General features: G+C 35.0%; 60 protein-coding genes and 1 pseudogene (1 of these 61 cut by a window edge). 29 read left to right on the top strand and 32 right to left on the bottom strand.

The features are described from left to right. Positions 1 to 88: 88 nt before the first annotated feature. On the bottom strand, positions 89 to 757 hold the full coding sequence (locus tag ABEG63_RS10985; protein WP_346584743.1) for a hypothetical protein: 669 nt from the start codon (positions 755 to 757) through the stop codon (positions 89 to 91). A gap of 131 nt (positions 758 to 888) precedes the next feature. Then, the gene (locus tag ABEG63_RS10980; protein ID WP_346584741.1) at positions 889 to 1,635 is read right to left on the bottom strand and encodes a LuxR C-terminal-related transcriptional regulator; all 747 of its coding nucleotides are present in this window, start codon (positions 1,633 to 1,635) and stop codon (positions 889 to 891) included. Between the two features lie 664 nt (positions 1,636 to 2,299). On the opposite strand from ABEG63_RS10980, the gene ABEG63_RS10975 reads away from it, so the two are divergent. Both ABEG63_RS10975 and ABEG63_RS10970 read left to right on the top strand, forming a co-directional pair. Further along, positions 2,300 to 6,802, top strand: a complete 4,503-nt coding sequence (locus tag ABEG63_RS10975) for a fibronectin type III domain-containing protein (protein WP_346584739.1) — start codon at positions 2,300 to 2,302, stop codon at positions 6,800 to 6,802. 170 nt (positions 6,803 to 6,972) lie between these two features. Further along, on the top strand, positions 6,973 to 7,386 hold the full coding sequence (locus ABEG63_RS10970; protein ID WP_346584737.1) for a VOC family protein: 414 nt from the start codon (positions 6,973 to 6,975) through the stop codon (positions 7,384 to 7,386). A 254-nt stretch (positions 7,387 to 7,640) separates the two neighbouring features. On the opposite strand, the gene pgl is transcribed toward ABEG63_RS10970, so the two are convergent. From pgl to gndA, 3 genes are read right to left on the bottom strand one after another with little or no spacing between them, the layout of a single operon-like run. Further along, complete coding sequence (gene pgl, locus ABEG63_RS10965) at positions 7,641 to 8,348, bottom strand: 6-phosphogluconolactonase (protein WP_346584736.1); 708 nt, start codon at positions 8,346 to 8,348, stop codon at positions 7,641 to 7,643. A 22-nt stretch (positions 8,349 to 8,370) separates the two neighbouring features. After that, entirely contained in the window at positions 8,371 to 9,852 is a 1,482-nt protein-coding gene (zwf, locus tag ABEG63_RS10960; RefSeq protein ID WP_346584735.1) for a glucose-6-phosphate dehydrogenase, read from the bottom strand. Positions 9,853 to 9,865: 13 nt separating this feature from the next. Then, a complete protein-coding gene (gene gndA / locus ABEG63_RS10955) occupies positions 9,866 to 11,284 on the bottom strand; it encodes an NADP-dependent phosphogluconate dehydrogenase (RefSeq protein WP_346584733.1) in 1,419 nt (472 codons plus the stop codon). Positions 11,285 to 11,680: 396 nt separating this feature from the next. Between gndA and ABEG63_RS10950 the strand changes: the two genes are divergently transcribed. The 3 genes from ABEG63_RS10950 (at position 11,681) to ABEG63_RS10940 (ending at position 14,610) form a co-directional block, all read left to right on the top strand. Next, complete coding sequence (locus tag ABEG63_RS10950) at positions 11,681 to 12,037, top strand: prevent-host-death protein (protein WP_267406615.1); 357 nt, start codon at positions 11,681 to 11,683, stop codon at positions 12,035 to 12,037. Positions 12,038 to 12,789: 752 nt separating this feature from the next. Then, positions 12,790 to 13,371, top strand: coding sequence for a TetR/AcrR family transcriptional regulator (locus tag ABEG63_RS10945; protein ID WP_346584732.1), 582 nt, complete (start codon positions 12,790 to 12,792; stop codon positions 13,369 to 13,371). Between the two features lie 72 nt (positions 13,372 to 13,443). Further along, positions 13,444 to 14,610, top strand: a complete 1,167-nt coding sequence (locus tag ABEG63_RS10940) for an MFS transporter (protein ID WP_346584730.1) — start codon at positions 13,444 to 13,446, stop codon at positions 14,608 to 14,610. Positions 14,611 to 14,849: 239 nt separating this feature from the next. Here ABEG63_RS10940 and ABEG63_RS10935 read toward each other — a convergent pair whose 3' ends face one another. The 12 genes from ABEG63_RS10935 to ABEG63_RS10880 form a co-directional block, all read right to left on the bottom strand. Then, entirely contained in the window at positions 14,850 to 15,497 is a 648-nt protein-coding gene (locus ABEG63_RS10935) for a MarR family winged helix-turn-helix transcriptional regulator (RefSeq protein WP_346584729.1), read from the bottom strand. Between the two features lie 44 nt (positions 15,498 to 15,541). Next, complete coding sequence (locus ABEG63_RS10930; RefSeq protein ID WP_346584727.1) at positions 15,542 to 15,955, bottom strand: SDR family oxidoreductase; 414 nt, start codon at positions 15,953 to 15,955, stop codon at positions 15,542 to 15,544. A 46-nt stretch (positions 15,956 to 16,001) separates the two neighbouring features. Then, positions 16,002 to 16,241 (bottom strand): hypothetical protein, encoded by a 240-nt coding sequence (locus ABEG63_RS10925; RefSeq protein ID WP_346584725.1) that lies wholly within the window; start codon positions 16,239 to 16,241, stop codon positions 16,002 to 16,004. 12 nt (positions 16,242 to 16,253) lie between these two features. Beyond that, complete coding sequence (locus tag ABEG63_RS10920; protein ID WP_346584724.1) at positions 16,254 to 16,535, bottom strand: TIGR03643 family protein; 282 nt, start codon at positions 16,533 to 16,535, stop codon at positions 16,254 to 16,256. Continuing rightward, positions 16,535 to 18,013 carry a cryptochrome/photolyase family protein gene (locus tag ABEG63_RS10915; RefSeq protein WP_346584722.1) on the bottom strand — a complete coding sequence of 493 codons (1,479 nt, stop codon included), beginning with the start codon at positions 18,011 to 18,013 and terminating at the stop codon, positions 16,535 to 16,537. Before ABEG63_RS10915 ends, ABEG63_RS10920 begins: the two co-directional genes overlap by 1 nt. A gap of 19 nt (positions 18,014 to 18,032) precedes the next feature. Further along, positions 18,033 to 18,176, bottom strand: a complete 144-nt coding sequence (locus ABEG63_RS10910) for a DUF2256 domain-containing protein (protein WP_267406608.1) — start codon at positions 18,174 to 18,176, stop codon at positions 18,033 to 18,035. Next, complete coding sequence (locus ABEG63_RS10905; RefSeq protein ID WP_346584720.1) at positions 18,177 to 19,499, bottom strand: AarF/UbiB family protein; 1,323 nt, start codon at positions 19,497 to 19,499, stop codon at positions 18,177 to 18,179. It lies immediately after the preceding gene. Further along, positions 19,500 to 20,159 (bottom strand): TetR/AcrR family transcriptional regulator, encoded by a 660-nt coding sequence (locus ABEG63_RS10900; protein ID WP_346584718.1) that lies wholly within the window; start codon positions 20,157 to 20,159, stop codon positions 19,500 to 19,502. Positions 20,160 to 20,715: 556 nt separating this feature from the next. Continuing rightward, complete coding sequence (locus ABEG63_RS10895; protein WP_346584716.1) at positions 20,716 to 20,976, bottom strand: helix-turn-helix domain-containing protein; 261 nt, start codon at positions 20,974 to 20,976, stop codon at positions 20,716 to 20,718. A gap of 191 nt (positions 20,977 to 21,167) precedes the next feature. Continuing rightward, positions 21,168 to 21,539 (bottom strand): hypothetical protein, encoded by a 372-nt coding sequence (locus tag ABEG63_RS10890; RefSeq protein ID WP_346584714.1) that lies wholly within the window; start codon positions 21,537 to 21,539, stop codon positions 21,168 to 21,170. Positions 21,540 to 21,596: 57 nt separating this feature from the next. Continuing rightward, entirely contained in the window at positions 21,597 to 22,535 is a 939-nt protein-coding gene (locus ABEG63_RS10885) for a helicase C-terminal domain-containing protein (RefSeq protein ID WP_346584712.1), read from the bottom strand. Positions 22,536 to 22,843: 308 nt separating this feature from the next. After that, positions 22,844 to 23,449, bottom strand: a complete 606-nt coding sequence (locus tag ABEG63_RS10880; RefSeq protein ID WP_346584710.1) for an NAD(P)H-dependent oxidoreductase — start codon at positions 23,447 to 23,449, stop codon at positions 22,844 to 22,846. Between the two features lie 116 nt (positions 23,450 to 23,565). On the opposite strand from ABEG63_RS10880, the gene ABEG63_RS10875 reads away from it, so the two are divergent. The 3 genes from ABEG63_RS10875 (at position 23,566) to ABEG63_RS10865 (ending at position 25,800) form a co-directional block, all read left to right on the top strand. Then, positions 23,566 to 23,931, top strand: coding sequence for a helix-turn-helix domain-containing protein (locus tag ABEG63_RS10875; protein ID WP_346584709.1), 366 nt, complete (start codon positions 23,566 to 23,568; stop codon positions 23,929 to 23,931). Between the two features lie 121 nt (positions 23,932 to 24,052). Then, entirely contained in the window at positions 24,053 to 24,826 is a 774-nt protein-coding gene (locus ABEG63_RS10870) for an SDR family NAD(P)-dependent oxidoreductase (RefSeq protein ID WP_346584707.1), read from the top strand. A gap of 296 nt (positions 24,827 to 25,122) precedes the next feature. Continuing rightward, positions 25,123 to 25,800, top strand: coding sequence for a helix-turn-helix domain-containing protein (locus tag ABEG63_RS10865; RefSeq protein WP_346584705.1), 678 nt, complete (start codon positions 25,123 to 25,125; stop codon positions 25,798 to 25,800). Between the two features lie 186 nt (positions 25,801 to 25,986). Here the strand turns inward: ABEG63_RS10865 and ABEG63_RS10860 are convergent, their stop codons facing one another. Beyond that, complete coding sequence (locus ABEG63_RS10860; protein ID WP_346584704.1) at positions 25,987 to 26,760, bottom strand: SDR family oxidoreductase; 774 nt, start codon at positions 26,758 to 26,760, stop codon at positions 25,987 to 25,989. A gap of 118 nt (positions 26,761 to 26,878) precedes the next feature. Here ABEG63_RS10860 and ABEG63_RS10855 point away from each other — a divergent pair, with 118 nt between their 5' ends. Genes ABEG63_RS10855 through ABEG63_RS10845 form a run of 3 tightly spaced genes read left to right on the top strand, consistent with a single transcriptional unit; the run spans position 26,879 to position 28,409 of the window. Beyond that, positions 26,879 to 27,205 carry a helix-turn-helix domain-containing protein gene (locus tag ABEG63_RS10855; protein WP_259113264.1) on the top strand — a complete coding sequence of 109 codons (327 nt, stop codon included), beginning with the start codon at positions 26,879 to 26,881 and terminating at the stop codon, positions 27,203 to 27,205. A gap of 14 nt (positions 27,206 to 27,219) precedes the next feature. Next, positions 27,220 to 27,984 (top strand): AraC family transcriptional regulator, encoded by a 765-nt coding sequence (locus ABEG63_RS10850; protein ID WP_346584702.1) that lies wholly within the window; start codon positions 27,220 to 27,222, stop codon positions 27,982 to 27,984. Between the two features lie 29 nt (positions 27,985 to 28,013). Further along, positions 28,014 to 28,409, top strand: coding sequence for a VOC family protein (locus tag ABEG63_RS10845; RefSeq protein WP_346584700.1), 396 nt, complete (start codon positions 28,014 to 28,016; stop codon positions 28,407 to 28,409). 98 nt (positions 28,410 to 28,507) lie between these two features. Here the strand turns inward: ABEG63_RS10845 and ABEG63_RS10840 are convergent, their stop codons facing one another. Continuing rightward, the gene (locus tag ABEG63_RS10840; RefSeq protein ID WP_346584699.1) at positions 28,508 to 29,287 is read right to left on the bottom strand and encodes an AraC family transcriptional regulator; all 780 of its coding nucleotides are present in this window, start codon (positions 29,285 to 29,287) and stop codon (positions 28,508 to 28,510) included. Between the two features lie 92 nt (positions 29,288 to 29,379). Between ABEG63_RS10840 and ABEG63_RS10835 the strand changes: the two genes are divergently transcribed. From ABEG63_RS10835 to ABEG63_RS10810, 6 genes are all read left to right on the top strand, one after another. Beyond that, positions 29,380 to 29,637, top strand: coding sequence for a hypothetical protein (locus ABEG63_RS10835; RefSeq protein ID WP_346584698.1), 258 nt, complete (start codon positions 29,380 to 29,382; stop codon positions 29,635 to 29,637). A gap of 13 nt (positions 29,638 to 29,650) precedes the next feature. Further along, positions 29,651 to 30,958: a TolC family protein gene (locus tag ABEG63_RS10830; protein ID WP_346584696.1), complete on the top strand. Its 1,308-nt coding sequence runs from the start codon at positions 29,651 to 29,653 to the stop codon at positions 30,956 to 30,958. 10 nt (positions 30,959 to 30,968) lie between these two features. Then, complete coding sequence (locus ABEG63_RS10825; RefSeq protein ID WP_346584694.1) at positions 30,969 to 32,015, top strand: HlyD family secretion protein; 1,047 nt, start codon at positions 30,969 to 30,971, stop codon at positions 32,013 to 32,015. Between the two features lie 2 nt (positions 32,016 to 32,017). After that, positions 32,018 to 33,607, top strand: a complete 1,590-nt coding sequence (locus ABEG63_RS10820) for an MFS transporter (RefSeq protein ID WP_346584692.1) — start codon at positions 32,018 to 32,020, stop codon at positions 33,605 to 33,607. Between the two features lie 76 nt (positions 33,608 to 33,683). Continuing rightward, positions 33,684 to 33,824, top strand: a complete 141-nt coding sequence (locus ABEG63_RS10815; protein ID WP_346584768.1) for a winged helix-turn-helix transcriptional regulator — start codon at positions 33,684 to 33,686, stop codon at positions 33,822 to 33,824. A 181-nt stretch (positions 33,825 to 34,005) separates the two neighbouring features. Further along, the gene (locus tag ABEG63_RS10810; RefSeq protein WP_346584690.1) at positions 34,006 to 34,524 is read left to right on the top strand and encodes a hypothetical protein; all 519 of its coding nucleotides are present in this window, start codon (positions 34,006 to 34,008) and stop codon (positions 34,522 to 34,524) included. Between the two features lie 12 nt (positions 34,525 to 34,536). Here the strand turns inward: ABEG63_RS10810 and ABEG63_RS10805 are convergent, their stop codons facing one another. Beyond that, entirely contained in the window at positions 34,537 to 34,758 is a 222-nt protein-coding gene (locus tag ABEG63_RS10805) for a hypothetical protein (RefSeq protein ID WP_346584689.1), read from the bottom strand. Positions 34,759 to 34,953: 195 nt separating this feature from the next. Beyond that, the gene (locus tag ABEG63_RS10800) at positions 34,954 to 35,649 is read right to left on the bottom strand and encodes an exodeoxyribonuclease VII large subunit (protein ID WP_346584688.1); all 696 of its coding nucleotides are present in this window, start codon (positions 35,647 to 35,649) and stop codon (positions 34,954 to 34,956) included. Positions 35,650 to 36,391: 742 nt separating this feature from the next. Between ABEG63_RS10800 and ABEG63_RS10795 the strand changes: the two genes are divergently transcribed. The 4 genes from ABEG63_RS10795 to ABEG63_RS10780 all read left to right on the top strand — a co-directional run bounded on the left by ABEG63_RS10795 (position 36,392) and on the right by ABEG63_RS10780 (position 38,154). Next, complete coding sequence (locus tag ABEG63_RS10795) at positions 36,392 to 36,619, top strand: hypothetical protein (RefSeq protein ID WP_346584686.1); 228 nt, start codon at positions 36,392 to 36,394, stop codon at positions 36,617 to 36,619. Next, positions 36,612 to 37,043: a serine hydrolase gene (locus tag ABEG63_RS10790; protein WP_346584684.1), complete on the top strand. Its 432-nt coding sequence runs from the start codon at positions 36,612 to 36,614 to the stop codon at positions 37,041 to 37,043. The genes ABEG63_RS10795 and ABEG63_RS10790 overlap by 8 nt, the downstream gene beginning before the upstream one ends. A 16-nt stretch (positions 37,044 to 37,059) precedes the next feature. Beyond that, entirely contained in the window at positions 37,060 to 37,383 is a 324-nt protein-coding gene (locus ABEG63_RS10785; RefSeq protein WP_346584682.1) for a hypothetical protein, read from the top strand. Positions 37,384 to 37,734: 351 nt separating this feature from the next. Continuing rightward, positions 37,735 to 38,154 carry a glycoside hydrolase N-terminal domain-containing protein gene (locus tag ABEG63_RS10780; protein WP_346584680.1) on the top strand — a complete coding sequence of 140 codons (420 nt, stop codon included), beginning with the start codon at positions 37,735 to 37,737 and terminating at the stop codon, positions 38,152 to 38,154. A 914-nt stretch (positions 38,155 to 39,068) separates the two neighbouring features. On the opposite strand, the gene ABEG63_RS10775 is transcribed toward ABEG63_RS10780, so the two are convergent. Next, on the bottom strand, positions 39,069 to 39,950 hold the full coding sequence (locus tag ABEG63_RS10775; RefSeq protein WP_346584678.1) for a LysR family transcriptional regulator: 882 nt from the start codon (positions 39,948 to 39,950) through the stop codon (positions 39,069 to 39,071). A gap of 118 nt (positions 39,951 to 40,068) precedes the next feature. Here ABEG63_RS10775 and ABEG63_RS10770 point away from each other — a divergent pair, with 118 nt between their 5' ends. The 3 genes from ABEG63_RS10770 (at position 40,069) to ABEG63_RS10760 (ending at position 43,121) form a co-directional block, all read left to right on the top strand. Further along, positions 40,069 to 41,139, top strand: a complete 1,071-nt coding sequence (locus ABEG63_RS10770; RefSeq protein ID WP_346584676.1) for a nitronate monooxygenase — start codon at positions 40,069 to 40,071, stop codon at positions 41,137 to 41,139. Between the two features lie 11 nt (positions 41,140 to 41,150). Continuing rightward, complete coding sequence (locus ABEG63_RS10765) at positions 41,151 to 41,537, top strand: tautomerase family protein (RefSeq protein WP_346584675.1); 387 nt, start codon at positions 41,151 to 41,153, stop codon at positions 41,535 to 41,537. 615 nt (positions 41,538 to 42,152) lie between these two features. Beyond that, positions 42,153 to 43,121 (top strand): alpha/beta hydrolase, encoded by a 969-nt coding sequence (locus tag ABEG63_RS10760; RefSeq protein WP_346584673.1) that lies wholly within the window; start codon positions 42,153 to 42,155, stop codon positions 43,119 to 43,121. Positions 43,122 to 43,301: 180 nt separating this feature from the next. Here ABEG63_RS10760 and ABEG63_RS10755 read toward each other — a convergent pair whose 3' ends face one another. Further along, positions 43,302 to 43,658: a hypothetical protein gene (locus ABEG63_RS10755; protein ID WP_346584671.1), complete on the bottom strand. Its 357-nt coding sequence runs from the start codon at positions 43,656 to 43,658 to the stop codon at positions 43,302 to 43,304. Between the two features lie 79 nt (positions 43,659 to 43,737). Here ABEG63_RS10755 and ABEG63_RS10750 point away from each other — a divergent pair, with 79 nt between their 5' ends. From ABEG63_RS10750 to ABEG63_RS10735, 4 genes and pseudogenes are all read left to right on the top strand, one after another. Beyond that, a complete protein-coding gene (locus tag ABEG63_RS10750) occupies positions 43,738 to 44,094 on the top strand; it encodes a helix-turn-helix domain-containing protein (protein ID WP_346584669.1) in 357 nt (118 codons plus the stop codon). After that, positions 44,066 to 44,865: pseudogene (locus tag ABEG63_RS10745) on the top strand (NmrA family NAD(P)-binding protein). The gene ABEG63_RS10750 and the pseudogene ABEG63_RS10745 overlap by 29 nt, the downstream one beginning before the upstream one ends. 225 nt (positions 44,866 to 45,090) lie before the next feature. Further along, a complete protein-coding gene (locus ABEG63_RS10740) occupies positions 45,091 to 45,333 on the top strand; it encodes a hypothetical protein (RefSeq protein ID WP_346584667.1) in 243 nt (80 codons plus the stop codon). Continuing rightward, a complete protein-coding gene (locus tag ABEG63_RS10735) occupies positions 45,330 to 45,878 on the top strand; it encodes an alpha/beta hydrolase-fold protein (RefSeq protein ID WP_346584665.1) in 549 nt (182 codons plus the stop codon). Before ABEG63_RS10740 ends, ABEG63_RS10735 begins: the two co-directional genes overlap by 4 nt. Before the next feature lie 42 nt (positions 45,879 to 45,920). On the opposite strand, the gene ABEG63_RS10730 is transcribed toward ABEG63_RS10735, so the two are convergent. The 9 genes from ABEG63_RS10730 to ABEG63_RS10690 all read right to left on the bottom strand — a co-directional run bounded on the left by ABEG63_RS10730 (position 45,921) and on the right by ABEG63_RS10690 (position 54,006). Then, positions 45,921 to 46,145, bottom strand: a complete 225-nt coding sequence (locus tag ABEG63_RS10730) for a TRIC cation channel family protein (RefSeq protein WP_346584664.1) — start codon at positions 46,143 to 46,145, stop codon at positions 45,921 to 45,923. A gap of 42 nt (positions 46,146 to 46,187) precedes the next feature. Then, the gene (locus ABEG63_RS10725) at positions 46,188 to 47,318 is read right to left on the bottom strand and encodes an L-dopachrome tautomerase-related protein (RefSeq protein ID WP_346584663.1); all 1,131 of its coding nucleotides are present in this window, start codon (positions 47,316 to 47,318) and stop codon (positions 46,188 to 46,190) included. A 24-nt stretch (positions 47,319 to 47,342) separates the two neighbouring features. After that, positions 47,343 to 48,278: an NADP-dependent oxidoreductase gene (locus ABEG63_RS10720; RefSeq protein ID WP_346584661.1), complete on the bottom strand. Its 936-nt coding sequence runs from the start codon at positions 48,276 to 48,278 to the stop codon at positions 47,343 to 47,345. 252 nt (positions 48,279 to 48,530) lie between these two features. Next, entirely contained in the window at positions 48,531 to 49,604 is a 1,074-nt protein-coding gene (locus tag ABEG63_RS10715) for an L-dopachrome tautomerase-related protein (RefSeq protein WP_346584659.1), read from the bottom strand. Positions 49,605 to 49,769: 165 nt separating this feature from the next. Further along, positions 49,770 to 50,660: a helix-turn-helix transcriptional regulator gene (locus ABEG63_RS10710; protein ID WP_346584657.1), complete on the bottom strand. Its 891-nt coding sequence runs from the start codon at positions 50,658 to 50,660 to the stop codon at positions 49,770 to 49,772. 57 nt (positions 50,661 to 50,717) lie between these two features. Further along, the gene (locus ABEG63_RS10705; RefSeq protein ID WP_346584656.1) at positions 50,718 to 51,551 is read right to left on the bottom strand and encodes an alpha/beta hydrolase; all 834 of its coding nucleotides are present in this window, start codon (positions 51,549 to 51,551) and stop codon (positions 50,718 to 50,720) included. 134 nt (positions 51,552 to 51,685) lie between these two features. Then, positions 51,686 to 52,510: an SDR family NAD(P)-dependent oxidoreductase gene (locus ABEG63_RS10700; RefSeq protein ID WP_346584654.1), complete on the bottom strand. Its 825-nt coding sequence runs from the start codon at positions 52,508 to 52,510 to the stop codon at positions 51,686 to 51,688. 188 nt (positions 52,511 to 52,698) lie between these two features. Continuing rightward, entirely contained in the window at positions 52,699 to 53,238 is a 540-nt protein-coding gene (locus ABEG63_RS10695) for a carboxymuconolactone decarboxylase family protein (protein ID WP_346584652.1), read from the bottom strand. Between the two features lie 33 nt (positions 53,239 to 53,271). Next, on the bottom strand, positions 53,272 to 54,006 hold the full coding sequence (locus ABEG63_RS10690; protein ID WP_346584650.1) for a hypothetical protein: 735 nt from the start codon (positions 54,004 to 54,006) through the stop codon (positions 53,272 to 53,274). A gap of 212 nt (positions 54,007 to 54,218) precedes the next feature. Between ABEG63_RS10690 and ABEG63_RS10685 the strand changes: the two genes are divergently transcribed. Continuing rightward, positions 54,219 to 54,644, top strand: the 5' portion of a protein-coding gene (locus tag ABEG63_RS10685) for an SDR family oxidoreductase (RefSeq protein WP_346584649.1). Its footprint extends 378 nt past the window's final position; 426 of the gene's 804 nt are visible here — the first part of the coding sequence; the start codon lies at positions 54,219 to 54,221; the stop codon falls past the right edge of the window.

Here is a 54,644-nt window from a genome sequence, read left to right as displayed (position 1 = left end):
CCCCCCCCCCCCCCCCCCCCCCCCCCCGAAACAAAAAGAAATGAGCTCAAACAAATGCTGCAATCACGGCTAGGAAGCAGTCGTTCTTTTAATATTTAGTCAACCAAATAAAAAAGAACAAAACCCATTGAGCTCCAGTTGTAATCCAGATTAAATTTCGACTCGGTTCAGAAATACTATTTAAACTTTGAATTGTTTTAATTTTAATAATATCATAAAAATTCAGATTTTCCTGATTAAAATCGATATCATCCATTTTAATTTTTTCCATTCCAAAAACAATGATTTTTTTCAACCATTTATTTTCCGACTTATCGTTTTTAATGGCATTGATAACTTTTAATTTATTTAAAGTAAAATCTCCCGTATTTTTCATGACCTGAGGCTGTTTCTTCTGAACGGCAGATAGTATTTTATCCAAAATTGGAGTAATAACACTTTCAGATTTATCATTAATTAATCTATTTGCAAGCTTCGATAAAATATATTGATTTCCAAGGGTAAAAAATAAAAACGGACTCGCAAAACATGTAATTAGCCAAAGAATAGAACCTACCGGTCTCGACAAAAATACCATAATGAGAAATGGTGCTGCTCCCGCATGACCAGAATGTCCTGCATCAATACCTTTGGTTAAGAGAATAAATTCAATTACAACGAGTAAAATGGTTGAAAAGGCACCTAAAAGATTAATTTTTAAAAAGCTAGAAATAGCAATCGCCGAAAGTTTAGCAATATACTTCAAATTTTCTTTCATGAATGGTTATTTTATTTTTGAGTTTGAAAGATAGCTGTATTCAGAAGAATATTCAAGTTAAAAGCGATTTTTATTATCATTTTTATACAAATAATGATCTTGTAAAAATTTTAGCCCATTTAATATTCAATTTAAATCAAATTATTAGAAACAATATACGACAACGCCTCTGTAATATTATTAACTCCAATTTTTTCGAATAATTTACTGCGATGAAATTTTATGGTATTTGGAGAAACGTAGAGTTGTTTTGCAATCTCATCAATCGTTAAACCTTGCAGATACAATCGTATAATTTCTATTTCTCTCATTTTCAATGTGATTTTATATTCTTGAGTCCATTTTTCGGTGTCGAGATTGTAGCGCCAATAAGAGTCGGAAGTATTTGAAGTTACACATATATTTCCGGCAGTTTTATGTAATGAATAGGAAGCAATGCAGACAATTTTAGAAATATTTCCCTCTTCAGAAATTTCCACAGGAGTAATTTTATGATTGACTAAAATATCCCTGCTATCAGCATTTTTTATATGAAAATCGTAGGTAATGGTATGAGATTTTTTTTCTTCTTCATTGAGGCATTCATAGAATTTAAATCCTTCGGTATGCACTTTTTTTAATATTGTGATATCTTCTTTTTTAGCATATTTCCGAAAGAATTTGTATCCAAGCTTTTCAACTTCAGAAGATTTTAGTCCAGAAAAGAGAAACAGTTTTTCAGAAATAAATTCTATTTTCTGCGTTTCAAGATCTACAATATAGATACTCCCAAAAATGTTTTTACCAATCGCCTGAAGTACATTAAAATACTTTTCTCTGGCTTTTTTATTTTCCAAATAAATATCCTCTTTACAGAACGAATTTATTGCATCCTTCATTATATTTTTGATCTGATTTTGGTGTGATTAAAACTAAAAACGAGCTAAGGGTTATTGAATAAATTTCACCTGAGCTTCAATTTTCATATATGATTATCAGCAAATACTTCATTATAAATAAAGCAGTAAAATGATTTTAAAATCTCCCTTAATTTTGATTTCAGACAAAAAAATTATTATATTTATAAAAATTTATTTTGTGCGTCAAAAGAATTTTTTACTGAAAAAAAATTAAAGAAAGATATTTTATCATATTAAAGTTTTAAATATAGATATATTAACTACAAAACTATACAAAAGTATAGTAATATTAAAATTTTATTAAATTATCTTTATGCACACATTACTAAAGATGTAAATTTTAAAAATAATCCTATTCCAACATGAAAAAATATTTAATAAAAAGTCATTTTACCTAATTTCTCAGGTCCACAATATCACTATTTAGAGAAATAATAAATAGTAGATTTGCCCGCTAGTTTACTGTATATGCACTACGAGAGGCTTTTGCTTCTTGTGGCTATCTTTTATGCTTATTATCTGTCATTAAAATTACAATGACATAAGTTGAGTATTGCCTAATAATTTAAAAATCAAAATCATTAAAATAAAAACCTTCAAATAAAGCACTAAACATTTCATTAAACTCTAAAATATAATTTATATGAGAAAATTTTTACCTATTTTTTTATTTTTATTGGGAACGGTCGTCTTTGGGCAAACCTGTGCCCCACTTCCGGTACCCTTTTTACAATCATTTAGCACGGCTGCACTTCCAACTTGTTGGACGAATCAAAATCCCACAACTACTTCCACCAACGTAAATGTAAAGTGGAAATTTTCGGGATCAGCTGGCTACGGAGCAACAGGGAACGGAGGTAAGCCTGCAGGAACTTTTGCATGGGTAGACGCCTCTACACCAAATGTAAACGAGCATAATGTAGAATTGATCAGTCCAGAAATTAATCTGACGGGATTAACGACACCTTATGTTAAATTTGAATGGTTTAAAGATCATCTTACCGCTTTAAACGGAAGTGTTCCCACTGCGGAAAACAATCAATTAAAACTAGAAGTAAACGATGGCTCAGGCTGGGTGCAAATCTGGGCCAGCAATTCTAACAGCCCCGAATGGAGAACAGTGGGAGTTCCTTTAGCATCAAGCTATGTAGGCGCAACAATTCAGTTAAAATTTACTGTTGATAAAGATGTTCTTAGCGGTGGTGATTTCTATGATGATATTTTATTAGATGAAATACAAGTCATAGAAGCCCCAACGTGTTTTGAGCCTGAAGATATGCCTGTAACGAATATTACACCAAACTCTGCGACCATAAACTGGACAGCTCCTTTGTCTCCGGCACCCGCTCCGGCAAACGGATATGAATATTATTATTCAACAACTAACACACCTCCCGGATCAACCACTCCCGGAACGGCAACAGCAGCATTGGATGCCAGTTTGACTCCTTTAGTAGCAGGAACCACCTACTACTGGTGGGTAAGATCTGTCTGCTCGCCAACAGATAAATCGGAATGGGTAGCAGGCGCAGCATTCACACCAGGGCAAATCGGAGTTGGAACGGCAACTCACGCTTTCCTGCCTGTATATTCTTGCTCGGCATTTAATTATTCTCAGCAAATTTATACTGCTACTGAAGTTGCAGCTGCTGTCGGTACGAATAATTATATAACTTCGGTTAAGTTTTTTGTTTCAACAACAGGCACAGCTCAGGCAAATTATAACCAATGGGTAGTCTATATGGGAAATACTTCTCAGACAGATTTCGCAACAACATCAAGCTGGGTTCCGTCTGCATCATTAACGCAGGTTTATACAGGAACTTTGCCGACAATGACGCCCGGAACCTGGGTTGAAATACCATTAACGACCCCTTTTTTATGGGATGGCACAAGTAATATGGTAATTGCTGTTGACGAAAACTCTACAGGAACTTCATGTACGGCCAATTGGGGAAGCTACTCTACCACGCCAAACCGAGGAATGATTTATTATAATTCAATAACTAATCCGGATCCTACTAATCCGCCAACGGGGATCAGCAGATATTCCGTTCTTCCTAGAATTCAACTGACTGGAACTAGTTTACCTGTATGTACAAATGCCCCACCAACCAATATTACAGTAAATAATATCACATCGACTTCCGCTACTGTTTCATGGGCAGCCACTGCAAATGCAACCTATGTGGTTCAATACAGAACATTACCATCTGGAGCATGGCAAACGATAAATGTTACAACACCATTTACAAATACATTAGTTATTCCCGGACTTACGGAATCTACACAATATGAAGTACAAATTGCAACAATCTGCGGAACTCAAGGGGCATTTTCTACGCCTGTTAACTTCACAACTCCCGCTTTAACCTATTGCACAGCAAATCCGACAACAGTAACGAATGCTTACATCAGTAACATAACGATGGTAGGAACAAACGTTCCTTTAACGAGTAATGATTCGGGATCTTCCACTTATACAGATTACTCTTCAGATCCTACCAAAACTATTACTTTGCTGAGAGGTTCTGTCAACAATACACTTTCAGTTGCAAGAGCAATTGCATCCGGAACATATACAACCAATGCCTGGATCGACTTTAACGGTGACGGAATTTTTGATAATAACCCTTCCACAATAGCAGGTGGCGAAAGAATTATGAATTTAGGCTATTCCAGCACGACTCCTCTTACCGCTAATTTTGATGTTCCAGCCAATGCTTATATCGGAACAAGTAAAATTAAAATGCGCGTAATGACTTATTCATTAACTCCAACCAATGCCTGCGATCCGCTTACAGGAAATGGTGAAGTTGAAGATTATTACATTAAATTTATCGATTTACAACCTTGTACGACGGCAATACCTACTAATATTGCGGTAAATAATATCACTCACAATTCTGCGTATGTATCTTGGTTGCCAACAGCTGGTGCAACCTATGTAATAAGATGGAGAGAGGGAACCACAGGCGCATGGATGCCTTCTGCAGCAGGTCTTACCCTTCCGGCAGGGCAAAGTTATCATACCATTACCGCGCTTAACGAGCAAACTTCTTATCAGGTTCAGGTAGCAACAATTTGTAGCGGAACTCAAGGAGCATTTTCTCCTAGCGTAGGATTTACCACTCCGCCACTGACATATTGCAGTATGACGGGAACAGGAACTAATGATTATATCTCAAATGTAAAAGTTACGCCCGTTAATTTTGCAGAAATGGAAAATGCTTCCGGTCAGACAAATTATATCAATTATACCACTCCTCAAACGCTTATTAATTTGGAAATTGGATCTATTGGAAATCAATTGACCGTTAGTAAAGAATGGCAGGGAACCAATTATTCAGATGCAGTATATGCGTGGATCGATTGGGACAGAGACGGTGTTTTCACAGATGCAGAAAGAATAATGACATCCGCAGCAAGTACAACAACTCCTGTATCTGCTTATTTTGATGTTCCTTCTACCGGAATATATACAGGCTTTTACAATACCACAATGAGGGTTGTTTTAAAACGAAGCAGCGCACCTGTAATGTGCGTAAACCCTGCAAACGGAGAGGTAGAAGACTATGCGGTAAAATTAAGACCATGTAGCAATGCAACACCGGGAAATCCTGTATTCACGAATATCACTCATAATTCAGTAAATATCAACTGGGCTATAGCAACCAACAACACAGCCTTTGTTTTAGAATACAGACCTGTAACAACTCCAGCATCTGCATGGACGACATTGAACCTTTCTATCATAGCAGGAAATCCACCATTATTTATTGATGCATTAACACCAGCAACAACCTACGAAGTAAGAATTGCAGCAGTGTGCGGAGGCACAGGAATAGGCACATACACTCCTGTTCAGGCATTTACTACACGATGCGATCCTACTCCGCCAACATTGGCTATCAGCAATATTACATCGAATTCAGCAGTGGTAACCTGGACTCCTATTGTGCCTAATGCAAACTATATTTTAAGATGGAGAGAAGTAGGAACTACCTTTTGGAACGAACCTACCATTCCGCAACCGCCAGCGAATTCATATACTATTCAAAATCTTGATCCTTTCACGAAATATGAAGTTCAGGTGGCAAATATTTGCGCAGGTGAGACAACGGCAAATCCGTGGTCGAATCCAAAAGTATTTATAACAGAAAGAATTTGCGAAATGCCGCCTCCAGGGCTTACCATTACAGCAATAACTCCAACAACAGCAAATGTTACGTGGGATGCTTTCCCGGGAGCGACTTATATTTTAAGATATAGAAAAGTGGGTATTCCAAGTTGGATCAATGTTCCTGTAAGTACAAATAATTACATGATTACGGGATTATTAGAGCTTACAAAATACGAAATGCAGGTAGCCAATGTCTGCAACGGAACTCCGGCAAACTTCACAAGTTTATATTATTTCACTACGCCAACGGTAGTTTACTGCCCAATGTCATCCGCAACTTCTTCTACAGAATTTATTTCTAAAGTAACGGCAAAGCCAAATGGCAAACCAGAAATGATTAATGAATCTGTAGCATCAACTTATTCTGATTACACCGGAAACAATTTGAAATTCATTGAATTAATTCAAGGTTCAACGGGAAATCAGCTAATTATTGATAAAAATCTTGCGGGAAATGCAGTAGCAGGAGTCGCTGTTTGGATTGATTTTAACAGAAACGGCGAGTTTGATATTGATGAAAGAATTTTGGCAGACGGCCCGAATAATAACCCGACGGCAAGTACCGTTTTCAATGTTCCGAATGATGCTTTCATCAGCTTAACAGATCATAAATATGTTGTGATGAGAGTTGCTTTACAAAAAGACGGAATACCTGTAAACTGTACTAATTTCCAAAGTGGTGAAGTAGAAGATTATACCGTAAGAATTTCTAAAAATAATATTCAAAATAATGTAAATCAGGATGACATTCATATTTATCCAAATCCTGTAAGTACAACTTTGCATATTACAAACATTAGTGCAAAAGCAAACTATAAAATTTACGGTGCTTCGGGAAGATTAATATCAAACGGAGTAATTCTTAACAATTCTATTGATGTAAGCAATCTTATAAAAGGTGTTTATATTATTGATATAGAAGATGTTAAAGGTTCAATTCAGAAGAAATTTATTAAACAATAATTGATTTTCATATTCAAATTATTCTCATATTATTAACTAAAGCGGATTCTTTTTTATAAAGGATTCGCTTTTTTATTTTTATTAAATGTGGATACAATAATAATCTCTACTGACAAACTGTTGTCTTAACAACGCATTACATTTGTTTCATAATTAAATTATTATTTAAAATGAATGTCGTTTCACTAAGAATCATCACAGCGGAGATCGAAAATTTGGTTAAATTTTACGAGCAAATAACAGTTGCAAAAGCCATACAGTATACTCCTGATTTTGCAGAAATTCAAATACCAAATGCCACAATTGCCATAGGAAGTGTAAAAACATTACAGCTTTTCGGAGGAGATCATGTGGCAAAACCTACACAAAACCAAAGTGTTATTATAGAATTTTTAGTTCACGATGTAGATCAGGAATTCGAAAGATTAAAAGAAGTTTTGTCATCTAAAATTGTTCAGGAACCAACAGTTATGCCTTGGGGAAATAAATCCTTATTATTCAGAGATCCGGATGGAAATTTAGTAAATTTCTTTACACCAGTTTCTGAAGCTGCAATTGAAAAATTTAAATCGAAAATGATTTAATAGTTTATTTTAAACGCAAAGTTCGCTAAGATTTTGGCTACTCTACTTTTTTATTTTTCGCTCGCAAGGGCACTTCGTTCAGCAAATGATAACAGAAAGCCTTAGCTGAGTGAAACGCCTTTGCGAACGAAAAATATGCAGAATGAATTTAAAAATTTCTTAGTGACCTTTGCGCTTAAAACAAAAACAGCATCATTAAGATAATAATGATGCTGTTTTTATTTTATTAATTAAATTTTCAGGTTTAATGAAAATTAGCCTTTTGCTTTTTCATCTGTAAAAAACTGAAAACCTTCTTTTCTTTCGATAAGTTGTAAAGGATATAATTTAGGATTATATTCCCCGTTCAACACTTCATTTAAAGCGTGCTTTTTAGACTCTCCGAAAGCAACCACTAAAATATTTTCAGCTTTATTAATAATTGGAGCCGTTAAAGTAATTCTGAACATTTCCTGAGGTTTCAGATAATAAGCATCAACCCATTTTTCTTTCTCCTCCAAAATGGCTTCACCAGGGAATAACGAAGCGGTATGGCCGTCATCTCCCATTCCTAAAAGAATAAAATCAAAAATACCTTCTTCACCAAGAATATTTTTAATATCCTGTTCGTATTCTTTAGCATAATCTTCAGGCTCTATACCATCCTTATACATCGGAAAAATATGATCTTTACTCACCGGAACTTTATTAAAAAGAGCTTCAAAAGTCATTTTAGCATTGCTTTTCTCATCATTCAGAGAAACCCATCTTTCATCGACCCAGAAGAAATAAATTTTATCCCAGTTTATTTTTTGCGAATATTCTTCAGTTGCTAATAAATTGAAAATAGCTTTTGGAGAAGAACCTCCGCTTAATGCTACAACAAATTTATCGTGCTTTTGAATTGCCTTTTCTGAAAGTTCAACAAAAGTATCTGCCGCTTTTTTATATAATGTATCTAAATTATCAAATACTGTAATCATTTTTATTGATTTAATTAAAATTTTAAACCCAATTATGCCCTTGTCTTTCCGTTAAAGCAAAACTATCCTGTGGGCCCCAGCTTCCCGCTTCATAATTCGGGAAAGAAGAATCTTTGGTATTTTCCCAAGCTTCCTGAATTGTTTTCACAACATCCCAAGCCTCTTCCACCTGATCAGAACGCATAAACAGCGTAAGATCTCCCAAAAGCGCATCTAGCAACAAGGTCTCATAAGCTTCCGGAGTATCTTCCTGACAGGCAAAATAATCGAAAATCATTTCTACAGGTTTTAAATCTAATGAAAGACCAGGCATTTTAGTCATAAACTGCAACCTGATATCCATCAACGGCTGAATATTGATAATCAACCGATTAGCAGATAAAAGCTGAGAACTTTCTGAAAAAGTAGAATGCGGAAGCGGTTTAAACTGAATCGTAATATAAGAATGTTTTTCTTTCATTTTCTTACCTGTACGCACATAAAATGGCACATTTTGCCATCTCTCGTTATCCAGATAGAATTTTACGGCAGCAAAAGTTTCTGTATTAGAATCGGGAGCAATCCCCTCTTCCTGACGATAACCTTTAGCTTTTACTCCATTTACTGTTCCTTTTCCGTACTGGCCTCTCACGGCATAATGATCTACTTTATCAGGCGAAATTCTGCGAATAGATTTCAAAACATCAACTTTACGATCTCTGATTTCGCCAGACTCCAATGAAGCAGGAGGTTCCATGGCAACCATACATAAAATCTGAAGCAAATGGTTCTGAATCATGTCTCGTAAAGCTCCTGTCTGCTCATAAAAGCTTCCTCTGGTTTCTACCCCGACCTCTTCAGCAACGGTAATTTGCACAGATTCAATATGTTCATGATCCCATAAAGGTTCAAAAATAGAATTCCCGAATCTGAAAGCTAAAATATTCTGCACCGTTTCTTTACCTAAATAATGATCGATACGGTAAATTTGCTCTTCCTCAAACGTTTCTGCTAAAAGACTGTTTAATTCGATAGCCGATTGTTTATTATGACCAAATGGCTTTTCAATAATAATACGATCTTTCTGAGGATCAGATGCTAACGATGTATTTTTAATATGATTTGAAATCGTGGAAACAAAATTCGGACCTATAGAAAGATAGAACAACCTGTTCCCTCTTGTACCGTAAACTTTGTCAAATTTCTCCAGCTTTTCATGTAAATTCTTGTAAGAAGCTTCTTCGTCCAACTGATGTTGAAAATACGTGATATGAGCCTGAAAACCAGCCCAATCTTCTGAAGTTATTTTTTTTCTTGAAAAGTTTTTAAGATTATCTTTGATATAATTTTTAAAATCTTCATCAGTATTTTCTGCCCTTCCTAATGCTACAATATTGAAGCCTTTAGGCATTCTGCCATCGATATATAAATTATAAAATGCCGGAAAAAGTTTTCTTTTTGCCAGATCTCCTGTAGCTCCAAAAATAATAATGGTTGTAGGCTGCAAGATTTTATTGTCGTTCATTTTTTTCCGAATTTTAATTATTTACGCTTTGCCAAATAGTATGGAAAACCCCTTCTCTGTCTGCTCTTTGGTAAGTATGTGCTCCAAAATAATCACGCTGAGCCTGAATTAAATTCACCGGCAGAGATTCTGTAGTATAAGCATCAAAATATCCTAAAGCCGTCTGAATTCCTAAGCTTGAAATACCGTTCGAAACAGCAAAAGAAGCCGTATTTCGTAATGATTGTACTTTTGATTTAACAATGTCTGAAATTTCTTTATCAAGCAAGATATTCGATAAATTAGGATCCTGAGTGTATGCAGAATAGAATTTCTCTAACAATACAGAACGAATGATACAACCGCCTCTCCAGATTTTTACCACATCTTTCAACGGAATATCAAAACCGTATTCATCAGAAGCTTTTACCAATAAAGCCAAACCTTGCGCATAGCTAATTAATGTTGATAAATAAAGTGCTTCACCTACTTCTTTAATGAATAACTCTACATTTTCAGGTGTAGAAATTTCGTTTTTAGCATATAATTGAGAAGCTTTTACCCTTTCATCTTTATAAGCCGATAAAATTCTTGCAGTCACCGCAATATCAATAGTTGGGATAGAAACTCCGATTTCCATCGCTTGCTCAGAAGTCCATTTTCCTGTACCTTTTGCTCCGGCTTTATCCAAAATTTTGTCAACAAGATATCCTTCTTCCAAATCATCTTTTTGCTGAAAAATATCTCTTGTGATTTCAATTAAGAATGAATTCATTTCGCCATTATTCCATTCTTTGAAAACTTCGTATAGTTGATCGTTATTTAAATTAGCTCCTTTTTTAAGCAAATCATACGCCTCACTTATCAATTGCATGATGGCATATTCAATTCCGTTATGCACCATTTTCACATAGTTTCCAGCAGAACCTTTGCCCATATAAGCTGTACAAGCCTCTCCTTCTACTTTTGCCGAAATAGCTTCCAGCATCGGCTGAAGAAGATTAAACGCTTCCTGATCTCCACCCGGCATAATGCTCGGCCCTCTTCTAGCGCCACTTTCACCTCCGGAAACTCCAATTCCCATGAAATGTAATTTTTTTGATGCTAAATCAGCAATACGTCTGTCGGTATCTTTAAAATAAGAATTTCCTGCATCAACCACGATGTCGCCTTCGCTTAAAAGAGGTGTAATATTTCCCAAAACAGCATCTACAGGTTTTCCTGCGGGCACCATAAGAATTATTTTTCTGGGAGTTTCTAAAGCGGCTACAAATTCTTCTAAAGAACCCGTACCCTTTACTTTCATTTCTGAAGTAGCTTCGTCACCAAGTTCTTTTATTTTTGCAGCATCGAGATCAAATCCAGCGATTGAAAAGCCGTGATCAGCTATATTATAAAGAAGGTTACGCCCCATGACACCGAGCCCCACCATACCGTAGTTATATCTTTCCATTTTGCTTACTTTAATATGAATTCTATTATACGGAGTATAAAATTACGTAAATACACTTAAGTAAAAAAATAAATTGAAGGAAAAAATAAAGTCTCGATTAGCATCTATCTCATTTATAAGCTCATACCTTCTATTGATTTTTTCTAAGTTGAAAATCATTGATTTTATTTTTATATAAAAAAATCCTGATTTTTATCAGCTCTCTCATAAAGGATATATAATTTTTTAAGAAGCTAAATTTCAACAGGTCAGGTTCAGAAAAAGCATTTATAACACTATTAATATTCCCAATTGTGTGACTTTAACATAACTTTAATACTCAAAAACTATAATAAAATCGACCCAGAAAGTGGTTATTTGTTAGAATTAAACCTATATTTGCGGAAATTTAAATTCATGAACTATAAACTTGAGCTTAATACTCAGGAACCAAACTCTAACATTGTTTTTAATACAATTATATTTGATTCGTTCAAGGTTAATATAGTAGAAAGATATGCTGGGCCAGCGAGGTCTCGTAAATTATGCGAAGCATTGTTTAAAGTAAGAACTTTAGACGATCAACTCATGGCAAAAAGAGATGGTAATTTTAGAGTAAAAATTAAAGGAGATGAGTTTGAGGCTTATCTGCAGTTAAGAAGACAATTAGATTCTTACGAATACAAAAACAAATTAATCAACAGAAAAGATGTTGACCAGAACTACGTTCACTTCTTTTTAAGCCTGTTGATTGCTAATTACGATCTTAATTAGTTTTCAATAAACTTTGAAACAATATAAATACTCTTTATTATATTTTATACAAATATGATAAAGAGTATTTCTGTTATTATTATATTTTAATTGGGTATACTATGGATCAATCCTAAAACTTTTTGCTTAGTTCCCAAGTTGTATGATTATTCTGAAATAGGACATATAAATAGTGACCTATTTTGGTTTTTTGATACCCGAGCTAAAACAAAAAACGCTGTAAACATTGATATTTACAGCGTTTTAGCTTATTTTGGTTTCCCAACTGGCGGAGAGTGAGGGATTTTGTAACCTCCCTTCATCCCTTTATTGATAAGCATTTCGCTGTAGCATCTTTTGAAAGGCCCTCAATTTGCAAATAAAGATCACTAAATTTTGAACAAGCTTTTTAGAATTTGTATTGGAAATTTAATATCCTTTTTTCTTTTAAGAAATTCCTTAGATGAAATATTTATGTAAGAACTCGAAGAAAAACTTGAAATTAAAATAAACCCTTTTATAAAGGAAATTGAATGTAAGATTTATAAGTGGAATTAAGAAATAAAGAATTCTGTCAAGTGAATTTAACAGGACTCTATTCAAACCATTTATTAGCAGATATAGATAATATTTTGATGGTGTTAAGTGGTATTAAATTATACTATTTAAACTTGGGAAATTGTTAAGATGGTTCTTTGGTAGGTTTATAGTATATAAAAATAATTTAATATTTATTTTAAACCGAACAGTTTATTATTTACCTTTGCAACATTATGGGAAGGAACAAAGAATTTGATTACGAGCAAAAATTGGAAGTTGCGCTGGAACTTTTCTGGAAACAGGGATTTCATTCCACTTCTATCACAGACCTTGAAAATGGTATGGGAATCAACCGAAGCAGTATTTATCCTACTTACGGAGATAAGAAAGCGCTGCTCATTAAATGCCTGACAAAGTATATGAAGTATAAGGTTTCAGAATATGAAAGTGTCTTAAATGATTCGCAATCCGATGCCATTGAAACATTAAGAAAGACATTACGGTTAGCAATTGACCAGAGCATAAGCGAGGAAAGAACATGTCTGGCTGTTAAGATAGCCTTTGAAGTAGCTTTGACTGATGAAGATGTCAGAATGTTGTTGGCTGGCAATGAAAAAAAGATCGAAAAGATCTATTTTGAAATTATAGAGAAAGGGCAGGAGCAAAGTTGTATAAAAGGTGATCTCGATCCAAAATTGACGGCTGCTTTTCTTTCCGGTTCTTCCAGCGCACTTTTCAAAAATTATGCTTTGAACAAAAACCGCAAGACCATCTACGATATGATTGAAACCTTGATCAAAATGATCAAAGCCTAATTATAACAGCATTTTCAAGTAAATAATAACAAACAATATTTTTTTAACCTTTTTTAAACCGTTCAGTTTAATATGAATTTAAATCTCAATAAAAAGATAGCGTATATGGGATGTCTCGGCGTTATCGGAATCATCAGTACAGAATTTGGTGTCATCGGCATCTTGCCTCAGATCGCTGACTATTACAAAATAAATATAGCAACGGCAGGCTACTTATTAAGTGCATTCGCATTAACAATTGCGCTTACAGGGCCATTTATGGTCTTGTATCTTTCAAAATTTGACAAGAAGAAAATTATGATGTATGCTCTTGGATTGTTCTTGATCTCAAATTTCTTCTCAAGTTTCAGCCCACCCTTCTGGTTGCTGATAATACTTAGAATATTGCCAACATTTCTGCATCCGGCTTTCTTTTCAATGGTCATTGCAGCTGCGACCAAAGATGCTTCTCCTCAAATGCAGATGAGATTGACCAGTATTATTATCGGTGGAATTGCACTTTCTCAGGTAACTTTGATCCCTTTCACCACATTTATAGCAAGTATCTATTCCTGGCAGTGGAGTTACGTTATTCAAGGATTATTGATCTTGATAGCACTGATCAGCATTTATAAATATTTGCCTTCGATGCCTGATCAAGAAGTGAGGTCTTATAAAAGCCAATTGGGTATTTTGACAAGACCAAAGTTCATTGCTGGAACGGCAGTAAATCTACTGCTAATCACTGCATGGTTCTGCTCATACAGTTATTTTGCAGATTATTTGTCGAAAGAGAAAGGATTAAGTGCACAGGAGATCAGTTATATGCTTTTATTATTTGGTGTAATGGGTGTGATCTCAAACTTTTTGGCAGGTCGCTTATTAGGGAAGTATATGATCTGGACCACTTTGTTTTTCCTTGCCGGTACGTTTCTTCTTCCATTTGCATTTCAATATACAGATGGCTCAATGCTCAGCATAGCAGTAGTGGTGGGATTTTGGGGAATTATGTACGGACCTTGCTTCCTGATAGGTGTTGGGCACATGGTCTCGGCAGCATCTGACGCCAAGGAATTTGCGAATAGTTTGCAGACCTCATTCGGAAATCTGGGAGTTTCATTAGGCACTGCTACCGGAGGTTGGTTTATTGGTCAGTATGGAATATCCGTTACACCTTGGATAGGTGTTGGATTTGGTCTGCTGGCGCTTATTGTAATTTTTTGGAGAGCCTGGCTTGATCGAGACGTAAGTGAGAAATAGGTATCATTTACTAAAAATTATTTTTTTGATGTTTCTTACCTAAATTTATTAAAGCAATAAAAAATGCTAATCTGGATTATTATGGAATCAAAAACAAAAAAAAGGCTCAATTTGGATTAAATTGGAGCCATTTTTATCGTTTATGAAATTGACAGGAGTATATATAAATCATTTAGTTGCAGATAAACATAATATTTTAGAGGTACTAAATGCCATTTGAGTATATAGCTAACTAAAATTTATCCAAAAACTTTGATAATCTCTCCAATATCAGCGCTTTTGTAATCAGTATAAATATGAGAATGAAATTCATTCAGCTTTTTCAAAATCTTAAGGAATTCAGACTTTTCAGAATCATTTAATTTCCCGGATAAGATTTTTGAAGTTATGTTGACATTTGAAACAGAGGCGTGGAAAATTTCTTCGCCTTTTTTTGTGAGATTTAACCGTTTGCTTCGCTTATCCTCTGCATCGTTTTTTTCTTCTAAAAATCCTGCTTCCAACAATCTTTTAATAATTTGAGTGCCGGTTTGTTTTTCATGACCGTTTTTTTCAATCAACTGAATTTTAGTTAAATCAGGTTCATCTTTCAATCGATACAAATAAGTGAATTCCTCATTAGCCAACTCTGGAAATTCTCCCAAACCTTTTCTTATCAATAATTTAGAATATCGACCCAATAAGAGAACTTGCTTGCAAATTTCGTTTTCGGTAAAAGAAACCTGATGATTTTCATTTTTAAAAAGTTTTGTAGGACTTTCATTGGCATATTTTTTATCATTCATCCACACACGAAAATCGTCTACATTCGCATTGGGTTTGTAAGCGCCGGAATTTTCAAATTCTTTGACTTGATGAAGTAATTCTATGAAAAAGTCGGTTTGCATAATTATTTTGGTAAAGATATTAGTTTTTGTTTTTTAAAAACAAATTATAGTTTCACACTGCCTATTCCACCATCAATACCGATGATTTGTCCTGTAATCCAAGCTGAATTTTCAGATAATAAAAACTCAACCATTTTTGCTATTTCTTCCGCATTTCCAATTCTTTGCAACGGATGTCTTTTTCCGGAAGCTTCTTGTTTTTCCGGTGTGGAAAGGAGATGTGAAGCTAGATTGGTATCCGTTAACGATGGTGCAATTGCATTCACTCTTATTTTCTGAGTAGATAATTCTGCCGCCAGACTTTTGGTTAAACCTTCAACCGCACTTTTGCTCGCAGAAATCGAGGCGTGAAAAGGCATTCCCAATTTTGCAGCCACCGAGCTGAACAATACGACAGAAGCACTTTCCGATTTTTTCAAATTAGGCAATAATTTCTGAATTGTTCTTACTGCACCCAAGACATTGATTTCAAAGTCATTCTTAAAATCATCAGCAGAAAGTCTGTTAAATGGTTTTTAAATTAATACTTCCGGGCGCATACACCAATCCGTCAATCACATCCGGAAAATCAATTTCATCCAGATTTCCCGAAAGAATATCCATTGGATGAAACTCAATATTTAAGTTGTTAATTTCAGGATTTTCAGTTTTTGAAATTCCAGTTACATTATAATTCTCAGACAATATTTTTGCAGCAGCAAATCCAATTCCCTGCCCGCAACCGATAATGACTATGTTTTTCATATTATTCTGTTTTTATCTTTTCGAAATTTTATTATGACTGATTGTTCGCTGTCTCGAACATTTAAACCGTTCAATTTCAGGATTTCTCTTCATCAAATGTTTCTGGCTCATTCCCGAATTTACCCTTTTTCTCCAAAGTCTGAAACTTGAAGGTTTCAATTCTCTTCTCATCACTTCAATCACTTCAGATTCGGTAATTCCAAACTGAAATTCTATCGCTTCGAACGGTGTTCGGTCTTCCCAAGACATTTCGATGATTCGGTCTGTCTGTATTAAATTAAATTCTTTCGTCATTATTTTAAATTTTTAATCGTCTGTTTTGCAATTTTAAAATGTTCAGATTTTTTCTCATCGCTCATCTTATCCAAAGTCCGTAACATCATTCCCAATCTCGGGTTTGTTTTAAAAAATTCACGGTTGTCATTCACAAAATTCCAAAAGAGGGCATCCCATTTTTCTGTCCACTCACCATCTGAGTAATCGCTCATTTTTTTTATGTAATTGCTCCCGCTGATGTACGGTTTTGTACTCATTTTTCCGCCGTCAGAAAAGCTGCTCATCCCATACACATTCGGAACCATCACCCAATCGTAAGAATCGATGAACATCTCCATAAACCATTGGTAAACATCATCCGGATTGAGTTTCAGAAGATTCATAAAGTTGGCAAAAATCATTAACCGCTCGATGTGATGGGCATAACCTGTCTCCAAAACCTTCAAAATCGTGCTGTCAATTGGTTTGATTTCTGTCTTTCCGGTATAAAAAGATTCGGGAAGCGGATTGTGATGTTTCCAATAATTTTTGTTCCGCTGATAAGTTCCCTGATAGAGATAAATTCCTCTCACAAATTCTCTCCATCCCAAGATCTGACGCACAAATCCTTCCAGAGAATTGACAGGAATTTTGTATTCTTTAGCATAATTTATGGATTCTTCCAAAACATATTCCGCAGTCAAAAGTCCAATATTCAGCAATGGTGAAAGTACGCTGTGATGCAAAAAATGTTCACGCTCCACGATGCTGTCTTCATAGACTCCAAAATCGACAAACCGCATTTCCAGAAACTGATTCAACCAATTTTCTGCTTCCTTAAATGTCACCGGATAAAGCTGATAGGAAGTTAAATTGCCATAATTTTCAGTAAAATTTTTCTCAGTATATATTTTTGCTTCTTCGTAATATTTACTGTTTTCAGGAAAATGAACGGATGGCGCTTTTTTGTTTTTAGGATACTTTTTACGGTTTTCTGTATCGTAAGTCCATTTTCCACCGATTGGTTTTCCGGCTTTCATCAGAATATTTCGGGAAATTCTCTGTTGCTTGTAGAAATCGGTTTGATGATAAGATTTTTTATCTTCAAAATAGTCTTTCAAATCTTCCCGGGTATTGATGAATAAAGGACTTTCAAGAATTTCTAATTCCAATTTCGTTTCCTTGATTCTCTTTTCAAGCCAATTGTCGCAAACATCCGTAATGAGAATTTTCTCAAATTTTTCTTTTTCTAAATATTCAATTAAATTCCGAACATCAGAAAGTGGAGAAGTGCTTTCAATATATTCAACCTTGAATTTTTCTTTGGTCAAATATTCTTCATAAAACTTCATACTTGCTCTATGCAAAGCAATCTTCTGTTTGTGAAATTTGTACTGTTTAAAAAACAGGAACTCTTCCACCAGAAAAACACGTTGATTTTTATCCAGATAATCCGTGTCTTTGAAAAGCTGATGCGGAAATATCAATTGCGCCGTACTCACTTTTTTGGATGGCATATTTTTCAAATTTTTATATTTAATCTGAAGATTTTGAACATTTATTTCTTCGGCATTTTTCGCTGCAATATTTTATGTCGTCCCAATTTTTCTTCCACTTTTTCCGCCAATTGAAGGACAATCCGCAGACTTCACAAATCTTCGAAGGTAGGTTGGCTGGCATTTATTCAATGAAATTTTTGTACTGATTGATGATGATATTTTTCGCTCTCAAATCGTGCATCATATTGTACAAACCAAAAAATGTTCTGTTCAGATAAATAAAATGTTTCGAACCTCTGTTGGTATTCATCCCATTCATATCGCTGATTTTGGCATATTTCTGACCCAAATCTGCAATTTCCTTAAAGAACGATTCATCAGAAAAATCAAACACTTCCGCATTAAAAGGTCTGGTAAATAATTCCAGCAATTCATAGAATAATTTGGTAAAAAATTCCTGTTCCTTTGCAGAATCATTATCACTCAAGATTTCAAGCTCGTATAATTTTTCTTTATAAAATTCAGGATTATTCAAATTTTCACGTTTAGCCAATTCAAAATAAGGTTTATAAAAGCCATTCGGAATTTCCTTAATGCATCCAAAGTCAATCACAAGCAATTTTTTATCTTCCGAGACCAGAAAATTTCCGGGATGCGGGTCGGCGTGAACCTGCTTCAAAACGTGCATTTGGTACATATAAAAATCCCAAAGTGTCTGTCCGATTTTGTTTAAATCTTCCTGAGAATTGTCCAATTTTGTGAATTCTGAGAAATGTTTTCCGTTCATCCAATCCATCGTGATGATTCTTTCACAAGAAAATTCAGAATAATATTTAGGAAAATCAAGATTTGGAAGATGAGCGCATTTTTCGGAAATTTCCTGACTTCTTTTCAGTTCCAAGTCATAATCTGTCTCTTCAAACAATTTATTTTCCACTTCCTGAAAGTAAGATTCCGAACCTTCTTTTTTGATATTGAACATTTTCATCGCAATCGGTTTTACCATCTTCAAATCACTCGAAATGCTTTCTCTCACTCCGGGATATTGAATTTTTACGGCAAAATTCTGACCGTCTTTCTTCGCTTTATGAACTTGTCCGATGCTCGCTGCGTTAACAGATTCATTCGTGAATTCATCAAATAGATCTTCCGGATTTTTTCCGAAATATTTTCTAAAAGTCTTCTTTACCAAAGCTCCCGAAAGTGGCGGAACTGAAAATTGCGACAAAGAAAATTTTTCAACGTAAGCCTGCGGAAGAATATTTTTTTCCATACTTAGCATCTGCGCAACTTTCAACGCAGAACCTTTCAATTCTTTCAGAGAATCGTAAATGTCGGTCGCGTTGTCTTCATTTAAAGTTTTTCTTGCCTCGTCCTCATCTTTATCTTTTGTTATTTTGTTTCCGTAATATTTGATGTAATTGATGCCAACTTTTGCGCCTGCTTTCAACAAACTACTGGTTCTTTCTAATTTTCCGGTTGGTATTTTATTGAGTGTCTTCATCTAATTCTTTTTAAATTTTTCTTTAAATAGAAACTTCCCAAGGTCAACTACTTTTCTCAAAGGTTCGTTATCCATCAGTTCAAATCCGGTATCAATGGTTTTTTCAATGAAAATATCTGTTTTTTCGAAGGCTGGCGAACTATCTTTTTTCCAAAACTCAATGGCGGAAACCAAATGAAGCCAAAATGCTTCTTCACGAGCCTTTTCGTGGAAATTTTTCACGTCATCTTTCGCTTTTTGAATCATTTCCCAATCGTTAAAATCTAAAGTTTTGATGAAATGTCGATGCGTTTCCTTTAGCTGATTCGAAATTTTTGCGGAATGCAATTTGTCATTTCCTAAAATCATCAGAACCAAAGAACGGTTCATCGTCATATTTTCAAAAAAGATGAAATAAACATTCAATAATTTTTCTTTCGACGTGATTTCATCAGAACTGTTAACTTCTGAAGCCAATTCTACAGACTTACTGAAAAGATTAACCAACATTAATTTTTCAATCTGTTCAAAGCTTGAAAAGTAATCGTAAAAGTCTTTTTCTTCAAACTCATTGACTTTTGCGAAACTGTAAATATTTTTTGGTCTTTCGCCGTGATTCAGAATGTAATCGCCGTACAATTCAAATATTTTGTCTTCTGTAATTATATTTTTTGGTTCCATTATTGATTTTATTTATCAACAAATTTAGTAATAAATTTTACTAATTAAATAAATAAAGTATAAATTTGTACTATAACAATGATTCAAGATATAACTAATGTTTACAATTAGATTTTAATTTTTTATTATCTGGATTTTTTTCCTGAAACATGTGACAATTTAAATCTTAAAATCACTTTTTTATAATGGTTAACTATTTTCTTTTACTGATTTTGATGTTGGTTTTAAATTTCCTGCAAAATCAAACATAATTACCTGACTCCCTTTAAAAGGATTGTATGAAGGTTAGTAATCAATATAACCTAAAGAAGGTAGGTTCTTCAGACATTTATGATAAGTCGCTTTTGAATTTATTTGACTGATCCGCATAACCTCATCTCGAGAAATACTAATCGGATTTCTGAAACGATTGAAATTCCAGAATTGGAATAGAGCGATGTAAAGGCTTATATGTGTAGGATTAAGAGTATTATCAAGAAGTAATTTTTCGTAAAAGCCAGTAAAGATGTTTTATATAATTCATTTCTATAAATTTAGATTGTAAGTAGAAAGCTAATTACTCCTTATTCTCCAACATTTTTTCGATATCCTTATAATTATAATATAATGTACCACCAATACGGGTAAAAGATAAGCTACCATTAATGCGTAGATTTTGTAATGTTACGGTAGAAATTTTCAGAGGTTCTTTAACCTCTGATGATCTTAACCATAATTTCTGCTTTGAATTTTTAATGTAAAAAAGATTTTTAATTTCTTCAAGTAATTCTGTTTTGAACTCCTGAAGATCTTCTATAGTAACAAGATTTATTTTCATAGACTCCGGATTTGTATTTACTAATTGTTTTACAAATTTGAAACATCAATCTATTGAAAACAATAGCATTACGGATTAGTGGCCTAATTAAGAATTTTCAGGAATGATGTGGAAATTATGACGATTAAAGAAGAAAGAATTAGTCTAAATTGGAATTATCAACCCAGTTAAATACTTAAAAATTCATTTGTCTATCGCCTTTTTTGTCCAGTATTATTTTTTATTTCGTCATAATTTAATCTCAAATTGCTTTGCGACCTAGCTTGATGACTTATACCATTGTAATTATTGAGTTCTGATTTATTAATGATTTTAAATAATCTCAAATTTTCATCCAGCCTTTCTTTAACGTTATCAATATTTTGATTCTGTTTCAATTTTTCATTTTTTTCTTTCTTATACTTCACAATTAAATTCGATTTAGTATCAGGAAGTTCTTCTAGTTTTTTATCTAACTCACTAATTTTATCATCAGTGGTTTTTGTTTGGGCTTCTATTTCTGCAACATTGACTCCTTTTTCAGCTAACCATTCAATTGTTTTTTGCACTTCGGCTTTAGCCAAATCAATTGTTTTCTGGTAAGAAGAAAGTTGGTTTTTCCAATATCCCGAATTTTCACCTTAATCATTTGAATATCCCAAAATCCTGTTATAAGATAGCTCTGCTTTGGTTACCATCTCTTTCACTTTCAGAAATTCATTATGCTTCCTCAGCACCAAGGCTATATCTGCCAAATGCTTATTTTTCTCCATTTCTATCTTTTTCTTCAGGAGTTCAATTTCAATGTTTGCTCTCGTTTCAGGATCAGTTATAATAGAAGTTTTGAGTTCCTGTGTACTTATATCAGAAACATCTAGAACATTCGCCCCTCTCTTCATTGCTTCCAAGTATCTTGCTTGTTTGGATTGTAACTTTTGAAGCATAAAAACATCAATACTGTCATTAGTAAGCATAAAGTTTACCCTAACATTTTCGTGCTTATTTCCTTGTCGCCAGGCACGACCTTCAACCTGTCTCAAAGTTGTAAAATTATAGGGAAGAGAAAGCATATACAGATCAGTTGTGTTTTCCTGAAGGTTCATTCCTTCCTGAATCGCTTCACTACCAATGATGATTTTAATTTTTCCTAAATTAAAATCCTCCTGAATTTTCAATCTGTTGGGCTTAGTAGTTGCCCCTGTAATCACACCTACTTCTTCTGGTTTATAACCTACTTCAGTCACAAGATAATCCTTTATTTTAAGGAATTCTGAGACCGCTAATTCAGAATAAATGATCTGACCTGAATCAGGAATATCCATTTTATTCCGTCGTATGAGATTAATTGTTTCATTCAGCTTAGGAGAATTTTCAATAAATTCTTTTACTGAAGGTAATTCTCCATTATAATAGGGTGACAGGTATGGTGAAATTGCTATAAGCCTCGCATTTAGAATATGAGTTAAAATTGCACCTTTTTGAGTATCATCAAAGTTATCTGTTAGTAAGTCATACTGTTCTTCGGTTAAATCATTTTGTTCAATTTTATATTCTTTGTTGATTTTATTGGGACGAATCAATTCAGGGTTATCCTCCTCCCCCTTTATATCAATAAACTCAGATAATACCCAAAAAGATTTTTTTCAGCAGGGACAACGGAATATATTTGCTATAGAAAATCTGATAAGCTACCAGGTCACATTGAAATATTGTCTGATTGCAGAATAATATTAAAGACTGTAAATGGATAAATAGTTGAAAACCTTAAAAAAAAGAACGGTATTTAAGAATAAATCAATTCATTTACGGCAATAAAAAAAGCTGCCCATTTATTTGAACAGCTTTGTATATCATCTTTTGAATTATTCAGATGAATCATAATATTAATTTAATCAATTTCAATACTGCTAAATGCTTTCTCCATAGCAAAATCTTTAACATCAGGTACTTTTAACCCTTCTGCTATGATTACGGTTACATCGGTCATCCCCAGAAATCCTAAAAAGGCTTTAAGATAAGTGGCTACAAAATCGTTGTCTTTCCCGGGTCCTTCAGAATAGATACCTCCTGAAGACATTGCGATGTAGACTTTTTTACCTATAACCTTCCCTACGGGACGACCATCATCACCGTAACCAAAAGTAATTCCAGCTCTTGTTATATGGTCTATCCATGCTTTCAATGAACTGTGGATGGTAAAGTTGATTAAAGGTGCTCCGATGACAATGATATCTGAATTTAAAAGCTGTTGAGTGAGTTGATCTGAAAGATGAATTAACTCCCTTTGCTCTTCTGTTAACTGGTCTGAAGAAATAAAAAAAGTCTGAAGAACCTCAGGAGTCAGATGCGGCATTTGTGTTTCTACCAAATCCAATTCTTCTACTGTACTTCCTGGATATTTGCTGATAACTTCATTAACGATTTCATTGCCTAATTTAATGCTATACGAAGAGCTGCCTAGAAGGCTTGATTTTAAGTGTAAGATACGTTTCATTATGATATAATTTCTAAAATTTTAATGGGACAAAGTTAGGTTTACCTGCTATATTTTAGATAGCAGTTACCTAAAGGAAAGTGGTTGCTTTTAGGAAAGTGATTATCTTTGCATTAATGAAAACAACAGAAAATCAATCTCTTCCAAGTCCTGCGGAATGCCAGTCCTCACTTAAAAATGTGATTGATGCCATGTACGTTTTGAACGGAAGATGGAAACTGCCGTTAATTCTCTGCCTTATTAATAATCCAAAGCGATTTGGAGAACTTCAGAGAGAAATGGAAGGTATTTCCCCGAAGGTTTTGTCTAATGAACTCAAATCTCTTGAGCTCAATTTCTTTATTGAAAGAAAAGTATATCCTACAACTCCTGTAACGATCACCTACGAAGCTACTGAGTACACAAGAACATTAAAAAATGTACTCTCAGAATTAAGTATCTGGGGAGAGCAGCACCGAAACAAGCTTAAAGAAACTCTTTGATACAAGGTCTAAAAAAATAATCTAATAATCTTCAATTGGGCTTCAACTAGTCTTGATTGGGATACACCCGTTGTTATTTTAATATCCAACTTTGCTTCATCAATTTTAAAACATTAAAATAATGCAGAACAATGAAAATAAAGTAGCACTGGTATCGGGTGCCAATACTGGTGTGGGATTTCAGATTGCTAAAGCTCTTGTGGAAAATGGCTATAATGTATATATAGGTTCTCGTGACCTTGCAAAGGGTGAAGCTGCAGTTAGAGAGCTGGGTAGATCGGCAAAAGCCATTCAGCTGGATATTACAGATTCAGATTCTATCAATGCAGCTGTGAAGATCATCGAAAAAGAACATGGCTATCTAACCTTGTTGGTTAACAATGCTGCAGTCTCTCATGCTGGATTATCAGGACGCACGATGGAGGAAATTTTGGGTGCGCAACGTGCGAGTATTGCACCAATCAGCGAGCTTAAGACGGTTTGGGATACGAATGTATTCGGAACATTAGCATTGACGCAGGCATTTTTGCTTCTGTTGCATCAAGCAGACAGCGCAAGGATTGTAACCGTTTCCAGTGCTTTAGGCTCACTTGGCATTAATTCTAATCCGGAAAATCCTTACCGCTCAAATTTTGATGCAGTCTATGGCGCATCGAAAACGGCACTTAATGGAATTTTCCTTTCGCTGGCTATAGAATTGGAAGACACTAATATCAAAGTTCATTTGGTAAGCCCTGGATTTACGGCCACAGCGCTTAATAATTTTCAGGGAACGGATTCAGTAGAAGAAGGCTCAAAAGAACCGATCAGAGTTGCTCTGGCTGAAGATCTTCCGACAGGAAGCTTTACTGGCCCTGCTGCTTTTAGCGGCGAAAACAATGTTCTTCCGTGGTAGTTTTAACATAAAACCTATGATCTTTGGTCATAGGTTTTTTATACATTTATAGTATGAAATCCAAAGACGATAAATTGGTACGCTTCATCTCGATATCAGAAAGCCATCAAGCTTTCGGACTGCCTGCACCGCAACATCCGCTGATCAGTCTTGTCCATTTTAACAAGGATAATCCTTTTAATACGGCTATGGCACCAATCTATGATATCCTGAGCTTTTATAAGATCACCTTCATCACCAGGAATAAAGGAAGATTAAAGTATGGCAGGAATTACTATGATTACGATGAAGGCAGTATGTTGTTCCTCGCACCTGACCAACTGGTGGGAAGCACCGATTACAATAGTGAGACCTATTGCTATATTTTACTGATTCATCCTGATTTTCTGCTGGGTCATCCCATCGCACGAAAAATAAAGCAATACAGCTATTTTTCTTATGCCTCCAATGAGGCTCTGCATCTTTCGGACAGTGAAAAGGAAATCATTCTATCAGTTTATCGAATCATGGAGCAGGAACTGAACAGCCGTGTAGATGAGTTCAGTCAGGAAGTTGTAATTGCTCAGTTGGAGTTGTTGCTAAGCTACGTCAACAGGTTTTATAAAAGGCAGTTTATTACCAGAAAAGTGGCTAATAACGATATCCTTCAAAAAACTGAAAGTATTATTGAGGATTATCTCAATAGTCAGCTATCCTTGCAGCAGGGTCTTCCGACTGTGCAGTATGTTGCGGATCAGCTTAAAATTTCATCCGGATATCTGAGCGATCTCTTGCGCTCATTAATTGGACAGAATGCCCAGCAATATATCCGAAGCAAAGTCATCGAAAAAGCAAAGGAGCGATTGACCAACACCAATCTAACAGTAGCTGAGATCGCTTATGAATTGGGATTTGAGCATCCACAGTCTTTCAGCAAGATGTTCAGGGTAAGGACGGGTCTCTCGCCTTTGGAATTTCGAAATTCATTTGAATGATATATATTTTGAAATCCATACTTTTTGGTAATATATTCATTATAAAATTATAAGTAAAGAGTTCTTCATCTGATGGCATTACATCTTACCATTACTAAAAAAGCATTGATTTAACTGTATTGTCAAATCAATGCTTTGATAGATTAAATTATACAAATTGTATTTTATCTCTAATATTTATAACAATTAAACTGTTGGTGACGCCCCGCCATCGACAGAAATATTAGCACCTGTTATATACAATCCTTCTGAAGAAGCCAAGAAAGCCACTGTATTGGCAATCTCTTCAGGCTCAGCCATTCTTCCAATTGGCACACCAACAGCATCAATCACATTCTGGAAAGATTCTTCAAAAGTAGTTCCTGACTGCTGAGCAATATTTTCAATAAAATCATTCATTAACGGGGTTCTTACAACACCCGGAGATACACTATTTACTCTTATTCCTTTAGACCCTACTTCATTTGCCAATGCTTTACTATAAGCATTTAATGCAGCTTTCGCTGATGAATATGACATGGTCATGTCCCAGATGGGCTGTTTGGCTGCTCCTGTCGAAATATTGATGATGATACCTTCCTTTTGTTCAAGCATTGTGGGTAGTAAGGCTTTGTTCATACGAACAACTGACATGAAATTAAGTTCCCAGTCTTTTAACCAGTGCTCATCTTCCAATGTATTAAAGCCTCCACCGGGGCTTAAATTAGCTCCGGCATTGTTAACGATAATATCTATTTTACCGTATTTTTCCAGGATCTCCTTTGCAATTTTTTCTGCGCTGTCTGCCTGAGTAAGATCAGCAGCAATAAAATGATAGCTGTTAGCGTTGTCGTTTGCTTCTGTACGGGCAGTTGTTATAACAATTGCTCCACTAGCACTAAGTTTATCCGCAATTGCTTTACCTATCCCTTTAGTTCCGCCTGTTACTAAGGCTACCTTTCCTTTTAAAGAATCATACATAATTAATTATATTTAAAAATTATGTTGCAAATTTATTTCCATTACTTTACTTTTGCAAGTAGTTACACGATTGTATATTAGCAACACCAAAGTAACTTTTATTGGAAATCATACAGTTATGGAAAAAGAAATTATTGAAAAAACGGAAAATAAATGTGAGCTTCAGAAAATCCTTGATATTATTGGCGGAAAATGGTCAATGTCCATTATTTATGCGCTGATTCCTGAAAAAAGGCGTTTCAAAGAACTGGAAAGAATGATACCCGGCATAAGTACCAGAATGCTGGTTAAAGAGCTAAAGAATATGGAAGAAAACGGCATTGTAACCCGTACAGCTTTTGCCACTGTTCCACCGACCGTTGAATATAATTTAACTGCTAAAGGAAGAAAACTTGAGCCTATTATTAATGATCTTTATCAATGGGGATTGGAATATATCAATTAGCATGCTGATTAAAAATGTATTTGCCAATAAATAAATTAGAATATATCTGTATTCAACCCGATGAACCGCTAACAAATATTGTGGAAAGTATCTGGATGGTAAAAAACCATTCTGATGAAGAAAAAGAAGGTATTATAGTTCCCGATGGAAAAATAGATTTATTTCTGTTAGCCGATGAAAATGGAAATTTTGAAATTTTCGTTTCTGGAGTATGTTCTGCTCCCATCACTAAACCTCCATTTCCCAAATCTACAATGTTTGCAATCAGCTTTTATCCCATTGCTGCCGAATATATTTTCAAACAATCTTTTGTGGATTTAAATAACACGAAGAAAACACTACCGTCAGGTTACTGGGGATTTTCAAGAGATGACCTGAACGATTTCAACCACTTTTACCATAAAGCTGTTAAGGTTATTTCTTCGTTATTATCTAAAGAAATAGACGACAGAAAAAAGAAATTATTTAAACTCATTTATGCTTCTAAAGGAGAAATTACTGTAAAAGAACTCGAAGAAAATGTTTTTTGGAGTAGCAGACAAATGAACCGTTATTTCAATAAATGGTTAGGCGTAACGCTTAAATCCTATCTCAATATTATCCGTTTCTCCAACTCATTAAAACAATTAAAAAATGGGGATTTCTACCCTCAACTCGATTATGCAGACCAATCTCATTTTATCAGGGAAGTGAAAAAGTTTGCAGGAGTAAAACCAATTATCTTAAATAAAAACGAAAACGACCGATTTATCCAATTGAGCCTGATGCCTGAAAAGTAATTTTGATCTGTAATTAAAACAAGAACAAAATGAATTTAAACCACATCAACATCGTTGTACAAGATGTAAATAAAGCTGTAAATTTATTTACAAAAAATTTAGGTTTTAGTTTAATTGTCAATCGAAACAACAAAATGGCAGTTCTGGAAAACGACCATAATTTTGCATTAGTTGTTTGGGGACAGGAATTGAACCACAAGGAAAATATGCCTGAATATCCGGAGAATTTCCACATCGGATTTTATCAGAATGATGAGCAAGCAGTTTGTGATGTCTATGAAAAGCTAAAAACAGAAGCGGACTTACACTTTGAAAGTGAACCCAAGAAAATCAGGAATACGTTTGGTTTCTATTTCTTCTTTGAACAGTTAATGATAGAAATAAGTGTTAATCTATTTAAGGATAATATTGTACAACATAGCTAGCAGCCGCCTGTAGACCACCGAATTTAAGATCACATAAATAAAAATTACTATCGCTATTTTAGGGAAGATTATAGTCAGGACGACTACGGTCGTCTTTCTTATTTGGTTTTAAATTCAGTAGGTCTCATATTGGTCAGTTGGTGAAAATTATTGCTAAACGCAGATATATTTAAATATCCAATTTCATAGGCTATCTCTGTCATGCTTAAGTCTGTATCTTTTATCAATTCCATCGCTCTGATAATACGCAGCATCTTTAAGTATTGAACAAAAGTGATATGTAATTTCGTTTGGAATAATCTGGTCAGACTTCTCACACTCATTCCTGATTGCTGAGCAATACTCTCTAAACTTAGATTTTCATTTAATCGATTTCTAAAACTGTCTATTATGACATTGAGCCGTTGATCGTCCGTTGTGGGAAGTTGAATGGAGAATTTTCTGAGATTTTCCTTTGACAATAGATTCTTAAGCGTCGATAGAAATTCAAATTCCCACGAACCTTTGTAATAATCACCTTGCCATTTCTCACTAAATGAGAGCATCTCCGCCAGCAACTTGCTCACAGGATAAATACCCAGTTCATCATAAAAACCGCTCACTTTTTTTTCTGGAAAGTAAATATTGATGATATACAGATCCTGTGTGTTGAACATCAGATTGTGCGGATAGTTTTTGGGTATCCAGATATAATGATTGGATGGAATATAGAAATCCTTTTCGGCTGTTTGCAAGTAAGCAATCCCACCATACACTAATAATAACTGAGCCTTATCGTGCTGATGAGCAGGTAAACGCTGTTCCGTCTGTTGTCTCATCACGAGGATTGAATCGGGATTTTTATCCACACTACTTATTAATTGACTAAGTATATCCATATGGCCAAATATAGCAAATGTTAGGCTAATTATATAAAAATGAAGCGGAGTGTGTTGAATAATTTTGCAGTATTAATAGTACCAGAATTATTATGAAACGTAAAATCATAAAACCGGACAAAGATTTTGAACTTGAAGTACAAGTCAAAAAATCCGAAAATAAATTACCTCGTACAAATGAAGAAATTGATAAAGCCAACATTTACTGGCTGTCTTGTGCTTATTCCAGTCCATTTATGCCAATGGTCGATTTAAGCTTTGCTTTTGAGGAGTTGAAAAAGATGCTAAAGCAATGGTTAGCAAAGAAAGATACTATCATTTATAAAAAGAAAGCTCATGAAACGATATAAAACTACCCGGATTTTGAGCATACTGTTACTGTTATCTACACAGTGTATTTATGCTCAGCATACAGAAAAAGTCCAACCTTTAAGTTTGGAAGAAATATGGAAAGTTGCGGAAATGAATAATCGACAACTTAAACTATCTGACTTAGATCATCAGCAAAGTAAAATAGAAATATTGGAAGCCAAAGACCGTTTGTTACCGGAAATTTCGGTAGGTGGAGACGTAAAACTCAATTCCAAATTTCTGATTTACAACAATGGATTATTCTCTTCTCCACAAGATGTGCCTGTAAAAGGCTATGGGTACGCAGTAGGCTACAACTTAAACTTTAACCTTTATAATGGTGGTAAAGACAAAAGGAACATCGTTATGAAAAAGGAAGAAGAGGCACGAAAACAATATGAAGTGGATCTGCAAAAGCACAGTGTAAAATACAATGTTGCAGTTGCTTATTTTGATTTATATAAGTTTTTGCATTTCTATGATTTTCTTAATGCAGAGATTGAAGCAGAAAAAAAACAATTGAGATTGATAGAAAATTTGCATAAAAACGGTATCGTTCTAAAAAGTGATGTACTGAGAACTTCCGTGAAATTGTCTCAACTGGAACTTAATCTTTCCGATGTGACGAAGAAAATTGAAATAGTTAAACAAAGGCTCAATATACTGATGGGGCGTGAAAATGATACGGAGCTGGTGATCAAATACGAAGATGCAATTGAATTAAACGCTATCACAGATGGTGACTACAATGATTATGTAAACATTGCTTTCAACAAATCTCCAGAGTTTAAAATGGCTGATAGTGATATCAAATGGAGTGAACTGAACGTAAAGCAAATGAAAGCTGCGCTGTTACCCAAAGTTTCTCTATACTCTAATTACAATTACAACTATCCACAGATTTCCTTTTATCCGTACTCAAATGATCTGTGGGGATTTGGTCAGACAGGAATTAAAGTACAGTATTCTATTGATAATTTGTACAAAAGCAAACATACCATTGCTCGTGCCCAGGTTGTCAGCAATCAGGCTAAAGAAAGAGCAGAAATGAAGAAGGACGAAATCTCCCTTCAGGTAAAAGAAGCTTATTTACAGCAACAGCAGGCTTTGGAGAGCGTAGAAATGGCAGAACAAAATATCATTAAAACGACTGAAACGGTCCGTGTTATCAGAAGTAGTTACTTAAATCAGGAATCGCTACTGACCGATCTTTTGGAAGCAGAAAACACTTTATTAGAAGCAAAATTTAATCTGACAACAGCACAAACAAATGTAAAAGTAACCCATATCAGACTATTGGCAATTATAGGAATTCTTTAATACAAATATCATGAACAAAAATAAAACAGATAAAATTATTGTAAGCTTAACCAAATGGTTTGGTATCGCATTATTAGTAGGGATCATTATTTGGGGAGCTACCTATTTCTTTAAAGGATATCGCTATGAACAAACTAATGATGCACAGGTAGATGCTTATCTCTCTCCTATAAATGCAAAAGTGGGTGGCTATATCAGCAAAATATATTACAAGGACAATCAGCTTATTAAAAAAGGTGATACACTTGTTGTCATTGAATTGGACGAGTATGGACTGAAAAAAGATGCTGCATCAGCAGAGCTTATGAGTTCACACGCCAAATTACCTATTTTGACCGCAAACGAAGAAACACAACTTAAAAGTATTGAGGTTATAAAAGCACAATTAGCAGGAGCGAAAGCGAGATTGGACCAGCAGCAAAAAGAATTTGACCGCTATAAAAATCTACTGGCGGATGAATCTACCACCCAACAAAAATTCGACAACATCAGTGCTTCTTTATCAATTGCACAGTCAGATTATGATCAGGCTAAAGCTTCTTTGCAAGTAGCAGAATCCAAATTGAATGATTTTAGAGCACAACATAATGCGATACAGGCAGAGATAAAAATCAAAGAAACACTTGTTCAAAGACAGGAATTGGAAATTGGATACACAGTTATCACTGCACCTTTTGATGGACAAATTGGTAAAAAGAATATTCAGGAGGGTCAACTGATACATGCTGGACAAACATTGGCATTTTTAGTGAACAAAGCGGAGCAAAAATGGGTGATTGCCAATTTTAAGGAAACACAGATTAGCAACTTCAAAATCGGACAGGCAGTATCCATAGAAGCTGATGCTTTTCCGAATGAAAAATTCAATGGTACCATCGAATCACTTTCCCCAACTACAGGTTCACGTTATTCATTGTTACCTCCAGATAATGCTACAGGTAATTTTGTCAAAATCATCCAACGGATTCCTGTAAGAATTAAACTGACTGATACGCCTGAAAAATTAGGAAAACTCTCTGCCGGAATGAATGCCAATGTTTATGTTTTAAAAGATTAATAATGCAAGCACATAAAATACCTATTTTCAAAGCCTGGGTCTCAGAATGGGTGGCGAGATCCGTCATATTTGCTATCCTGATGACCTGTCTGTTTAGCTTTTCTTTTTACAGCAGTCCGATTGCAACGATGGGATTTTACGGCATACAACCTACAGATGTACAATATGGTATGGTAGTCATGTATGGTTCTACCGTTGCTTTCTTAGCATTGGATTTCCGTATAGTAAAATATTTTGCACCAAGAAAATATTTGCTATTTGCCATTGCCGTTAATGCAATATGCTCCGTTATTTGCTTTCATTTCAAAGACTGGACATTATTTGTTATTTGCCAGTTTTTTCAAGGGATTACCTGTGCATTGATGTCAGGTATCGTCTTACAAATGATTTTTCCAAGATTACAGTCTGTACGTGCCCGTGTAATTGCTTTTAGTCTACTGTATGGCAGCATACAGATTGCCGTTCCTTCTTATTCTATTTTTACCAGCGTTGTTATTCATTTCTTTGATTTTAACTGGCTATTCTACGGATTTATTGTCATACTCATGCTTCTAACAATGACTGTATTGCTAACAATGAACAGTAAAGCCAGGTTTACCAAAAAGATACCACTTTATCAGGTAGATTGGATGGGCTATCTGTTTTACGTATCTTTTATCTTAATCTTGGGATACATTCTAGTGTACGGACGACAATTAGGATGGTTCGGTAGTTCATTAATTACTAGTCTTAGTGTAATCAATCTAATTATTCTTTCGCTTTTCATCATTAGAGAATTGAAGCTTAAACGACCTTTAATCAACTTACAGATTTTCAAGACAAAGAATTTTGTCATTGGCCTATTACTACTTTTTACATTTTATATTTTTAAAGGAAGTACAGGACTTGCTTATGGCTATCTTGAAGTAATTTTAGGAAATGACCCACTGAGCACCATTCCTATATGGACGGCTGTAATTTTTGGAACTACACTAAGTATGTTCATTACTTCCAGATTTATTTTGATGGGTTACAACCTGATAAGAATGATTATTATTGGCTTTGGAATAATGGCGATCTATTATGTTTATATGATACTATTTGTTTCTGTACAGGGCGAAACAATTGATTTCATTCTACCGATGTTTATTTATGGTGTGGCAACAGGAGTCTTATTTGTTCCGATTGTATCATTTACCGCTTCATCGGCGCCTCCCAAAATTGCGATCAATGCATCGCTTGTTGGCATATTGGCTAGGTTTACAGGGTTTACAGCTAGTCTGGCATTGAATAACGAACTTCAATTATTTGCAAAATCAGGAGTTCGAGAAAAGATCCGGGAATCACTCACGGAAACCAACCCTCAATTACCAACTGTCTTACTGGATATTCAAAATCAATACATGAATGCAGGTAGCGATATCTATACCTCAAAAGCAGTATCCACAGGCTATTTCAATCAAATGGTAGGACATCAGATATTGGCTCGTGCTACTAGAGATTATTATGATTTGATGCTAACGGCTGTGATTTTCGTCATCGTTATTTTACTATTATTACCTCACATTCAAAATGTTGTTTTGAGATTAAGAAAAGGTAATATGCCTCATTGAAAATCATATTTTGAATGTATTTAAAGTTTCTTATGGATGAATTTAAGATCAAGACAAGAATACAGGTAAAAAAAAACTGAAAAACATGGAAGAAAACGACATCGTAACCCGTACAGCTTTTGCCACTGCTCAACCGGCCGTTGAATATAATTTAACTGCTAAAGGAAGGAAACTTGAGCCTATCTTTTTTCTACCTGCCCAAAAGTTCGTATTTTAAACAATAAATAACTTTAATTACATTTCTATCTATGAATTTTTTATATCCTTTTGTAGTTCTAATTTTATTAATAGTGGTTTTTCATGCTGTACTAATATATGGAAGACCATAATCGAAAAAATTTTGGAAGAGAATAGATTATTTTTGGGTCTCCTTAGGTTTCATTGGTATCATAGGTTCTATGACTTCTCTTAGAAAAGAATTTTCAACAGCCCGAACAAATTATTTTGAGCAACCACTAATATTTAGTTACGAGGGTTTGACAGAAAGTGCAAGAAATCAATATAAATATTTTTCCGATACCATAAACGGTTTCAAATATTCAGAATTTAATGATCAAAAGCAAGCTAAAAGTTTTATAAAAGCCGGACAATTCTTTGAATGGTATTCAAAAGATATTTTAAGATACCGGGATACTATTTTGGTTGATAAATATCTTAATTATATTGATACTTTATCACTCTCCTATGATAAGTTCTTAAATTCTACAGATGATCGTTATGTACAACAGGTAACAAAATCTACGGGTTTTTATTTGGATGAACTTAAAGGTTCAAAGAAAGAATACCTTGAGAATGATGATCTATTGCATAAAAGTAGTTTAGAATGGATATTACTATTTATCGCTCCTTATTTACTGGCTGGAGCAATTGATATTCGGCTAACAAAAGTTACCGCAGAAATTAAAGAATTAAAATAACCTTAAGAACTTTTAAAAAGCTTTAGCCAATGCAAAACCAATAACAAGAGCTACAATAGCAGCGATAACTACTTTTGTATAATTATTTTTGCTTCGCTCTATTTCGGCACTTAATTTTAAATTTTCTTTTTGCAGAGATTCCATTCCTACTTTCAATGAAATTGTCTTTTCATTGATAGCAGACTGCATATTCCTCTCATGAAGGGTATGCATCTCCTTTTTGTAGCTTTCCAATTCTTCCTTTCGTTGCTTTTCCTGCTCGCTAAAGTTCTTCTGCGTGTCCTGAAGCTATTTGACTGAAGATTCCTGAAGTTTCTGGAATTCTTCGTTTCTTTTAGATAACTGTTCGGTTAAAGTTTTGACCTGCTCGGAAAACTGTTTGGACACATCTTTCTTAACCTCATCGATTAAAAGAGCTCTTGAATTGGATCATTCATGAGACAGTTTTTCTGCTATGGCATGCAATCCTGCTCCATAATCGTGGGGTAAATGAAAACGTTTGTCTGCAAGTTTGTCAAGCAAGGTTTCATCGACCGTATATCCAATTGCAGTAATAGTTACTTTATCAAGTTCAATAAACAACTCTGAAAGCTGAATATTATTAAACGTCTCCATGTTCTGACGGTCGCCTCCTCCCCTTACTAAAGCAACTATATCGTATTCCTTAGATGAGATTTCATTCAATTTGGAAATGATTGCCGTTGAGGAGGTAATATTACAACTATGGTCATCGATCTCAAAATACTGCCCTGAAACATCCAGACCTTCTAAAAAATCCTTTTGAACAATTGCGTTATTCCCGTAAATATTAGCTATCCTCACTTTTTCATCTTTGAGCATTTTATCTCTAATCAAAGTTTCTAGATCTTTTGATCCTATTTCGAGTTTTCGCTGAATTAGCTCGTATCTTTCCAATTCCTCTTCCGATATCGACTTTTCTTCCTGCTGAATGATTTCATCAACTACAAATCGCAGTTCTATCGAAGAATTTTTAATACTTTTTTCAATATATCCTCTGAGGATATAAATTTCATTATTAATGATTTTACTCCTAAGTAATGAAGAGATACGAATCCCTAACTGACGCCAGAGAATAGACTGGAAAATCATTTCATTGTTCTCCATGAATGAGTGCTGTTTAAATTTAATTATGTAGCAAAGATAACCCTATTGAATAATTGTCATTGAAATTTCAATGGCAAAATTTTCCGACACCACTCATCAATTTAAAAGTACTTACTTTATCTTGTCGCTCGTGTTAATTTAAAGAAAAGCTAAACCAATTAGATGTTAAGTTAGATTTAATTTCCCTTCACTGAAAATAGCTTTCTATCTGAAATTCCGTTAATTTATTATTAGTCTATCAGAATAACACTCTTTAAAAATATTACAAAGAAAGCAATCATACAAGACAGAACTTATATCATCGCTGCTATTTTTTGAGGGCACACTCTACTTTTTGGAAGAAGTTTTCATAAATATTCATCATTATGCGTAATCTTTTTAAATATATTTAAAACTTCTCAATGATAGCATTCTTAAACGCTGGTGAACATAGATATAAATAGTGATGATGTCTAGATTTAGTGAAGTTTTTATTATGTTTGTAGCATTATCAAATATTATCACCGTAAAATATGCACTCATTATAATTAAGAATTAGACCCAAACAAAGCTCAAAAAATCTACAATGCGAAATTTATATTATATAGCTTTCATAATAATTGCTGTAGCAAGTTTAACTGCATGCAGACAAAAAAGGAATCGTCCAAATACATACCATTACTCAGCTCCCAGTTATCTATCAGATAATATATCTGTAGCAAATGCTTATGATTACGATGTAGATACACTACAATTGGTGAAGATGACAAAACTTATTCTCTCTGATACGATCCCGAATATTCACAGTCTTCTCATACTTAAAGATGATAATTTGGTATATGAAAATTATTTTGACGGAACAGATGAAAAATTAGGTAAAAAACTGGGATATATAACGCATTCAAGAGATGATCTGCATGATTGCCGAAGCATCACTAAAAGCATAACCTCCGCTTGTATAGGTCTCGCCTTACAGAAAAGGATTGATTAAAAGTACTGACACCTCAATTTATAATTATTTCGCACAGAAATATGGAAATAAATTTGATAATAACAAGAAGAAAATAACAATCCGTCATCTATTGACGATGACCAGCGGATTGGAATGGAATGAAGATGTTTCTTATCGTGACCCACGAAATACAGAGTTAAGAATGGATGAAAGCTCCGATCCGATCGGCTTCATTCTAGGAAGACAAATGATAACAGAACCAGGTAAAGTTGGGAATTACAATGGAGGCAATACGCAATTATTAGCTGAAATAATAAAAATTGTAAGTGGTGTGCCAATAGATCAATTTGCTGAAAAAGAATTATTCAAACCTTTAGGCATAAATAAATTTACTTGGTCATCGCTAGGTGAAAATATGCCTGCCGCCGCATCAGGTCTCCGCTTCTTCCAGAGACCTGCTTAAATTTGCGATGCTGTATATGTCAGATACAAAAAATATTATCTTAAGCAAACAATGGATTGAACAATCCTTAAATCCATCAGTGAAAAGACCCTCTGGAAAAGACAAAAATGCAGGGTACGGTTTTCAATTTTGGACCTACACAGAATCTGTGGGCAATAAACAAGTAGATATTCAGGAAGCTAAGGGCAATGGAGGCCAAAGGATATTCTTTTGCAGTCCACTAAATCTACTGGTGGTAATAACAGCAGGTAATTATAATAATTGGGATATTGAAAATGACTCTAAAGAAGTATTAATCAAATATATTATACCTGCTTTAAATTCTGGTAGCCAAAAATAATCATTTCGCTAGTTTTTGGATTCAATACTTTCTGTGCAAGTACTGCTTATCTTAAATTATTCAGTAAGGTTTTGTGGCTGATAAGGATTTTTTGATATAAGTATCCGTCTTTTCTTCTAATTCAACGATGGTAAGCACTATTGAATAATTGTATATAAAATTTCAAGAAAAAATTTTCGCTAGCCAAAAGTACAGGATACTTTATTTTGTCGTTTGCAGTAATTTAGCTAAAAGCTAAAATTCTATTATACCTGATTAGATGTTAAGTTGGATTTACTGTCTATTCATTGAAAATAGTCTCTTATTTGAAAATCCATGTATTTAAACATTGTTAATTGCTAATCTTCCCGCATGATCTTCTATAATATTACAAAGAAAATGATCAGACAAAGCAGAACTTACAGTATCGTTGCTATTTTGATTTCAATTAATTTCACCGCACAACAGAATTTAAAATTAACCTATAATAAACCTGCAGAAAACTGGAACGAAGCCTTACCTATCGGAAACGGAAAACTCGGTGCGATGGTTTTTGGCGGTGCCATTCAGGAGCATCTTCAGTGGAATGAAGAAACGATCTGGGAAGGTGAACCGGGAAATAATGTTCCGAAAAATACTTTCGAAAGCATCCAGAAAATCAGAAAACTGCTGAATGAAAACCAGTTTCAGGAAGCTCAGAATGTTTCCAACAGAACGTATCCAAGACAGGCTCCGAAAGATCTGAATTACGGAATGTCTTACCAAACGATGGGCGATTTATCTGGATTTTAAAGATCATGAAAATTTTAAAAATTATAATCGAACTTTAGACATTGAAAAAGCAATCAGCACCGTTTCTTACGAAGTGAATGGCGTAACTTTTAAGCGTGAAATTTTCTCTTCTTTTGCCGATAATGTGATTTTGGTAAAATTATCTTCCAGCAAAAAAGGAAGTTTGAATTTTTCATTAAATGCTTCAACTCAACATAAAATCAATTCGATTTTTACAGAAAAAAATCAGTTGGTGATTAATGGAATAAGCAGTTCGATTGATAATAAAACCGGAAAAATCAATTTTAAAACCGTTGCTCTTCCTGTTTTAAAATGCGGAAAATTAACCTCATCATTTATGCGGTGTACAAGCCGCTCAATTCTAAGGTGATCGACCGATTGATGATTGCGCTGCGTTCACGCTTTGGAATGAAATTAGTATCAGACAGATCAGTAGTCAGACATTTTTTGTCACACCGTTCCACCTCCGCGATCTATCTATTTCTTACAGATCAATGTCCACAGATAACAGATGACAAATATAAATTTAAGTTTTTAAACCAGAATACCTATATCTTCTCAGGTATGGAAAAATTGGCCAGAGCAAATAATGCAGCAGTGGTCTACTTAAATGTTAAGCAATCATCCAAAGGATATTACAGGGTGAAATTCATTCCTATATGCTCAGGTTCAGTAATTTTAACGAGGGGGAAATAACAAGAAAATATGTAGAGTTGCTTTCCCATAATATCATTGATGAACCACATCTTTGGTTATGGACCCATAAGCGTTGGAAACGTTGATGCTTGAACAGAAATCTTTATCTCTTGTCTAATATCACTTAATCGTTGATAATATACTCCTTGGAAATATCGACCGTCTGGTTGCGAATTGTTATTTAATGGGTGCATTAGCATGCATCTGTAAATTATAATTTAGAAATCTGCAGTTTTAGAATATCCCTTAACGATGCTCTCGAAAAATAGCTCGTATATGGGCTCCATGGGAAAATCTTTTCGCTTAATGAATTGTCTAGGACAATTCAAAAACCTTTTTATCGGGCTTATCATATTCAAAGACCTGTATGAGTAATTCGCTTTGATCAGTTCCGTCGGCAGAAGTGTAATTCCAACACCGGCCTCCACGGAGTTTATAATTCCTTCCAGAGTATCTATCTCAACGATTTTATAAGAGTCTATTTTTTTTTGCTCCAGAATTGAGACAAGAATCTCTCTGTAGGAACATCCCTTGCTAAAAACGATCAACTTAACAGGTAGTTTGCCAAATATTGACTTTCCATCTAGGTTGGACGTCACAATGCTGAGCTCTTCCATAAAGACATTCTGAATTTCCAGATCTCTATGATCGACGTTTCCAGAAACAAAGGCACCATCCAGCTTATAGTTGAGTACATCCTTGATCAGATCTTCTGATGTACCCGTCTTTAGCCTAAAAGATACTTCAGGGTAGTCATCGGAAAAATTCTGTAAAATCCCCGGTGTACGAAATGCGGCTGTAGTTTGTAGACATCCTATCTTTATAGTGCCGTGTAGTGGAGAAGATAATTGGGTGATAGAATTTATAGCCCTGTTGATGACCAATTGAATCTCTTTTGCACTTCTTAACACCTCCATACCTTCGTCGGTCAGCTCAATTTTGCGAGTCGATCTGATGAGCAACTTTGTTTTAAAAAACTCTTCCAGATATTTGATACGGGCAGAAACATTAGACTGAACAGTATTATTGATAGCAGCAGCTTTTGTAAAGCTACCATACTCAGCAACGGCTTCGAATAATTTAAGATCATTGATATTCATTGGATACATTTAGCATTAATAATGATAAATACCTATCATTATTAATCGTTTGCAACAATGCAAATTTATAAAGAAATTTGTATACACGATTCACTAACAAATTATTATATCAGAAAAAATGAATTGGCAAAATAAAGTTACAGAGATTCTAAAAACACAATATCCGATCATTCAAGCACCAATGTTTGGAGTCTCCACACCGGAAATGGTTGTCTCTGCCTCAGAGGTGGGATGTCTCGGGTCTTTACCGATGGCGGATCTACCAGCGGACAAATGCATTGAACTAATAGAGTTAGTCAAAACACGTACTGACAAACCATTTGCAGCTAATATTTTTGTATATGATCTACCGGTGATCGATCAGAAATTAAAGGATAATTATAAACGGGTAAAATCCTTTATAGAAACTTTAGCTCAACAGCACCAGCTGGATGTAGTACTTCCCGAAATCGATGATCTGAAATTCTCAGGATATAGGGATTTGATCGATGTCATTATTTCAGCAGATTGTAAAATACTGAGTTTTACATTCGGAATACCCGATAAGGTTAGCCTTCAAAAACTTAAGGAAAATAAAGTAATACTTATAGGTACCTGCTTAACAGTGCAAGAAGCTGTAAAACTTGAAAAATCCGGTATAGATATCATCTGTGTTCAAGGATCAGAAGCCGGAGGCCACAGAGGTAATTTCTTAGCCGAAAAACCGATTGGTGATCCGGGAATTGCGCTTTTACAGAAGGTTTCAGCAGTTGTTTCAATACCTCTGATCTACGCTGGTGGCGTTTATACAGGTCATCAAATCATAAACTCCCAAAGCAATGGTGCTCAAGGCTATCAGGTCGGAAGTTTACTATTAGGGACACCAGAAAGTGCTTTAACCCAGGTAGAAAAAAACAGACTTCAAGCTATTGGTGATAACGATATTGTTCTTACTAAGAGTTTTTCAGGTAGATATGCAAGCGGAATTAAAAATGTTTTTACACAAGCCATTGATGATACGGTAAACATCCTACCCTTTCCCTTTCAGAATAAATTGACCGCGGAATTAAGGAGAATATCAAAAATCAATCATAATACAGACTTTGTCAATATTTGGGCAGGCAAGAACTTCAGGAATTCTAGTGAATCATCCACTGCTGTTCTTTTGAAGCGTTTGATTAAAGAAACGGAAGAATATAGTAATAATTAAAATAAAGAATAATGCCATTAGTAAGAATTGATGTTATTGAGGGACGAACCGATAAGGAACTGACCCTCCTTGCAGACACAGTGCAAAAAGTTCTGATAGAAACTTTTGAAGCTCCAGAACTGGATCGGTACCAGATTATTCACGAGCATAAAAAAGGACTTATAAAAGCCTTGGACACAGGACTTGGTTTCCAACGTTCTGATAAAATAGTAATTCTTCAGATTACCCATCAGGGTCGTAATCGAGAACAAAAGGGGAAAATGTATGCCGTAATGAGCCAAAAACTTGAGGAGATTGGTATCTCTCCCACGGATCTTATTATTTCACTGAGTGAAAATACAAAGGAAGACTGGTCATTTGGTTTGGGACGCGCGCAGTTTCTAACAGGTGAGCTGTGAAAAAGCCTTTGTAATATAATCATTAAGTTGATTGGATCTAATAGATACTGGTCTGTCACATCAACGACATTCCATTTAATTGGAGATTTTGAAGGTCAGATGACTGGAACTGGTAAATTTTAAAAGTTTTACCAATGAATTGAAAAACTGTTGTATGAAAAATTAAATTGCCTATTTAATGCTAGCTTTATTCACAGGTACTCTTATTCCTGTGCAGGCGGCTACAAATTCCGCATTCACTAAGAGTGTCGGTCATCCTTTTATAACTGCACTGATTATATTTACAGTGTGTTTTGCCGGCATGCTGATCTTTTTTTACTAAGCAGAACAGCGTTCCCTTCATCTCAACAGTTACTGTCTGCCATCCTAGCGGGTATTCAGGTGGATTCATTATAGCTTTTTATGTCATCATGATAACGATCTTAACACAGAAATTGGGTGTAGGAACTTCAATAGGCCTTATTGTAACAGGACAGATATTATGTGCAGTGTTAATTGATCATTATGGACTGTTTAATGCCGAGGTAAAAACTATTCATCCACAGCGCCTAGTAGGACTAATACTAATGATGACAGGTGTTTTTCTAATAATGAGAAAATAAATATTAAATTTAAATGAAGAAAATTGTTCTTTGCTTTTTTTTACTCACTTTGGTATTAAGCAACGTAAAAGCACAGCAATCTATGAAAGCTAAAACTGAAAAAAAAATTAAGTCTGCTGAAGTTTTGTATCACACTGTTGAAATTGATGGACAGACAGTCTTTTACCGTGCAGCCGGTGATCCTAAAAACCCGACCCTGCTACTATTACACGGTTTTCCGTCTTCCTCTCGTATGTGGCAGCCTATGCTTGAAGGGCTGTCAGATAATTACTATGTTGTAGCACCAGACTACATTGGTTTTGGTCATAGCAGTCAACCTGACCATCATCAATTCACATATACCTTCGATAATCTTGCTCACTATGTTGATCGTTTGATTGATAAACTTTCCCTCAGGAAATTTGTTTTGGTTCAGCAGGATTATGGAGGTCCGATAGGAATGCGAATTGCGGAGAAAAATCCTGATAAGATACAAGCCATTATCGTACAAAATGCGGTTTCTCACATTGAGGGACTCTCTCCTTTATGGGAAACAAGGAAGGCTTTTTGGAATGATAAGGAAAAGTACTATGATGCTGTAAAGAAAAACTTTATCAGTTTCGAAGCCACCAAACAAAGGCACATTGGAAATACACCAACACCCGAAAAAATAGACCCGGATTCATATACTGATGAATATCTGTTTCTTAATAAACCAGGAATGGCAGATATTCAGCTGAACCTTTTTCACGATTATCAAAGTAATGTGAAATTGTATCCCGAATGGCAAAAATGGCTGAAAAAGAATCAGCCAAAGATGCTTGTGATCTGGGGAAAATATGATCCCTCATTTACTGTTGCTGGAGCATGGAAGTATAAAGAAGATGTTCCCTCTGCAGAAGTGCACATCGTTGACGGTGGTCACTTTATTTTGGATGAAACAAAAAACGAAGTTATCAGCTTAATGAGAACTTTCATAAAACGGATTAATAATGAAGATTAATTCATCTTCATTTGCAGCACACTGTCAATAGCTATTACTAAAGGACCAATTATTAGTAATACATTTCTTTATATAGTATTAATAATCTACGAAGTTAATTAAAAACTCCACAATTATACCATTAACCAAATCTCTAAAATATCCTAAAAAAATAAATTAGAGTTTAACGATAAATTTTTATTATTTATTAAGCTGAAGATACTCAACTACTTTTCCATCATTTTGTTCAACAATGAAACGGATACCAGTACTGACTCTATTGACAGGTATAATGATCTTTTTTGACTCTTTTTCAAGTATTCTCCAGTATGCATCGAGATCATCCACAACAAAAATTGCATCTACCAAACTGGGTATCTCCAAAGCTTCTGGACCATCAACTGCTCCCAAAATAACAAAACGATCAACCATTTTTAATTGGTACCCATCATGCGAAGCGGACACGCTGACCTCTTTACCTGTAATTTTTTTATAAAAATCTACTGTGCCCTCAAAGTTATCTGTAACTATTGGCATTGCTAGTGTTATTATTTCCATTTTCTATTTATTTAACTTTGTTACAAATGTATATCGGAGACATCTCATTTACAATAACTCATTTTTTTATTAGTTACTTATGAAAAATTATACAAAAGAAAGCTCTACAAATCAAGAAAATAAAAAAAATCTAACAGCCAGCTGTAGTGTGAATGATACTTTCAGTTTTCTCGGAAGACGATGGCTCATGGCAATACTATACGAAGTCTCATTGGGTCATAACCAGTTTTCAGCTCTTTTAAAAAAAGTTCCTGGTGTATCTGAACATATGCTGGCATCAAGAATTGATGACCTTGTTAAAAAAGACCTAATTATCAAAAGACCTATTGAAAACACTATACCAGTACAAATTGTTTATTCTGTCACAAAAAAAGGGGCTGAACTTCTATCCATAGCAGAAGTATTAAATACCTGGACTCGAAATTGGGAGGGTTAAAATAAAGACTATCGGACACAAAGATGATTTTGTAAAAGCATTTCGTGAATCTGATGGTGTTTTCATAGTAACACCCAATATTACTCCTCCTGCCAATCACGAGTTTGAATTAGGAAACGAATTGGCAGATGCTGCTGTTGAAGCGGGTGTTAAACATATAATTTTCAGTAGTCTGGAGAATGTGGAGGAAATCACAGAAGGAAGATTATGCGCACCACACTTTACCAATAAAGCCAAAGTGGAAACATATATTCGAACACTGCCGATTAAAAGTTCATTCATACTTATGTCTTTCTTCTTTACCAACCTGTTAGAATTTTACACTCCAATGATAAAAGAAAATACACTGTTTTTCCGATTTACTTGCCGAAGGATTTTCGTGCACCTTTCGTTGATCCTTTAACAGCGACCGGACCAGCTGTTTTAGAAATTTTTTCAAATCCTGAAAAATATATAGCACAATCATTGCCTGTAATCGGAGAAATTATTTCCCCTCAGGAAATAGTTGAGACATTTGTAAAAATCACAGGAAAAAAAGCAGTATACAGCTCAACCTATAATCATCAAGAAATGATTGATCATTTTCCGGAATTGAGTTCTAACAATGATTTAGCTAATGAAATTCTGGACATGGCAAAATATGCGGTGGAATATGGTTATTTCAGTAAAGACCGTGATTGGGAATGGAGTCGAAAAATAGATCCAAATGCTTTAACTTGGGAACAGTTTCTTCTTAATATTTCTTGGAAAGGCGAAAAGATTTCATATTAGATATCAGCTTTTCAATACATTTCATTAAAGTCCAATTACAACAAAATTTTCTTAAAGTAACAAATAGCTGTCAACAATAGATCTGTTATTAAGCTTCCTGCAGTAATTTTGGAATGACTCACAATTTTGTTAGTTATTGTAAACTTTTAAATGTCTTCAGAATTTTGTGCAAACCTAAAAAGTATGGACAAAAAAAAATTAATACTGCTGATATTATTGAATTTTATGACTTCATTATGTGCACAACAGAAATGGACTTTAGAATCCAAATTTTTATCCGAACCTGACACTATTTTGATTTTCAAACCAAAAACATATACCGAAAATAAATTATATCCTTTGGTATATTTGCTTCATGGCTATAGTGAAAATTATAAGCAATGGTCTCAAACTACGGATTTACAAAAGTTGTCGGACCAATATGATTTATTATTATTACACCTGATGGATTTACTTCCTATTACTTGAACAGCCCATTTGATAAAGCCTCTCATTATGAAAACTTTTTCTTTAAAGAGCTTGTTCCAAAAGTTCATAAGTCTTTTAAAATAGACTATCGTAATATTTTTATAAGCGGTCTAAGTATGGGAGGATATGGAGCCCTGCGCTATTTAATTATGCATCCGGATTATTTTAATACCGGAGGTTCTACAAGTGGTGCATTAGAAATCGATTTTATTTCTTTTCAGAGAATCAGCCAGCAATTTTGGAAATCGAACAGAATGTCGGATGATTTAATTAAAAATATTGGAGATCCCAATAGACTGGATTGGAGTAGATACAGTATTTCAACATTACTGAAACAAAACAAAAAATTCCAAAAACCATTTATTTTTGATTGTGGCACTGAAGATATACTGTATAAAAATTCTGACAATTTAAAAAAACTGACAGATGAACTAAAAATTCCGACTACTTTTATTAGCCAGCCGGGAAACCATCAGACAGATTATTGGAGTAAATCTATCGAACATCATTTCATATATTTCCAACAACACCTGCAAAAGCAATAGAATACTTAAATCAGTATTCTATTGTTTAAAATCGGTTAGAAGCTATTTGGCAACTCTAAACTTGGGCAGGCTCCAATTGAAATAAACAGCTAAACATCTGTTAATTACAATTAAACTTCCTGAAAGAACAAGATTCCAGTCATGGTCTATTCCGAAATTATTTAATACTAAGTACAACAGGGCTCCAAAAAAACATGCTGTTGCATATATTTCTTTATGAAATATAATAGGAATCTCATTGGTCATCATATCTCTTATAACTCTCATTAATAATAGATTCTTCATTTTTATAATTGATTTGATTGAGATTTAAATTTTAATTCTAAACACCTTAAAAGGCTTTTTAAACTTCTCTTTTCCGTCGTGAAACCAAGGCATCAGCTGAATCTGAGAATTGGAAATGTATAAATATCCATCATCAGAAATACTGTAACTGTCAGGCCAGATCAGTTTTTCATCGTCCTTTACAATCGTCTGCATTTTCAAATCCGGAGTAATTTTCACAATTGAATTTTTCTCCAAATCTCCCAAATACAGGTTTCCTTTTTTATCGAAAATCATCCCGTCTGTTGTGATAAATTTTCCTAAATCTTCTACACTCTTGTTTAAAACAGCATCGGTTGTCTTAAAATCTCTCAACAAATCGGTTTTAATTCTGTACAAACGATTATCTGTTAGAGATTTGTAGTAAACATATTGATTATCCGGAGTCAGCGCAATACCATCTGAATTTACTTTCAGCAAAGAGCCGTCACCTTTTTTAAGTTCAGTTCCCAATGGAGAAAAATGATAATTCGGATCAGATTTAACAGAAGGAGAATTGGCTAAAACCAATCTTGATTCGCCGGTATTAATATTCAAAACTACGATTCCACCTGTATTTGAATTGCTTAAATAGGCAAAACCGTTTTCATTATCTATGCGGATATCATTGATATAAACATCTTCGTTTACCACATTTTCAGGAAATCTGTAGATTTTCTCAATTTTGTTGTTGGCTAAATTGATTTTAACTACTTTACTGCTGTGTTGATAGACTTTTCCAAGTCCGATTCCTGCTGCATCTACTACCCAAAGAAATCCTTTGTCATCGGTAACTACAGACTGTACGGTCACAAATTTGTTTTGTCCATCTTCGCCTTTTTTGAAACTATTCCATTCTGCATCAGGATAAGGAATCGGTTTCCCATCTTTCACCTCAACCACGGAATAAGAATGGGTGTCCAGCCAATAAGGATAATTCACAAAGACCCTGTTATCTTTTGCCACGGCAACACCTGTTAACTGATACTTGCTGTCAGAGAAAACCTCTTCTAACTGTGCATTTTTTTCGGTAGAAACTTCGCTATTAGCCACTTGTTTCGGCTGTTTGCAAGACTCTTTACAAGAGGCTAATGACACCAATGCCATTGCCAATACTGCAATATTTTTTAAGTTCATTTTGATAATTTTAAAAGATAGATTTTACAAAGTCACCACGATTTTACCAACTGTTCTGCCTGTTTCCTGCTCCAGATGTGCTTCTCTCATTTGTTCGAAAGGAAATATTTTTGAAACGTGAGGTTTTACAGCACCACTTTCCATTAAAGAAGCAATCTGTTTCATATCTTCACCGCTGGATTGCACGAGAATGAAATACCCTTTTACGCCTTTAGATTCTGCTTTTGATGTCACCTGCTCATTCAAACCTGTCGGAATACTGATGATGGAACCGCCTTCTTTCGTCACTTCAAGGGAATGATCGATATTGTCTCCGCCAATCGTATCCAACACAAAATCAAAAGTTCTGCCCGCAGATTTCCAGTCGAAACCGTGATAATCGATATGTGAATCTGCTCCTAGACTCAAGACAAAATCTTTATTTTTTGCGGAAGAAGTTCCCGTTACTTTCGCTCCCAAATGTTTGGCAATCTGTACCGCGATATGCCCAACTCCACCCGAAGCTGCGTGAACCAAAACGTTTTGCCCTTCCAGAATATTCGCATTGTGAACCAAAGCCTGATACGCCGTAAGCGCAACCAAAGTGGAAGCTGCAGCGTCTTCAAAAGAGATATTTTTTGGTTTTAAAGCCAGCTGATTAGCCGGAGCTGCAACATATTCTGCGTATGCTTTTCCGTGTCCGGGGAAGTTAACCATTCCGAAAACCTCATCGCCCACTTTAAAATCTGAACTTTTAGTTTCTTCTACAATTCCTGAAATATCCCAACCCAAAATCAAGGGATTTTCTGTTTTGATTCTTCCGTAAACGCCTTTTCCGGCACGGCTTTTCACATCTACCGGATTGATGCTGATGGCTTTTACTTTTATTAATACTTCGCCTTCGTTAATGGTTGGTTTTGCCAATTCTACGTATTCTAAATTTTCTACGCTTCCGGCTTCTTTTAATACAATTGCTTTCATAATGTTGGTATTTTTTAATGTTATTTATTTTTGATTATTTTGAATTTAATGATAGAGCCTGACTAAACTTTTATTTAACCACAAAAGACACAAAAGATTTGGATGATATATTAAAAGCTTATTTTATGAGATGAAAAATAGAACACATAAGCCTTTAAAAATCTTTGATTTTTATTCTTTTGAGAGCTTATATTATCTAATATCAGCTATGAAATTAACTTTTGTATCTTTTGTGGTTAAATTTAAAATGAGTTAATTTCTTATTGGTTTCGGATTGATTTTCAGTTTATAAATCACCACCGGAAATTTCACTATACTTTTTCCGTTCTGAAATGCTGCCAAACGGTTCAACTGACCAGTCGGAATCCATAGGTATCCATCGTCATCGATCCATAATGCGTCTGCCCAAAGCAATCTTTTGTCTTTAATCACCAGACTTTCTTTTCCGTCAGGTGATATTTTGATGATTTCACTTTTGTTCACATCGCTTACATAAATATTTCCGTCTGCATCGATGGCTGTTCCTCCTGTTGATGGGGTTTTATAGAACAATTCCACTTTGGAAGCCAAATCTTTTTCAGATATATTTTCATCGCTCAGATATTGCGTTTCCACTCTCCAAAGCGGACCGCTTGCTGGCTGGAAATACAGCCATTTGCCATCGGGAGAAATCTCCAATTGGTCTGCGTGGATTCTCACTTCATTTCCTTTTTCATCTTTCATAATTTTTCCTTCTGCTTTTATGGGTAAATTATCGGTGGTTGAAGGATGATTTTCTAAAACACGTCTGCCTTTTCCTGTTGTTTTATCTAAAATAATTAAAGCCGCTTCGCCCGCATCCGTCAGGTAAATGGTGTTTCCCGAAATTCTGAGATCATCAATAAAAGTCGAAGGTTTTGCAATTCCTGAAAGCGGAATAATCTGCTGAACTGTATTGGTTTTAGTATTGATAGAAACCAGTTTCAAAGCATTTCCTGATAATGGATTTTGTCCCATCGAAGGCGTTCCCGTATCGACAATCCAAAGCAAACCGTCCGGTCCGATTCTCAGTGAATTGGTTCTTACAAACTTCTCATTTACGTCTGCTCCCGATTCCCAATTGTTCCAGTCTTCATTTGGATAGGGAATGATTTTTCCGTTTTTAAGAATCTCCCCTATTTTCATTCCTTTGTCGCCCTCGATTCTTGGGAAATTAACGAAGATTCTTCCATCCGAACTTGTTGTAACACCATTCCAGACAATATCTGATATTGCTACTTTTTCGAGTTGTGCATTCGCTAATCCGAAGAAAAGAAATAAGGAAATAAGGTTGAATTTAGTTTTCATTTTAAATTGATTTTCGATGATTTTGATAAGTCAAAGGTAGAAGCATTCCGGCTGAATAAATAATACATTTCGGGGGAAGAATAGCACAGATTTACAGTACAGAAATAAAAAAAGACCGCTCCATTTTCTGAAACAGTCTTTTCTAAAATATGATTATTTGAACTTTTAATTCATCTGCGACTTCCTGAATTCCAAAGGTTTCATTCCCGTCTGTTTTTTGAATAATCTTGTAAAATAAGATGCATTTTCAAATCCTAATTCGTAGGCGATTTCAGCGACGCCTTTTTCACCTAATCTCAACAGATTTTTCGCTTCGGAAATCATAAAAATATGAATGAGCTCCATTGCGGTTTTTCCTGTTTCCTGCTTTAATAAATCACTCAGATATCTTGGCGAAACAAAAAGCTGGTCGGCTAAAAATGCAACATTCGGAAGTCCGTTTTTTTCCAGCAAACCTTCGCTGATGTATTTTCTCAAGGCATCATTGAATTTTGAAGCCGTCTTTCCGGTCACCTGCGCTCTGTCGATAAACTGTCTTTTGTAATATCGCTGCGCATATTTTAGAATCGATGAAATATGACTTAAAATAATCTCACGGCTGTATTCATCGGGATTATTAAAATATTCTCCCTGAATTTTTGAGTGAAGTTCCAGGATAATCTGCTCTTCTTTTGGCGAAAGATGCAAAGCTTCCGTCACTTCATAATCGAAGAAACTGTATTTTTCAATTTCTTTAAAAAGCTCGTGGCCATTCAGGTAATCTTCGTGAATCAACAACATATAGCCTTTTTCTTCAAACTCAAGATTTTTCATCTCGATAATCTGTCTTGGTTTCGCAAAAAACAGACAGCCGTTGTCGTGGTCATACGGTGTGCGGCCGTACATAAAAATCCCTGATTTTATTTTCTTGAAAGCTATCACATAACAATCTGTGGTAAACTCTCTGTTCCCCAATTTGCACTCCGACTGGCAGCCAATCATACTGAAAAGCGGATGTTCCGGAGCGTCCCAATGATTACCCAAATGTAATTCGGTAAGGGTTTTGTAATGTTGCATCGGTTTAATTTTATCTAAGTTAAATTAATTTTACCGAAACTAAAAACAGAAATTATACTATCCTAAAAAAAGGTTGATGTATCCTGCCGTAAGCTCCGGATATTGATGCTGAGGACCGTGTCCCGCATCATTCAAAATAATATGCTGCATTGTAGGTGCATTTTTCAGTAGCGGAAACCAGTTTTCTGTTGCAAAGCTGATGTCGTGGTCCCCGGAAATAACCAAAACGGGAGACTTCAGGGTTTTATAGCCTTCTCTGAAGTTCAGTTTATCTTCTTTCATTGTTCCCGAACCCGCAATATATCTTTGGAAAACCTCCATTGTAGAAGGAATCAATGAACGCTCTAATCTCTGCCCGATTCTGTTGTGAGATTCCTGGGCTGCCTGTCTGCTTTTTTCGGAAGCGGGCTCAAAGAACAGATAATATTCATCTTCCAGATCGTTAATTGGCTTTAAAGCGTGGTCAAAAAATACCTGCTCAATTGGGATTGCATTTTCTCCCGGAGGATTGGTTCCGATTAAAACAGTTTTTAATACTCTTTCCTGATTCTGAAAAGTAACAGCCTGCGCCACCAATCCGCCATAAGACCAACCCAACACATTAAACTTATCGATTCCCAAATGGTCTGCCAAAGCCGGAACCGTACTCGCCACTTCTACAATATCCAAAGGCAACTCACCTTCTGAACTTCCGATTCCCGGATAATCAAAAAGAATGACTGTATTTTTTTCTGCCAATGAATCCAGAAATAAAGGGTCCCAGGTATCCATAATTCCCCTGAATCTGTTGACAAAGAACAATGGAACGCCGGTTCCGAATTGTCTGTAAGCAATTTTTTTATTGTTGATTTCTGCAAATTGTGTTTCTGCGTTTAAAGCTGTTGTTTTCATAAGTATTAAGATTTTGTTTGTTATTTACTCATTCAAAGTTGAGAATATTGGGTTAAAATTAATTTCACAAATCAGCGGAACATTAGCACGAAAAAACGTTATTATTTATCCCGCCGATTTGGATTTAAATTTAATTAATGACCGTGAGCCGCGATACTCACTTCTTTCCAGTTTTGAATATCATTTAATCTTTTCGTATAAACCTCATTCACAGCGTGATAAGCAATTTTACCAAACAATAATCTTTGCGGAGGGTTTTGGTTGTCGATAAGGTTTAAAACAGGTTCTACTGTTGCTTCCGGTTTTCCCCAGGTATCCGGATTTTCTCCGCTTTCTGCAAAAGCCGCCCGCACCGGATTGTAATCTGCAATATCCGAAGAAGTCTGAACTGCTGAAGCTCCCGCCCAATCTGTTGCAAATCCGTTAGGTTCAATTAAAGTGGTTTTGATTCCCAAATGTGCCGTTTCCGAACCGATGGTTTCAATTAAACCTTCTACTGCAAATTTTGAAGCGTTATACAATCCTAAAAGCGGTAAAGTCGTTAATCCCAAAAAGCTGGAAATCTGAATAATATGTCCGCTTTTTTGCTTTCTCATCACCGGTAAAACGGCTTGTGCTACCCAAAGCGAACCGAAAAAGTTGGTTTCCATCTGTTCTCTCGCCTGTTGTTCCGTCGTTTCTTCCGTCGTTCCAAATAAGCCGAAACCTGCATTATTGATCAAAACATCAATTCTTCCGAAGTGTTTTTCCACCTGTTCCGTTACTTCAAAAACTTCAGAACGGTTGTTGACATCCAGCTTCAAAGGGAGAATATGGTCTCCATATTTATCTTTCAAATCCTGTAATGCAGAAACGTTTCTTGCTGTTGCCGCTACTTTGTCACCTCTTTCTAAAAGTGCTTCAGCCCATAATTTTCCGAATCCTTTTGATGCTCCTGTGATAAAAACTATTTTACTCATTGTTTTAATTTTTTTACTGTTATTGAATGAAGCAAAGTTACTTTCAACAATAAAAATCAGGTAGTCCGTTTCAGCTGAAAAATAGCACAGAAATACGTTTTGGAAAAAATATTTCAATAAAAAAGCCTCCCGAAAATACATCCGGAAGACTTCCACTTAAAACTAAATACTTATTATTAAAACACTTCTTAAATAGCCTGTGCCAAAGGAAAATCAATAGGAATCTGAGTGTTGGCAAATACATAGTTGGTAAAGCTTCTCAATGCGACCAAAGCCGTCAGTTCAATCAAAGCTTTTTCATCAAAGCCGGCGTTGAAGAAATTTTCCAAAGCTCCGTTTCCTGCATTGCCTTTATTGTTGGCAATAGACTGAGCCAACTTAATCGCAGCGTCTAATTTTCCCTCTGAAAAACTTCCTTTTCTGATATCCAGCGTATCTTCTTCTGTAAAGCCTCTCATTTTCGCTAAAGTCGTGTGCGCCGCCAAACAGTAATCACATTCGTTGACCTGCGAAACGATAAGATTAATAGCTTCTCTTTCTTTTGCGGTAAATGATGAATTTTGAGCCAGAGAAGCTTCGGTTTCCAACATCGATTTTAAAGCGGATGATGAATAACCAATGGTTACATACAAATTGGGAATTTTCCCCATTTTTTTCTCCACAGATTCCAAAATGCTCTGTGCACCAAAACTTAGCTGTTCTTTTTCAGGTACTGAAATTGTTTTCATTTTTTTATGATTTTTAATGTTATTTTTTATAATTTATTTTTCAAATTTTACATCCAGAATATCGATGGAAACCAATACAAAATCTTTGTTGTAAGAATTGTCTCCATCATTCAGAACATAAATATTTCTTTTTGTTCCGGTTTTTATGCCTTCAAATTCTTTATAATCTTCAATAATCTGAGTCGCTGAAGAACCTCCTAACACTTCTGGCCAATAGTCGTGACGTCTTAAAAGTCCGTCTTCATTAAAATAAAAGATCTGTCTTTTGCTGTGCGTAGCGAAGCCATCGGGATAAATCACTTCCAGTCTGTCTAATATTTCACCGTTTTCATTCCAAAATCCAAGATGATTGATTTCCACTCCCGGAACCAGAAAATTAAAAGGAGCCGTTGCGTAATTCCAGGTTGCATAGCTGGAGAAATAAATAAGCTGAGCTTTCGTCCAAGGCGTTTCCACCGTATGGCCTTTAAAAGATTCTCTCGGGTTTTCCAAAGATTCTATAAGCTGTCCGTTTTCATCAAATAACTGAACTTTTCCGGGTTCAAAAGATGACGTATAATTTTCTTTAAAAATATTTTCCCATAAGCTTTTCTGTTCTTTTAAAGAACCGACAAACTGTACATCGCTTAAAGCGTTTTCGTGCCCTTTCATTCCCCAGACCGCACCACCGATTTGAGTATGAATCTTTACCGTCTGAAATTCCGCAACACTGTTGATTCCGTGAGCAGCTAAAACTTTATTGACCAATGTTTGAGTTGAAGTTTCCATTTTTTAATTTTTAAGTGTTATTAAATTGTTTCGTTTTGTTCATACAAAGTTAAATCTGCTTCAAGCCTAAAGTGTAGTTCATTTCAGCGGAAGAATAGCACAGAATTACCCAACCGAAATCGTAGAAATGTATAAGACATTCCGTAAAATCGACAAGCAATTCGTGTTTGCTTATCGGAACTTTGTCTGAGAAATTTTAAAACAAATTCATTATGAAAAATACAGTATTTATAACCGGTGCATCATCGGGATTGGGAAAAGCAAGCGCAAAATTATTTCAGCAAAACGGATGGAATGTCATCGCCGCAATGCGTTCGCCGGAAAACGAAAAAGAACTGAATCTTCTTGAAAATGTTCTATTGGTAAAACTGGATGTCACCAATCCACAGCAAATTCAGGAAGCGATAACAAAAGGAACAGAAACATTCGGCTCAATTGATGTTTTATTAAACAGCGCAGGCTACGGATTGATGGGCGTTTTCGAATCTTCAAATCCTGAACAAATTCAGAAACAGTTTGAAGTAAATGTTTTTGGTTTAATGAATGTTACCCAAGCCGTTTTACCGATAATGAGAACTCAGAAAAAAGGAATTATCATTAATATTTCTTCATTCGGAGGAATTACAGCGGGACCGTTT

The sequence above is a fragment of the Chryseobacterium sp. C39-AII1 genome (assembly GCF_039672645.1).
Classification (GTDB): domain Bacteria; phylum Bacteroidota; class Bacteroidia; order Flavobacteriales; family Weeksellaceae; genus Chryseobacterium.
The sequence above is the reverse complement of the archived record's forward strand: the minus strand, read 5'-3'. Positions and strand labels throughout refer to the sequence as shown.

Excerpts from the sequence above, each read along its gene's own strand:
- ABEG63_RS10985 (WP_346584743.1), bottom strand. The coding sequence starts at position 757 with ATGAAAGAAAATTTGAAGTATATTGCTAAACTTTCGGCGATTGCTATT.
- ABEG63_RS10980 (WP_346584741.1), bottom strand. The coding sequence starts at position 1,635 with ATGAAGGATGCAATAAATTCGTTCTGTAAAGAGGATATTTATTTGGAA.
- ABEG63_RS10975 (WP_346584739.1), top strand. The coding sequence starts at position 2,300 with ATGAGAAAATTTTTACCTATTTTTTTATTTTTATTGGGAACGGTCGTC.
- ABEG63_RS10970 (WP_346584737.1), top strand. The coding sequence starts at position 6,973 with ATGAATGTCGTTTCACTAAGAATCATCACAGCGGAGATCGAAAATTTG.
- pgl (WP_346584736.1), bottom strand. The coding sequence starts at position 8,348 with ATGATTACAGTATTTGATAATTTAGATACATTATATAAAAAAGCGGCA.
- zwf (WP_346584735.1), bottom strand. The coding sequence starts at position 9,852 with ATGAACGACAATAAAATCTTGCAGCCTACAACCATTATTATTTTTGGA.
- gndA (WP_346584733.1), bottom strand. The coding sequence starts at position 11,284 with ATGGAAAGATATAACTACGGTATGGTGGGGCTCGGTGTCATGGGGCGT.
- ABEG63_RS10950 (WP_267406615.1), top strand. The coding sequence starts at position 11,681 with ATGAACTATAAACTTGAGCTTAATACTCAGGAACCAAACTCTAACATT.
- ABEG63_RS10945 (WP_346584732.1), top strand. The coding sequence starts at position 12,790 with ATGGGAAGGAACAAAGAATTTGATTACGAGCAAAAATTGGAAGTTGCG.
- ABEG63_RS10940 (WP_346584730.1), top strand. The coding sequence starts at position 13,444 with ATGAATTTAAATCTCAATAAAAAGATAGCGTATATGGGATGTCTCGGC.
- ABEG63_RS10935 (WP_346584729.1), bottom strand. The coding sequence starts at position 15,497 with ATGCAAACCGACTTTTTCATAGAATTACTTCATCAAGTCAAAGAATTT.
- ABEG63_RS10925 (WP_346584725.1), bottom strand. The coding sequence starts at position 16,241 with ATGAAAAACATAGTCATTATCGGTTGCGGGCAGGGAATTGGATTTGCT.
- ABEG63_RS10920 (WP_346584724.1), bottom strand. The coding sequence starts at position 16,535 with ATGACGAAAGAATTTAATTTAATACAGACAGACCGAATCATCGAAATG.
- ABEG63_RS10915 (WP_346584722.1), bottom strand. The coding sequence starts at position 18,013 with ATGCCATCCAAAAAAGTGAGTACGGCGCAATTGATATTTCCGCATCAG.
- ABEG63_RS10910 (WP_267406608.1), bottom strand. The coding sequence starts at position 18,176 with ATGCCAGCCAACCTACCTTCGAAGATTTGTGAAGTCTGCGGATTGTCC.
- ABEG63_RS10905 (WP_346584720.1), bottom strand. The coding sequence starts at position 19,499 with ATGAAGACACTCAATAAAATACCAACCGGAAAATTAGAAAGAACCAGT.
- ABEG63_RS10900 (WP_346584718.1), bottom strand. The coding sequence starts at position 20,159 with ATGGAACCAAAAAATATAATTACAGAAGACAAAATATTTGAATTGTAC.
- ABEG63_RS10895 (WP_346584716.1), bottom strand. The coding sequence starts at position 20,976 with ATGAAAATAAATCTTGTTACTATAGAAGATCTTCAGGAGTTCAAAACA.
- ABEG63_RS10880 (WP_346584710.1), bottom strand. The coding sequence starts at position 23,449 with ATGAAACGTATCTTACACTTAAAATCAAGCCTTCTAGGCAGCTCTTCG.
- ABEG63_RS10875 (WP_346584709.1), top strand. The coding sequence starts at position 23,566 with ATGAAAACAACAGAAAATCAATCTCTTCCAAGTCCTGCGGAATGCCAG.
- ABEG63_RS10870 (WP_346584707.1), top strand. The coding sequence starts at position 24,053 with ATGCAGAACAATGAAAATAAAGTAGCACTGGTATCGGGTGCCAATACT.
- ABEG63_RS10865 (WP_346584705.1), top strand. The coding sequence starts at position 25,123 with ATGTTGTTCCTCGCACCTGACCAACTGGTGGGAAGCACCGATTACAAT.
- ABEG63_RS10860 (WP_346584704.1), bottom strand. The coding sequence starts at position 26,760 with ATGTATGATTCTTTAAAAGGAAAGGTAGCCTTAGTAACAGGCGGAACT.
- ABEG63_RS10855 (WP_259113264.1), top strand. The coding sequence starts at position 26,879 with ATGGAAAAAGAAATTATTGAAAAAACGGAAAATAAATGTGAGCTTCAG.
- ABEG63_RS10850 (WP_346584702.1), top strand. The coding sequence starts at position 27,220 with ATGTATTTGCCAATAAATAAATTAGAATATATCTGTATTCAACCCGAT.
- ABEG63_RS10845 (WP_346584700.1), top strand. The coding sequence starts at position 28,014 with ATGAATTTAAACCACATCAACATCGTTGTACAAGATGTAAATAAAGCT.
- ABEG63_RS10840 (WP_346584699.1), bottom strand. The coding sequence starts at position 29,287 with ATGGATATACTTAGTCAATTAATAAGTAGTGTGGATAAAAATCCCGAT.
- ABEG63_RS10835 (WP_346584698.1), top strand. The coding sequence starts at position 29,380 with ATGAAACGTAAAATCATAAAACCGGACAAAGATTTTGAACTTGAAGTA.
- ABEG63_RS10825 (WP_346584694.1), top strand. The coding sequence starts at position 30,969 with ATGAACAAAAATAAAACAGATAAAATTATTGTAAGCTTAACCAAATGG.
- ABEG63_RS10820 (WP_346584692.1), top strand. The coding sequence starts at position 32,018 with ATGCAAGCACATAAAATACCTATTTTCAAAGCCTGGGTCTCAGAATGG.
- ABEG63_RS10810 (WP_346584690.1), top strand. The coding sequence starts at position 34,006 with ATGACTTCTCTTAGAAAAGAATTTTCAACAGCCCGAACAAATTATTTT.
- ABEG63_RS10800 (WP_346584688.1), bottom strand. The coding sequence starts at position 35,649 with ATGGAGAACAATGAAATGATTTTCCAGTCTATTCTCTGGCGTCAGTTA.
- ABEG63_RS10795 (WP_346584686.1), top strand. The coding sequence starts at position 36,392 with ATGACAAAACTTATTCTCTCTGATACGATCCCGAATATTCACAGTCTT.
- ABEG63_RS10785 (WP_346584682.1), top strand. The coding sequence starts at position 37,060 with ATGTCAGATACAAAAAATATTATCTTAAGCAAACAATGGATTGAACAA.
- ABEG63_RS10780 (WP_346584680.1), top strand. The coding sequence starts at position 37,735 with ATGATCTTCTATAATATTACAAAGAAAATGATCAGACAAAGCAGAACT.
- ABEG63_RS10775 (WP_346584678.1), bottom strand. The coding sequence starts at position 39,950 with ATGAATATCAATGATCTTAAATTATTCGAAGCCGTTGCTGAGTATGGT.
- ABEG63_RS10770 (WP_346584676.1), top strand. The coding sequence starts at position 40,069 with ATGAATTGGCAAAATAAAGTTACAGAGATTCTAAAAACACAATATCCG.
- ABEG63_RS10765 (WP_346584675.1), top strand. The coding sequence starts at position 41,151 with ATGCCATTAGTAAGAATTGATGTTATTGAGGGACGAACCGATAAGGAA.
- ABEG63_RS10760 (WP_346584673.1), top strand. The coding sequence starts at position 42,153 with ATGAAGAAAATTGTTCTTTGCTTTTTTTTACTCACTTTGGTATTAAGC.
- ABEG63_RS10755 (WP_346584671.1), bottom strand. The coding sequence starts at position 43,658 with ATGGAAATAATAACACTAGCAATGCCAATAGTTACAGATAACTTTGAG.
- ABEG63_RS10750 (WP_346584669.1), top strand. The coding sequence starts at position 43,738 with ATGAAAAATTATACAAAAGAAAGCTCTACAAATCAAGAAAATAAAAAA.
- ABEG63_RS10740 (WP_346584667.1), top strand. The coding sequence starts at position 45,091 with ATGACTTCATTATGTGCACAACAGAAATGGACTTTAGAATCCAAATTT.
- ABEG63_RS10730 (WP_346584664.1), bottom strand. The coding sequence starts at position 46,145 with ATGAGAGTTATAAGAGATATGATGACCAATGAGATTCCTATTATATTT.
- ABEG63_RS10725 (WP_346584663.1), bottom strand. The coding sequence starts at position 47,318 with ATGAACTTAAAAAATATTGCAGTATTGGCAATGGCATTGGTGTCATTA.
- ABEG63_RS10720 (WP_346584661.1), bottom strand. The coding sequence starts at position 48,278 with ATGAAAGCAATTGTATTAAAAGAAGCCGGAAGCGTAGAAAATTTAGAA.
- ABEG63_RS10715 (WP_346584659.1), bottom strand. The coding sequence starts at position 49,604 with ATGAAAACTAAATTCAACCTTATTTCCTTATTTCTTTTCTTCGGATTA.
- ABEG63_RS10710 (WP_346584657.1), bottom strand. The coding sequence starts at position 50,660 with ATGCAACATTACAAAACCCTTACCGAATTACATTTGGGTAATCATTGG.
- ABEG63_RS10705 (WP_346584656.1), bottom strand. The coding sequence starts at position 51,551 with ATGAAAACAACAGCTTTAAACGCAGAAACACAATTTGCAGAAATCAAC.
- ABEG63_RS10700 (WP_346584654.1), bottom strand. The coding sequence starts at position 52,510 with ATGAGTAAAATAGTTTTTATCACAGGAGCATCAAAAGGATTCGGAAAA.
- ABEG63_RS10695 (WP_346584652.1), bottom strand. The coding sequence starts at position 53,238 with ATGAAAACAATTTCAGTACCTGAAAAAGAACAGCTAAGTTTTGGTGCA.
- ABEG63_RS10690 (WP_346584650.1), bottom strand. The coding sequence starts at position 54,006 with ATGGAAACTTCAACTCAAACATTGGTCAATAAAGTTTTAGCTGCTCAC.